This is a genomic window from Pseudonocardia sp. WMMC193 (genome assembly GCF_021728735.1).
Classification (GTDB): Bacteria; Actinomycetota; Actinomycetes; order Mycobacteriales; family Pseudonocardiaceae; genus Pseudonocardia; species Pseudonocardia oroxyli.
Genome location: NZ_JAKKDO010000003.1, coordinates 56,803 through 112,120, shown reverse-complemented (window position 1 = coordinate 112,120; position 55,318 = coordinate 56,803). Strand labels below are relative to the sequence as shown.

The 55,318-nt window shown below is 70.3% G+C and carries 59 protein-coding genes (2 of these 59 running past the window's edge); 32 read left to right on the top strand and 27 right to left on the bottom strand.

Features of this window, described 5'->3' with window-relative positions:
* Positions 1-215, top strand: the 3' portion of a protein-coding gene (locus tag L3X23_RS01845; RefSeq protein ID WP_237190271.1) for a hypothetical protein. The gene continues 103 nt to the left of window position 1, outside the view; the window shows 215 of its 318 coding nt (coding positions 104-318); its start codon lies beyond the left edge, outside the window; the stop codon is at positions 213-215.
* The gene (locus L3X23_RS01840; protein WP_237190270.1) at positions 203-394 is read left to right on the top strand and encodes a multicopper oxidase domain-containing protein; all 192 of its coding nucleotides are present in this window, start codon (positions 203-205) and stop codon (positions 392-394) included. The genes L3X23_RS01845 and L3X23_RS01840 overlap by 13 nt, the downstream gene beginning before the upstream one ends.
* A gap of 181 nt (positions 395-575) precedes the next feature.
* Here L3X23_RS01840 and L3X23_RS01835 read toward each other — a convergent pair whose 3' ends face one another.
* Together L3X23_RS01835 and L3X23_RS01830 are read right to left on the bottom strand one after the other, a co-directional pair.
* Entirely contained in the window at positions 576-2,150 is a 1,575-nt protein-coding gene (locus L3X23_RS01835; protein ID WP_237190266.1) for a class I adenylate-forming enzyme family protein, read from the bottom strand.
* A gap of 96 nt (positions 2,151-2,246) precedes the next feature.
* A complete protein-coding gene (locus L3X23_RS01830; RefSeq protein WP_237190256.1) occupies positions 2,247-3,056 on the bottom strand; it encodes an enoyl-CoA hydratase/isomerase family protein in 810 nt (269 codons plus the stop codon).
* A 178-nt stretch (positions 3,057-3,234) separates the two neighbouring features.
* Here L3X23_RS01830 and L3X23_RS01825 point away from each other — a divergent pair, with 178 nt between their 5' ends.
* Entirely contained in the window at positions 3,235-3,852 is a 618-nt protein-coding gene (locus tag L3X23_RS01825; protein ID WP_237190255.1) for a TetR/AcrR family transcriptional regulator, read from the top strand.
* A 98-nt stretch (positions 3,853-3,950) separates the two neighbouring features.
* Here L3X23_RS01825 and L3X23_RS01820 read toward each other — a convergent pair whose 3' ends face one another.
* Positions 3,951-5,069, bottom strand: coding sequence for a cysteine--tRNA ligase (locus L3X23_RS01820; protein WP_237190253.1), 1,119 nt, complete (start codon positions 5,067-5,069; stop codon positions 3,951-3,953).
* Between the two features lie 37 nt (positions 5,070-5,106).
* On the bottom strand, positions 5,107-6,258 hold the full coding sequence (locus L3X23_RS01815) for a TDT family transporter (RefSeq protein WP_237190250.1): 1,152 nt from the start codon (positions 6,256-6,258) through the stop codon (positions 5,107-5,109).
* Positions 6,259-6,351: 93 nt separating this feature from the next.
* Here L3X23_RS01815 and L3X23_RS01810 point away from each other — a divergent pair, with 93 nt between their 5' ends.
* The 10 genes from L3X23_RS01810 (at position 6,352) to L3X23_RS01765 (ending at position 15,074) form a co-directional block, all read left to right on the top strand.
* Positions 6,352-7,284, top strand: a complete 933-nt coding sequence (locus tag L3X23_RS01810) for a LysR family transcriptional regulator (protein WP_237190248.1) — start codon at positions 6,352-6,354, stop codon at positions 7,282-7,284.
* A 200-nt stretch (positions 7,285-7,484) separates the two neighbouring features.
* Entirely contained in the window at positions 7,485-8,363 is an 879-nt protein-coding gene (locus L3X23_RS01805) for a nitrilase-related carbon-nitrogen hydrolase (protein ID WP_237190246.1), read from the top strand.
* Complete coding sequence (locus L3X23_RS01800) at positions 8,353-9,843, top strand: tubulin-like doman-containing protein (protein ID WP_237190244.1); 1,491 nt, start codon at positions 8,353-8,355, stop codon at positions 9,841-9,843. The genes L3X23_RS01805 and L3X23_RS01800 overlap by 11 nt, the downstream gene beginning before the upstream one ends.
* Positions 9,844-9,852: 9 nt before the next feature.
* Positions 9,853-10,152, top strand: a complete 300-nt coding sequence (locus L3X23_RS01795) for a hypothetical protein (RefSeq protein WP_237190242.1) — start codon at positions 9,853-9,855, stop codon at positions 10,150-10,152.
* Between the two features lie 134 nt (positions 10,153-10,286).
* Positions 10,287-11,942: a tubulin-like doman-containing protein gene (locus tag L3X23_RS01790; RefSeq protein WP_237190240.1), complete on the top strand. Its 1,656-nt coding sequence runs from the start codon at positions 10,287-10,289 to the stop codon at positions 11,940-11,942.
* 124 nt (positions 11,943-12,066) lie between these two features.
* A complete protein-coding gene (locus L3X23_RS01785; RefSeq protein ID WP_237190239.1) occupies positions 12,067-12,573 on the top strand; it encodes a hypothetical protein in 507 nt (168 codons plus the stop codon).
* Positions 12,574-12,577: 4 nt separating this feature from the next.
* Entirely contained in the window at positions 12,578-12,877 is a 300-nt protein-coding gene (locus tag L3X23_RS01780) for a hypothetical protein (protein ID WP_237190238.1), read from the top strand.
* Between the two features lie 106 nt (positions 12,878-12,983).
* Positions 12,984-13,811 carry an IucA/IucC family C-terminal-domain containing protein gene (locus L3X23_RS01775; RefSeq protein WP_237190237.1) on the top strand — a complete coding sequence of 276 codons (828 nt, stop codon included), beginning with the start codon at positions 12,984-12,986 and terminating at the stop codon, positions 13,809-13,811.
* On the top strand, positions 13,808-14,167 hold the full coding sequence (locus L3X23_RS01770) for a hypothetical protein (RefSeq protein ID WP_237190236.1): 360 nt from the start codon (positions 13,808-13,810) through the stop codon (positions 14,165-14,167). The genes L3X23_RS01775 and L3X23_RS01770 overlap by 4 nt, the downstream gene beginning before the upstream one ends.
* A 490-nt stretch (positions 14,168-14,657) precedes the next feature.
* Positions 14,658-15,074: a MarR family winged helix-turn-helix transcriptional regulator gene (locus L3X23_RS01765; protein ID WP_237190235.1), complete on the top strand. Its 417-nt coding sequence runs from the start codon at positions 14,658-14,660 to the stop codon at positions 15,072-15,074.
* Between the two features lie 57 nt (positions 15,075-15,131).
* Here L3X23_RS01765 and L3X23_RS01760 read toward each other — a convergent pair whose 3' ends face one another.
* Positions 15,132-16,217: a substrate-binding domain-containing protein gene (locus L3X23_RS01760; RefSeq protein WP_308116856.1), complete on the bottom strand. Its 1,086-nt coding sequence runs from the start codon at positions 16,215-16,217 to the stop codon at positions 15,132-15,134.
* A 301-nt stretch (positions 16,218-16,518) separates the two neighbouring features.
* On the opposite strand from L3X23_RS01760, the gene L3X23_RS01755 reads away from it, so the two are divergent.
* The 7 genes from L3X23_RS01755 (at position 16,519) to L3X23_RS01725 (ending at position 22,439) form a co-directional block, all read left to right on the top strand.
* Positions 16,519-17,556, top strand: coding sequence for an aliphatic amidase (locus L3X23_RS01755; RefSeq protein WP_237190226.1), 1,038 nt, complete (start codon positions 16,519-16,521; stop codon positions 17,554-17,556).
* A 156-nt stretch (positions 17,557-17,712) separates the two neighbouring features.
* Complete coding sequence (locus L3X23_RS01750) at positions 17,713-18,732, top strand: AAA family ATPase (protein ID WP_237190224.1); 1,020 nt, start codon at positions 17,713-17,715, stop codon at positions 18,730-18,732.
* A gap of 244 nt (positions 18,733-18,976) precedes the next feature.
* Entirely contained in the window at positions 18,977-19,645 is a 669-nt protein-coding gene (locus tag L3X23_RS01745; protein WP_237190221.1) for a GPR1/FUN34/YaaH family transporter, read from the top strand.
* Between the two features lie 63 nt (positions 19,646-19,708).
* On the top strand, positions 19,709-19,993 hold the full coding sequence (locus L3X23_RS01740; protein ID WP_308116855.1) for a zinc ribbon domain-containing protein: 285 nt from the start codon (positions 19,709-19,711) through the stop codon (positions 19,991-19,993).
* 34 nt (positions 19,994-20,027) lie between these two features.
* The gene (gene fmdA, locus L3X23_RS01735) at positions 20,028-21,275 is read left to right on the top strand and encodes a formamidase (protein ID WP_237190220.1); all 1,248 of its coding nucleotides are present in this window, start codon (positions 20,028-20,030) and stop codon (positions 21,273-21,275) included.
* 183 nt (positions 21,276-21,458) lie between these two features.
* Entirely contained in the window at positions 21,459-21,677 is a 219-nt protein-coding gene (locus tag L3X23_RS01730; RefSeq protein ID WP_237190219.1) for a CbtB domain-containing protein, read from the top strand.
* Positions 21,678-21,695: 18 nt separating this feature from the next.
* Positions 21,696-22,439, top strand: a complete 744-nt coding sequence (locus L3X23_RS01725) for a CbtA family protein (RefSeq protein WP_237190218.1) — start codon at positions 21,696-21,698, stop codon at positions 22,437-22,439.
* 195 nt (positions 22,440-22,634) lie between these two features.
* Here the strand turns inward: L3X23_RS01725 and L3X23_RS01720 are convergent, their stop codons facing one another.
* From L3X23_RS01720 to L3X23_RS01695, 6 genes are read right to left on the bottom strand one after another with little or no spacing between them, the layout of a single operon-like run.
* Positions 22,635-23,753 carry an aromatic ring-hydroxylating dioxygenase subunit alpha gene (locus L3X23_RS01720; RefSeq protein WP_237190217.1) on the bottom strand — a complete coding sequence of 373 codons (1,119 nt, stop codon included), beginning with the start codon at positions 23,751-23,753 and terminating at the stop codon, positions 22,635-22,637.
* A gap of 59 nt (positions 23,754-23,812) precedes the next feature.
* The gene (locus L3X23_RS01715) at positions 23,813-25,132 is read right to left on the bottom strand and encodes an MFS transporter (RefSeq protein ID WP_237190216.1); all 1,320 of its coding nucleotides are present in this window, start codon (positions 25,130-25,132) and stop codon (positions 23,813-23,815) included.
* 31 nt (positions 25,133-25,163) lie between these two features.
* Complete coding sequence (locus L3X23_RS01710; protein ID WP_237190215.1) at positions 25,164-25,343, bottom strand: DUF2783 domain-containing protein; 180 nt, start codon at positions 25,341-25,343, stop codon at positions 25,164-25,166.
* On the bottom strand, positions 25,340-26,947 hold the full coding sequence (locus tag L3X23_RS01705) for an FAD-dependent monooxygenase (protein ID WP_237190214.1): 1,608 nt from the start codon (positions 26,945-26,947) through the stop codon (positions 25,340-25,342). Before L3X23_RS01705 ends, L3X23_RS01710 begins: the two co-directional genes overlap by 4 nt.
* The gene (locus L3X23_RS01700) at positions 26,944-28,098 is read right to left on the bottom strand and encodes a hypothetical protein (RefSeq protein WP_237190213.1); all 1,155 of its coding nucleotides are present in this window, start codon (positions 28,096-28,098) and stop codon (positions 26,944-26,946) included. The genes L3X23_RS01705 and L3X23_RS01700 overlap by 4 nt, the downstream gene beginning before the upstream one ends.
* A gap of 16 nt (positions 28,099-28,114) precedes the next feature.
* The gene (locus L3X23_RS01695) at positions 28,115-28,624 is read right to left on the bottom strand and encodes a VOC family protein (protein WP_237190212.1); all 510 of its coding nucleotides are present in this window, start codon (positions 28,622-28,624) and stop codon (positions 28,115-28,117) included.
* A 125-nt stretch (positions 28,625-28,749) separates the two neighbouring features.
* Between L3X23_RS01695 and L3X23_RS01690 the strand changes: the two genes are divergently transcribed.
* From L3X23_RS01690 to L3X23_RS01655, 8 genes are all read left to right on the top strand, one after another.
* Positions 28,750-29,439: an IclR family transcriptional regulator gene (locus tag L3X23_RS01690; protein WP_237190211.1), complete on the top strand. Its 690-nt coding sequence runs from the start codon at positions 28,750-28,752 to the stop codon at positions 29,437-29,439.
* Between the two features lie 58 nt (positions 29,440-29,497).
* Complete coding sequence (locus L3X23_RS01685) at positions 29,498-30,475, top strand: MarR family winged helix-turn-helix transcriptional regulator (RefSeq protein WP_237190210.1); 978 nt, start codon at positions 29,498-29,500, stop codon at positions 30,473-30,475.
* 105 nt (positions 30,476-30,580) lie between these two features.
* Positions 30,581-31,699, top strand: a complete 1,119-nt coding sequence (locus L3X23_RS01680) for an aromatic ring-hydroxylating dioxygenase subunit alpha (protein ID WP_237190209.1) — start codon at positions 30,581-30,583, stop codon at positions 31,697-31,699.
* Between the two features lie 51 nt (positions 31,700-31,750).
* Positions 31,751-33,070, top strand: a complete 1,320-nt coding sequence (locus L3X23_RS01675; protein ID WP_237190208.1) for an MFS transporter — start codon at positions 31,751-31,753, stop codon at positions 33,068-33,070.
* Positions 33,067-34,113, top strand: coding sequence for a cupin domain-containing protein (locus L3X23_RS01670; protein WP_237190207.1), 1,047 nt, complete (start codon positions 33,067-33,069; stop codon positions 34,111-34,113). The genes L3X23_RS01675 and L3X23_RS01670 overlap by 4 nt, the downstream gene beginning before the upstream one ends.
* Positions 34,110-35,291 carry an FAD-dependent monooxygenase gene (locus tag L3X23_RS01665; RefSeq protein WP_237190206.1) on the top strand — a complete coding sequence of 394 codons (1,182 nt, stop codon included), beginning with the start codon at positions 34,110-34,112 and terminating at the stop codon, positions 35,289-35,291. Before L3X23_RS01670 ends, L3X23_RS01665 begins: the two co-directional genes overlap by 4 nt.
* A gap of 25 nt (positions 35,292-35,316) precedes the next feature.
* Positions 35,317-36,216, top strand: coding sequence for a fumarylacetoacetate hydrolase family protein (locus L3X23_RS01660; protein WP_237190205.1), 900 nt, complete (start codon positions 35,317-35,319; stop codon positions 36,214-36,216).
* 30 nt (positions 36,217-36,246) lie between these two features.
* The gene (locus tag L3X23_RS01655) at positions 36,247-37,209 is read left to right on the top strand and encodes a PDR/VanB family oxidoreductase (protein WP_237190204.1); all 963 of its coding nucleotides are present in this window, start codon (positions 36,247-36,249) and stop codon (positions 37,207-37,209) included.
* A 565-nt stretch (positions 37,210-37,774) separates the two neighbouring features.
* On the opposite strand, the gene L3X23_RS01650 is transcribed toward L3X23_RS01655, so the two are convergent.
* Positions 37,775-38,335, bottom strand: a complete 561-nt coding sequence (locus L3X23_RS01650; RefSeq protein WP_237190203.1) for an Rv3235 family protein — start codon at positions 38,333-38,335, stop codon at positions 37,775-37,777.
* A gap of 432 nt (positions 38,336-38,767) precedes the next feature.
* On the opposite strand from L3X23_RS01650, the gene L3X23_RS01645 reads away from it, so the two are divergent.
* Positions 38,768-39,616 (top strand): IS5 family transposase, encoded by an 849-nt coding sequence (locus L3X23_RS01645; RefSeq protein ID WP_237190202.1) that lies wholly within the window; start codon positions 38,768-38,770, stop codon positions 39,614-39,616.
* 31 nt (positions 39,617-39,647) lie between these two features.
* Here L3X23_RS01645 and L3X23_RS01640 read toward each other — a convergent pair whose 3' ends face one another.
* Positions 39,648-40,241, bottom strand: a complete 594-nt coding sequence (locus L3X23_RS01640) for a plasmid pRiA4b ORF-3 family protein (RefSeq protein ID WP_237190201.1) — start codon at positions 40,239-40,241, stop codon at positions 39,648-39,650.
* 211 nt (positions 40,242-40,452) lie between these two features.
* Here L3X23_RS01640 and L3X23_RS01635 point away from each other — a divergent pair, with 211 nt between their 5' ends.
* On the top strand, positions 40,453-40,962 hold the full coding sequence (locus L3X23_RS01635; protein WP_255734069.1) for a DinB family protein: 510 nt from the start codon (positions 40,453-40,455) through the stop codon (positions 40,960-40,962).
* 509 nt (positions 40,963-41,471) lie between these two features.
* Here the strand turns inward: L3X23_RS01635 and L3X23_RS01630 are convergent.
* Complete coding sequence (locus L3X23_RS01630) at positions 41,472-42,494, bottom strand: sigma-70 family RNA polymerase sigma factor (RefSeq protein WP_237190199.1); 1,023 nt, start codon at positions 42,492-42,494, stop codon at positions 41,472-41,474.
* Between the two features lie 66 nt (positions 42,495-42,560).
* Positions 42,561-43,301: a PIG-L deacetylase family protein gene (locus tag L3X23_RS01625; RefSeq protein ID WP_237190198.1), complete on the bottom strand. Its 741-nt coding sequence runs from the start codon at positions 43,299-43,301 to the stop codon at positions 42,561-42,563.
* Between the two features lie 136 nt (positions 43,302-43,437).
* Between L3X23_RS01625 and L3X23_RS01620 the strand changes: the two genes are divergently transcribed.
* Positions 43,438-43,908 (top strand): ArsI/CadI family heavy metal resistance metalloenzyme, encoded by a 471-nt coding sequence (locus L3X23_RS01620; protein ID WP_237190197.1) that lies wholly within the window; start codon positions 43,438-43,440, stop codon positions 43,906-43,908.
* A gap of 92 nt (positions 43,909-44,000) precedes the next feature.
* Here the strand turns inward: L3X23_RS01620 and L3X23_RS01615 are convergent, their stop codons facing one another.
* From L3X23_RS01615 to L3X23_RS01585, 7 genes are all read right to left on the bottom strand, one after another.
* Positions 44,001-44,570 carry a sigma-70 family RNA polymerase sigma factor gene (locus tag L3X23_RS01615; RefSeq protein ID WP_237190196.1) on the bottom strand — a complete coding sequence of 190 codons (570 nt, stop codon included), beginning with the start codon at positions 44,568-44,570 and terminating at the stop codon, positions 44,001-44,003.
* A 106-nt stretch (positions 44,571-44,676) separates the two neighbouring features.
* On the bottom strand, positions 44,677-45,084 hold the full coding sequence (locus L3X23_RS01610) for a low molecular weight phosphatase family protein (protein ID WP_237190195.1): 408 nt from the start codon (positions 45,082-45,084) through the stop codon (positions 44,677-44,679).
* 17 nt (positions 45,085-45,101) lie between these two features.
* Positions 45,102-45,518 (bottom strand): arsenate reductase ArsC, encoded by a 417-nt coding sequence (locus L3X23_RS01605; protein ID WP_237190194.1) that lies wholly within the window; start codon positions 45,516-45,518, stop codon positions 45,102-45,104.
* A 44-nt stretch (positions 45,519-45,562) separates the two neighbouring features.
* Complete coding sequence (gene arsB / locus L3X23_RS01600) at positions 45,563-46,651, bottom strand: ACR3 family arsenite efflux transporter (RefSeq protein ID WP_237190193.1); 1,089 nt, start codon at positions 46,649-46,651, stop codon at positions 45,563-45,565.
* Positions 46,648-47,061 carry an ArsR/SmtB family transcription factor gene (locus L3X23_RS01595; RefSeq protein ID WP_374204809.1) on the bottom strand — a complete coding sequence of 138 codons (414 nt, stop codon included), beginning with the start codon at positions 47,059-47,061 and terminating at the stop codon, positions 46,648-46,650. The genes arsB and L3X23_RS01595 overlap by 4 nt, the downstream gene beginning before the upstream one ends.
* A 70-nt stretch (positions 47,062-47,131) precedes the next feature.
* Complete coding sequence (locus tag L3X23_RS01590; protein WP_237190192.1) at positions 47,132-47,788, bottom strand: arsenate reductase ArsC; 657 nt, start codon at positions 47,786-47,788, stop codon at positions 47,132-47,134.
* Positions 47,785-48,504 carry a helix-turn-helix domain-containing protein gene (locus L3X23_RS01585; protein WP_237190191.1) on the bottom strand — a complete coding sequence of 240 codons (720 nt, stop codon included), beginning with the start codon at positions 48,502-48,504 and terminating at the stop codon, positions 47,785-47,787. The genes L3X23_RS01590 and L3X23_RS01585 overlap by 4 nt, the downstream gene beginning before the upstream one ends.
* A gap of 121 nt (positions 48,505-48,625) precedes the next feature.
* Here L3X23_RS01585 and L3X23_RS01580 point away from each other — a divergent pair, with 121 nt between their 5' ends.
* Positions 48,626-48,928 (top strand): hypothetical protein, encoded by a 303-nt coding sequence (locus L3X23_RS01580; protein WP_237190190.1) that lies wholly within the window; start codon positions 48,626-48,628, stop codon positions 48,926-48,928.
* A 342-nt stretch (positions 48,929-49,270) separates the two neighbouring features.
* Here the strand turns inward: L3X23_RS01580 and L3X23_RS01575 are convergent, their stop codons facing one another.
* The 5 genes from L3X23_RS01575 to L3X23_RS01555 all read right to left on the bottom strand — a co-directional run.
* Positions 49,271-50,170 carry a type II CAAX prenyl endopeptidase Rce1 family protein gene (locus L3X23_RS01575; protein WP_237190189.1) on the bottom strand — a complete coding sequence of 300 codons (900 nt, stop codon included), beginning with the start codon at positions 50,168-50,170 and terminating at the stop codon, positions 49,271-49,273.
* A 144-nt stretch (positions 50,171-50,314) separates the two neighbouring features.
* Positions 50,315-52,774: a cation-translocating P-type ATPase gene (locus L3X23_RS01570; RefSeq protein ID WP_237190188.1), complete on the bottom strand. Its 2,460-nt coding sequence runs from the start codon at positions 52,772-52,774 to the stop codon at positions 50,315-50,317.
* Between the two features lie 134 nt (positions 52,775-52,908).
* Positions 52,909-53,568 carry a cation diffusion facilitator family transporter gene (locus tag L3X23_RS01565; protein WP_237190187.1) on the bottom strand — a complete coding sequence of 220 codons (660 nt, stop codon included), beginning with the start codon at positions 53,566-53,568 and terminating at the stop codon, positions 52,909-52,911.
* The gene (locus L3X23_RS01560) at positions 53,565-54,005 is read right to left on the bottom strand and encodes a helix-turn-helix transcriptional regulator (protein ID WP_237190186.1); all 441 of its coding nucleotides are present in this window, start codon (positions 54,003-54,005) and stop codon (positions 53,565-53,567) included. Before L3X23_RS01560 ends, L3X23_RS01565 begins: the two co-directional genes overlap by 4 nt.
* A gap of 489 nt (positions 54,006-54,494) precedes the next feature.
* On the bottom strand, positions 54,495-55,318 hold the 3' portion of the coding sequence (locus L3X23_RS01555; RefSeq protein WP_237190185.1) for a class I SAM-dependent methyltransferase. It continues 274 nt past the right edge of the window; 824 of the gene's 1,098 nt are visible here — the last part of the coding sequence; its start codon lies beyond the right edge, outside the window — the gene reads right to left on this strand; the stop codon is at positions 54,495-54,497.

Sequence of the window (55,318 nt, the reverse complement as noted above, 5' to 3'; positions counted from 1 at the left end):
TGGTCTCCGCATCCGCAGGCCTGCTGGTCCGCCTGCCCGGGCGGGGGCCACGGTGGCCGCTCGTCGGGTCGCTGATGGTCTTCGGGCTGGTCGCGCCGCAGATCGCCGTCGGCTTCGCCCGGCTGATCGGCGTGCACATCCCGCTCGGCGTCGCGACGATCCTGCTCGCCGCGGCGCTCGCCGTCCGGGCCTGGGCGAGCCCGTGGCCACGCTGAGCAGGCGTGGGCGTGCCGTTCGCCCTGGGCGTGGGCGGGTCGTCCTCGACCGGCACCCTGCCGAGGAAGCGGCGATCATCCTCCGGATCGGAGACCACCCGGGCAGGTACGTCCTTCACTGCCACAACCTCGACCACGAGGACATGGCCATGATGGCCGACTTCGACGTCGGCACATGACGTGCGGCAGTGGGAGACCGGCTCGGCCGCGCGACCCTCGGTGGTCGCCGGCGTCGGCTCGACCTGGTGCGCGGCGGCCTCGGCCTCGACCTGGCCCAGCCTCACGCTCGCGCGGTGCAGCTCGGCGTCATGCTCCACGGTCGAGGGCGGGTTCAGCATCGACGCTCCACCGCCGCCCCCGTCACGGTGCGGGCGGCGACGCACCCGCCTGTGCCGAGGCCACGGCCCGCAACCAACCGGGATCGAGCTCGCGCTTGAGCAGCTTTCCCGTCGAGCTCGTCGGTAGGACGTCGACGAGTGCGACGATGCGCGGGTACTTGTAGCCCGCCAGTCGCGCGCGGACGAACTCACGCAGCTCCTCCGCGCTCACGGTCGCCCCCTCCCGCAACGTGACCGCGGCGGCGACCTCCTCGCCGTGCTCGTCGTCCGGGACCCCCACCACGGCGGCCTGCTGCACGTCGGGGTGGGCGTACAGCACATCCTCGACCTCGCGGGGATAGACGTTGTAACCACCGCGGATGATCACCTCCTTGAGGCGGTCGACCACGAACAGGTCCCCGTCGGCGTCCAGGTAGCCGATGTCCCCGGTGTGCAGCCACCCGCCGCGCAGCGCGTCCGCCGACTGCTCCGGCATCCCGTGGTAGCCCGCCATCACCCCCGGTCCGCGAACGAGGATCTCGCCGCGCTCGCCCGGTGCCAGACCCCCGTCGGCTGAGCCGATGCGCACCTCGGTGCCCCACACGGGTTCCCCCACCGATCCCGGTTTGCCCGCCCGGTCCGACGGGGTGGCCGCCACCGCCGAGGACATCTCGGAGATCCCGTAGGACTCGATGAGATGGCAGCCGAAGGTGTCGCCGAACTCCCTCATGACATCCGGTGGCGCCGATTGCCCGCCGAGCAGCGCCACCCGCAGCGCGGGCAGCGCGACCGGGCGTCTGCGGTGCGCGGCGAGCAGGCCGATCGCCATCGCGGGCACGCCGGGGAAGACCGTCACGCCGTACTCGGCCGCGAGCCCGAGCGCCCGGTCGGGCTCGAATCGGGGCTCGAGCACCAGCGTCGCGCCGCTGAGCAGGGTCGCGTCGAGCAGGGCGTTGAGCCCGAAGATGTGGCTCAGCGGCAGCCCGCAGTAGACGACGTCGTCCGGGGTCAGCCGGAAGATCCGGGTCGCGAGCACCTCGGCGATCCAGGCGAGGCCCGAGTGTGTCAGCCGCGCGCCCTTCGGTCGCCCGGTCGTGCCGGAGGTGTAGAGCAGCACCGCCACATCGTCGGCCGCGGTGGCCGCAGGCTCGGCGGCCGGATGGTCCGCGGATCGCAGACGGTCATAGGTCTGGTCTGCGGCGTCCTCGGGACCGCCGACGATCACCGTCGTCTCGACCCCCGCCGCGGCCGCTGCGGTGTGCACGCCCTCCTGCTCCTCGACGGCGGCCGCGGGGTCCAGGAGAAGAACCAGCGCACCGGAGTCGGCCAGGCAGTGCTCGATCTCTCCCGCTCGCAGCGCGGGGTTCAGCGGGAGAGCCACGCCCCCGATCCGCACCGTCGCGAGGTACGCGGCCACGAACTCCGGCCCGTTGGGCAGGAGCAGGCCGACCACGATCCCCGGCCCGACTCCCGCGGCCGCGAGCCCGGCGGAGACCCGCTCGACCTCGGTGGCCAACTCGGCGTAGCTCACTCGTCGCCCGTCGCCCAGGAGCAGAGCGGTCCTGCCCGGGTCTCGGCGCACCGGTTCGGCGAGCAGCATGCTCAGGTTCAGGCCCATCGTGCGCACTCCTCGATCGTGACATCGTCGACACGGAGACCCCGGGGTCGCGGAGGTGACGCGCCGGACGCGGTCCGCGCCCGGCGCGTCGGCCGGTCAGTCCTGCCAGAAGGTCTTGGAGACCTTGCGCCGCTCGGCTCGCGAGGCCGGATCGGCGAAGTCCTCCATGCCGTCGGTGGCGAAGCGACCGGGCTTGTTCGCGAACGGTCGGATCGGCACCTCGAAGGCCATCGCGCCGGACAACGGCAGGTCCGCCCCCTTGTTGAGGACGAACTTGGTGCGGCGCACGGTGATCGGGTTCTTCTTCGACATCACCTCGACCAGCGCGTCGACCTCCGCGTCGAGCTGCTCGGGGGCCACGATCCGGTTGATCAGGTCGTGCTTCTCGGCGGTCGCGGCGTCGAACAGCTGACCGATGAGGTTCCATTCCTTGGTCTTGCGACGCCCCGCGAACCGCCCCAGCCGCGTGACCCCGCCCCAGCCCGGGGTGATGTCCCAATCGATCTCCGGCATCCCCCACCGGCTGCGATCGGTGGCGACCACGAAGTCACAGGTCAGCGTGAGCTCGAGACCACCGCCCGTGCACACCCCGTCCACCGCGGCGATGGTGATCGGGGTCAGGTCCTCGATCAGCTGAGCGGTCTCCTGGTACTGCCGCGCCTGCCAGTACGGGTCGTCGTCGCTCCAGGTGAGGAAGTCCTTGATGTCGTCCCCCGCGCAGAAGGTCTCCCCGGCCCCGCGAAAGATGAGGAAGCGGCAGTCCCGGTCCCGCTTCACCTCACGGACGGCATCCGCGAGTTCGTCCGACATCTCCTTGTCCAGCGCGTTGTGCGCCTCCGGCCGGTTGAACGTGATCGTACGGATCGGACCGTCCTGTTCGAACAGGATCTTCTTGTAACCGGGCATCGGATTCTCCTTCGAACGAGTGCTCGTTCAGAACGTAGAACCTATGAACCCGAGCCGTCAATGGCGTCATCTCCGCACGTAGATCAGCCACGGGTGGAGGTCGCTGTCTCGGAACGAGTGTTCGCTTCACGGCTCGACCTCGCGGCGCACCCGCTGACGTGTTTGCTAGGGTCGGACCATGTCGTCCGCGTCCCCTCCCGCCCGCCGACGCGCCAAGCGCGCCGGCCACGGTCTCGGGGACGTGCAGGATGCAGCCCTGACCCTCTTCGCCCGTACCGGCTACCGGGCGACGGGTGTCCGCGACATCGCCGACGCACTGGGCATCGGCCCCACCAGCGTCTACAGCCACGTCCGGACCAAGGGGGAGCTGCTGCGCGAGATCGTGGTGACGACCCTGCGCCAGGTGCTCGCCGGACAGCGGGACGCCGTCGCCAGCACGTCCGACCCGGTGTTGGCACTGCGCCGCTCGGCCGAGAGCCTGGTGCGCTACTTCCTGGCCCATCCGCGGGAGTCGATCGTGACGATCCGCGACTTCGCCTGGGTGGACGACGCGGACCGGCCCGAGATCACCCGCCTGCGCCACGAGTACCGATCCGGGATCGAGGAGGTGCTGGCCCGTGGCGAGGAGGCCGAGCTGCTCGTGGTCGAGGACCGCAAGCTCGCCGCCTTCGCGATCATCGAGCTGTGCGAGGCCGTCGTGGGCTGGTACCGGCCCGACGGTCCGATGTCGGCCGAGCGGGTGGCCTTCCTCTACGGCGAGTACGCGGCGCGGATCGCAGGCGCGCGGCCGAGCTGACCCGGCAGACCTCGCCGCGGCGTCGACGGTCCTCCACCACTCGGGCAGCGCACCGTCCGGACCGAGCCTCGTGCCACCGACCTCTCTCGCCGGTCCGCCTACTGCAGGGCGAGGGTGCGGATCGCCAGCCGGGCGGCCTCCCCACCGGCGTCGACGGCGACGTCGAGAGCGGTGGTGACGTCCAGGTCGTCGCGCAGCGCGGCCCGCACCCGGTCGACCGCGGCGTCGGAGCCGGTCTTGCGGCCTGCGGCGACGTAGAGATCCTCCAGCCGGCCGGCGGCGGGCGCGACGTCGTCGGCCCGGTACTCCCAGGGCTGCGACCACGGGCGGTCGAGCAGCAGCAGCCGCAGCGCCGCACCGGAGGTCTCGGACAACAGGTCCTGCACGAGAACGAGATTGCCGGTGGACTTGGCCATCTTGGCGCCCTCCGCTCCGACGACCCCGACCCGGAACCCGCGCCTCGCGAACCGGCCCGCGCCGGTGGCCGCGGCGACCATCGCGGACTGGTACGCGTGGTGCGGGAAGGTCAGGTCGGCCCCGCCGGCCAGGACGTCCACCACCCCGCCCAGCGTCGCGACGGCCATGGCCGCGCACTCGGCGTGCCAGCCCGGCCGTCCGGGCCCCCACGGGCTCGGCCACGCGGGATGCGCCTCGCCCGACGGCTTCCACAACGGGACGTCGAACGGATCGTCGCGGGCCGGGTCCCCCGGTTCGTCGCCGTACTCGCTCGACAGCACCAGCGCGGCGTCGCGGTCCAGGCCCGCCGCTGCGGGAACCCCGGCGCCACGGAAGTAGACGGTCCCGGCGCGCTCGTAGGCCGCCCCGGTGGCCAGCAGCGTGCGAGTCAGCGCGATCACGTGCTTGACGTGGTTCCGCGCCCGCGGGGCGTGGTCCGGCGGACGGATCTGCAGCGCGGCCATGGTCTGGTCGAACAGGAACTCCTGCCGCAACCCGAACTCGTCATAGTCGATCCGGCGCTCCGCCGCGGTGCGCGTCAGCACGTCGTCGACGTCGGTGATGTTGCGGGTCACCACCACCGGGGTGCCACTCATCCGCACCACCCGGGCCAGCGTGTCCGCCCACACGAACGTCGCCGCGTGCCCGAGATGGGTCACGTCGTACGGGGTGATCCCACAGACGTAGAGCCGTGCGGGGACGGTGAGCGGCAACGGCTCCCCGTCCAGCACGATGCCGGCCTCGCTCCCGTGCAGCGTCATGTCCGCATCCTCGCAGCTCGCGTCCGCGCGGGCGTCGTCAGGCAGGCAGGAACAACCTGCCGCGCAGGCTTCCGCAGGCGGTGCGGACGGTGACGGTGCCCCAGGCCGCGACGAGGGCGGCGTAGAAGGCCACGGCGAGCCAGGCCACGGCCTCCAGGCCCGTGTGCACGGCCAGCGCGCTCGTGCCCGTGACCACCGTCCCGACCGGGAACGTGAACGACCACCACGTCAGCCCGAAGGGCAGCCCGACACGGGCGGTCCGGACCGTCACGGCCAGCGCGACGGCGATCCACAGCAGCGCGAACCCGAACACCGGAACGCCGTAGACCAGCGCGAACGCCTCGAAAGCCGTCGAGTACGGCGCCGGCAGCGCGAGGTGGGCCTGGTCGCCCAACAGGTTCACCGCGGTGATCGACTGGCCGAGCCAGCCCAGCACGATCCACAGCGTCGGCACCCTGGCGGGCGGACCGGGCTCGTGCCGGGTCGACCGGAACCAGATCAGGGTCGTCACGATCATCGACGCGAGCAGGCTCAGCCCGAACATGGCGTAGCAGCCCAGCAGCAACAGCGTCCGGAGCTGGCCCGATGGGGCGTACGGGACCAGGAGTGCGCCGGTCGCCGCCGAGACCATCGGCGGAACGACGGGCATCAGCCAGCCGCCGAACACCGAGTCGGTGCGCAGGTCGTGGCGGGTGAACATCAGGTACGGGACCGCGACGGCGCTCGCCAGGCCGGTCAGAGTGCCCAGGGACCACAACACGACGTCCACGTGCAGCGCGACGGTCTCCCCGAGCACGTCCTTGCCCAGCAGCAGTGTTCCCGCGCCGACCGTCAGCAGCGCCATCGGCGGAGCGCCGTAGAACTGGGCCATCACCGGATCGGCGCCATGCCCGCGCGCGGTGCCCGGGTGGAGGACCCAGTGAGCGGCCCAGGCCACGATCAGCGCCACGAGGAGCAGGACGGCCGTCATCCACACCACGAGCGCGGCCGTGTGCAGGCCCGGGACCCGGAGCGGGAGGGTCGCGGCGGCGGTGGCCACGATCCCCGTGCCCATGATCGACGCGAACCAGTTCGGGCCCAGGTGCGCGAGCACCTCCCGCGGGTGCGCGAGATCCCGGAACAGGCCCAGCCGGTGCAGCAGCGGGGGCGCGAGCGGGGCGGCGGGTCGATCCAGGATGCCTGCGGACATGACCTCACGGTGCTCTCCGCAGAGCCCGGCGAGTACCCGCCACTCGCTGGTGGACCCACAATGAGTCCTTGTGGCTGAAGGTAGGTTGTGCTTGTGGCTCTGTCCTCGCACGTTCCGGAGCTCGGCGCACTGGAGTTGGTCCTGACGGTCGCGCGGACCGGGAGTCTCGGCGCCGCCGGTCGCGAGCTCGGACTCAGCCAGCAGGCCGTGTCCGCCCGGATCCGGACCGTCGAGCGACAGGTCGGCGTGCGGCTGGTCGACCGCGGCGCGCGCGGCAGCACCCTGACCGATGCGGGCGCCCTGGTGGCCGACTGGGCGGCGAAGGTTCTCGACGCCGCCACCGAGCTGGACACCGCCATCACCGCGCTGCGCGCCGACCGCGACGATCACCTCGACGTCGCCGCCAGCTACACCGTCGCCGAATACCTGCTCCCCGGTTGGCTCGTCCGCCTCCGCACCGAGCTGGGGCCGACGACCGGAGTCAACCTCGTCGTCCGCAACTCCGATCAGGTCGCCGCCCTCGTCCGCGACGGGCGCGCCGACCTGGGCTTCGTCGAAGGACCCGACCTCCCGGCGGGGCTGGGGGCGGCGACCGTCGCGACCGATGAGCTCGCCGTCGTCGTGCCACCCGGCCATCCGTGGGCCCGCCGCCGCGGCCGGAGCGTCGGCCCGACCGAACTCGCCGGGACCGCCCTCGTCGCCCGCGAGGCAGGCTCCGGGACCCGGAGGGTGCTGGACCGAGCGCTCGACGAAGCCGCCCCCGGGACCACTCGACCCGCGCCGGCTCTGGAACTGGCGGCCACCACCGCGATCCGCCACGCCGTGTTGGCCGGAGCCGGTCCCGCGGCCCTGTCGCTGCTCGCCGTCCGAGACGACCTCGCTGCCGGACGCCTGGTTCGGGTCAGGGTCGCCGAGCTGGACCTTCGACGCGAGCTGCGCTGCGTCTGGCCCGACGGCCCCGCGCCCGCCGGGCCCGCCCGTGAGCTGCTGCGGATCGCCTCGGCCCGAGCCGGTACACGACGCTGAGTGCAGCGGTCATGGGGAGGGCACCGGTGGGTGACCACTCCGCCGGGTCGGGTCGACACTCCAGCCGAAGTTCATCCGCTCGCGCAGGGCTCTGCCTCAGGTCTGGCGTTCCATCCCGACCAGATACTTCACATCGAAGGTATTGCCAAACGGAGATATTCACGTAGGTTAGGTGTGGTCGAGGAGGAGAGGAGGCAGGCATGCCGTCGCACGATCCGAGATCACGACGCCGCGGCGAGGTGGACGTCCTCGTAGTCAACCAGGCCGTTCCGGCGGTGCGCTCGCGCTCCGAGGCGCGGCTGTCCTTTCTGAGGACGGCCGACCTCGTCAGCGGTCTCGCGAGGAGCTACCGCGCCGACCTCCTCGTGTTCCCGGAATACGGGCTCCAAGGCACCGCGCTCCACGACGCCGGGGACGCGCCACTGGCGTTCCCGGAGGAAGCCCTCGACATCCTGGCCCCCGTCTGCCGTGCGGCGCGCGTCTGGGTGGCGGTCTCGGTGAGCGGAGGAGCCACCCGGCCGGACCGCCGTCACCAGGTGGTGCTGCTCGACGACCGCGGGGATGTCGTTCTGCGCCACCGCACTGGACCGGTCGATCGCTCTGGTGACGGCCCTCGGGTGGTCAGCGGACCGAAGGGGCTACGAACCGCTCTGGCCTACGCCGACGGGCACCGGTCGGCCCTGACCGACCCTGACCTGTGGGATGCGGAGCTGGTGATCCAGCACTGGATCAACCCCGGTGCCACCGCCGGGCGGATCGTCCAGACCGCGCGAGGTCTGGCCTGGACCAATACCTGCTTCGTCGTCTCGGCGAACGCGGCAGGCTCCATCGGCCCGTACCACTGGGCCGGACATTCGTCGCTGGTCAACCATGACGGCGTCCTCCTCGGCCTGTGCGGCGAGGAGCAGCAAGAGCTGCAGTACGCGGAGCTGTCGGTCGATGACGTCCGTCGAGCCAGGTCGGCGCGTGCTCGTGCCGCACAGGTGGCCGCGGCTGCTCTGCGCGGCCGCTCGACTCGGCGTCCTGCGGCGATGGTCAGCGCAAACACCCCCGGAAAGGGAGAAACCTATGTCCGATGATCACGGACACGAACACGGCCACGGGCACGGGCACGAGACGGACACCGCACTCGCTCGGATCGAGGCGCTGAGCAAGGAGAAGGTCCACCACGCCGGGGACCACGAGGGCCCCTTCTCCCTGCACGTGCTCGGTCTGGGCAAGACCGGGGCCGAGGTCGTCTCAGCCGTCGCCGGCATCGCCCCCGCCGGGTTCAGCGCCCTCGCCGTCGACATCGGGGCAGGCAGCCTGAGCGGCGTGCCCGCCGGTAACCCCGCCGTTCGTGCCGTCGAGCTCCCCATCCCGAGCCGGGCCGATCTGTCCTCGGCGCTGAACCGGTATCGCGAGTTCCTCAAGATGGAGTACCCGAGGTACTACTGGAACCCGAACTACGAGCCGTGGCTGCCCGGCGACCTGGAGATCCCCGGATCGAGCGCGGAGATGTCCCGAGCGGTGGCCAAGGCGATCTACGGTGCGGAGTACTACCAGAACCGCGAGATCACGAAGGCGATGGACGAGTTCGCCGAAGGCGTTCTCGCCAGCGAGGAGACCCCGCTCGTCGTCGTCGCCTTCTCGTTGGACGAGGCCGTCGGCAGCGGAATCGTCGTCGAGATCGCCCGTCACCTCTCGTCGATCAAGCTCGGTCGCCGCCCGTGGGTGATCGGCATGGGAGTCCTGCCGCAGCAGGCCGACGCGACCTTCTTCCCCGTGATCAACGAGCTCGACTGCATGATCGACACTGAGAAGAACAACGGTGTCATGGCCGTGTGGGGCGACCTCTACAAGAACCCGTTCACCGGTGGCTTCTTCGCCGTCCCCGACGACGGCGCGCACAGTCCCGTCGACACCATCGCCTCCTTCAGCACCGTCGATGGCGGCAAGGATCTCTACGAGACCCTCAAGGCGCTCAACTGGCTGGCCGTACCGGGCGATCAGTGGCACCCCGCCATCCGTGGCGAGCAGAGCGACCGGTGGATCAACATCCTGGCCACCCGTCCGCTGGCCGAGGCCGAGGAGCTGACCGGGCTGGGTCTGACGAAGGGCTTCGCCACCGAGTACGCCGAAGCACGGGTCTTCGGCACCGGCAAGGAGGCCGCCGCTGCGGCGGCGGCGGTGGCCAAGGCCGTCCCGGGCGTCGCCGCGACCCGCGTCGAACCGGTCGTGGAGTCCGTGGAGACCGCCGGGGGCGACTTCGTGAGCGTGGTCCTTCCGAGAGCGTCGAAGCTCGACCTCGAGCTGTTCGTGCCCTCACGCGATCTCTACGACCCGCTCGAGTGGGAAGACCACCTGCTCATGCATTCGTGGCTGCTCGACCTCGGAGTCATGCTGTGCGAGCCCTCCATCCGATTCGACGGGATGGGCGGCGAGTGCATCTGGGGTTGCGCCTGCTGGGTCGTCGTACCCCACGCGGCGATCCGCGGCGAGGGTGTGGCTTCGCTCATCAGCGACGAGGACGTGGCCGCGATCGCCGAGACCGGCGCCGGCGTCGCGGCGTCGGGCTGAGGCTCGGAGATGGCCACCGAATGGTCGAAGATCGTCGCCCGCTACGAGAAGGGCGCCCAGCTGCCCTCCATGCCGGGTGCACGCACCCTCGAGGTGACCGGCGCCGACGACGGATACATCTACGTGTCGCACCGGCTCTGGCAGGACAAGATCACCCGCGCCTATCTCGAGAAGGCGATGAGCCTGCTCGACGAAGGCAAGATGACCAGCAACTACGGCGACGTCGTGGACTACTACCGGACCTACATCGCCGACGAACGGCCGACCACGGCCGCGACCATCCTCAAGGACCTCGGCTACGTCAGCTAGGCCTTCACAGAGGCCGCCTCGCCCGACGGACACAGACCGCACTGCACCAGCAGTTCCCAGCACCTCTGTCCAGCGCACGCACCGCACGGGTCGTGCGGCGATGACGCAGGACCGACACCAGGAGGAGGCCAGCAATGGCTCTGTCCATGTACCACAGCGCCACCGGCGCGCAGTCCCCCCACTGCATCCATGCCATCGGCATCGGCAAGACCGGCGCCTACATGGTCGAGGCTCTGCTTCGTACCGGCGAGATCGAGGACATGCTCGAGGACCCGCGGGCCCGGTTCACCGGCCTGTCGATCGACATCGGCGACCAGGACCAGCACGAGCTCAAGGAGTACATGGGCGGCTTCAACCAGCGCCTGGAAGAGCGTGCGATCCCGACCGACCGGGCGCAGGTGCGCGCCGTCTCGCTGGATGTCCCGGAGAAGAAGGACCTCATGACCAGCCTGAACCGCTGGCGTGAGTACCTGAAGATGGAGTACCCGCGGTACTACTGGAACCCGAACTACGAGCCGTGGCTGCCGGGCGACATGGAGATGCCGAAGGCCGGCGAGTCGATCCCCCGCGCGGTGTCCAAGGCGATCTACGGGCACTACTACTACGGCGAGGACAAGTCGCTGGAGAAGGAGCTCGACGACTTCGTCGCCTCCATCAACGCGACCAAGCTCCCCTCGATCGTCCTGATCTTCTTCTCGATGAGCGGTGGCACGGGCTCCGGGATGGTCGTGGACCTGGCCCGGCACCTGTCGAACGTCAAGCTCGGGCGCCGCATCCCCGTCGTCGGCGTCGCATCGATGCCGTTCTCCGGTGACGAGGAGCATGCGGGCGGCGACGCTGCGCTGTTCCCGACCATGAACGAGATCGACTGCATGCTCGACGACGCCAAGAACCAGGGCGTCATGGCGGTCTGGGGCGACCTCTACAAGAACCCCTTCACCGGTGGCTTCTTCGCCCTGCCCCAGGAGCACTCCTGGCAGCGGCTGGGCTCCTACACCAAGGCCGGCAAGCCCGCGGTCCGTGACCACCTGCGCAAGATGGTCACCCGCAAGTTCGTGAACGACTCGTTCACGCGCTTCGTGGTTCAGGACTACGGGCGGCTGTTGTTCAAGATGCTGCGCCCGGCGGGCTTCACCGGCGCACCACACGAGCGGAACATCTCCGGTGACCGGACCTGGACGGTGTTCGACGTCGCCAAGTTCACCCACCCCGGGGTCGAGGTGCTCCCGGGCGAGCCGCGGAGCAAGTGGCGCGAGGTCGTCGGCAAGTGGATCGGGTACATCCCACAGTTCTCCGGCCTGCGAGAGGGCTTCAAGACCGACTACATCGAGGCCCACACGGTCTCGCCTCGCGAGCTGTGGAACGAGACCCTGCAGAAGAAGCTCGAGTCGACTCTCGGCGAGTACGTGCTCGACGGTGAGGACGGAACCGTCAACACGACCCTCGGCGAGTTCTTCGACGAGTTGACCGCCTACTCCAACATCGTCATCCCCGGTGTCGCGAAGAGCGACTTCACGGCCTTCTTCAAAGCGCGCGACGCCTATGACGCGATCGAGTCGTGGGAGGACAAGCTGCTGATGCACTCCTGGCTGCTCGACCTCGGGGTCATGCTCTCGGAGCAGTCGATCCGCTTCGACGGCATGGCCGGGGAGTGCATCTGGGGCTGCGCCTGCTGGGTCGTGGTGCCACACGAAGCGATCCGCGGTGACGCGCCGGCGTCCAAGGACCTCACCGTGGTCCAGGCCGAGCACATCGCGATGATGACCAAGACCGTGGTGCCCACGCCGTGACACGACGGGGCGGGCGGCCGCCAGGTCGTCCGCCCCGCGTCATCACAGCGCACTCCACGCGAGCCGTCGACCCGCCTTTCACCGACCGCTCACCACGACGGTTTCGGAGGGCCCGGAGACCACCATGTCCGCCGACGCCACGCGCGAGTCCACGGTGAGCGACGACCGAGGAGAGTTCACCGACTGGCTGGAGCGCGTCCGCTCCACCTACGAGGCGGTGCTCTACACCTGCACGCACCGACTGACGAATCCCAGACTCGCCGGCCAGGTCGCGGTCCAGGTCGCCGCCGGGCTCGTCTCCCGGCCGACGGTGTTCCGCTACTTCGGCCTGCCCTACTCCGGGCGGATCGCCTCGCTGGCCGAGGCGCGCATCGCCGAGGCCGAGGCCGGCGAGCTCGCCACAGTGTGTGAATGGCAGGAGTTGCAGTCGCGGCTTCACGACATCCCCGGCGACCACCGCGAGGTGCTCGTTGCGGTGTGTGTACGCGGCGAGGATCTCCACACGCTCGCCGAGGTGCTGGGCTGTGACGAACGGACAGCGGCTCAGCGCAGGGCGTCGACCTTGGACTACATGAGAGCCGTCGCGACCCCGGGGCTGCCCGATGCGTCGGATCCGGAGGGGCAGGACTGATCGAATGCCGCTGAACTGGGCAGATGTCGAGAAGAGGTACGACGGTGGCGCGCAGGTCCCCACCGTCGCCGGAGGAAAGACCCTGCAGGTGACCGGAGTCGACGCCGAAGGCGTGCACATCCGAAACGCACTGTGGCGCGACACGCTGCGGCGTGGCGACCTGGAGAAGGCCGTCGACCTCGTCGAGGCCGATCAGATGAGCCGGCACGCGGGACTGTTCGTCGAGGAGTACCGGACGCTCGTCGCCGACGTACGCGCCACCTCCGCGGCCCACGTCCTCAAAGACCTCGGCTTCCTGGAGTAGGCCATGCGACCTGATCGGGATCTGCATCACGGGCTCGGCGCCGTCCTCTGCCGCGGAACTCGGACATGATCACGCGCGCCCGCGACGACGGCGCCGGGGCCACCTGATGGCCCCGCAGGGATCGCCGTCCACGGCCTCCGCCGCTGCCGGCTTCGCGCCACCACCGCCTGTCGCCGCCCAGCTCGCGGCCGTCTGCGAGGTCGACGGGCCGGGGTGGCGCCCGGCGAGGACCTTCCTCGACGAGGACCTTCCGGCGTTCATCGACGCTGGTCGCCGAGTTCGCGGCACCAGCACCGGGGTGTCGGGCTCGCTGTTCGTCCTCGCCTACGCGCGCCGGCTCATCTGGCCGGTGCTGGGCGAGTACCTGCTCCACGGGCGACGGGTCGATCCGACCTGGCCGAACGTCATGGTCGACGCGGACGAAGAGGGCGGTTCCTTCCGCATCGGGTTCCGCACGGCGACGGTGCCCTCCACGACCTCCACGACCTCCTCGGCCATCGAGGAGGTCGTGTCGGCTCTGCTCGACGGCCACCTCGAGCAGGTGGTCGAGCAGGTCCACCGGGAGACCCGCGTGGGCAATCGCGTCTTGTGGGGCGATGTGGCCGTCGCCTTGGCGCAGGTCTTCATGGCCCTGTCCTGGTCGTCGCCGGACCGCAGCATCCTGCTGTCCACAGCCCGAGAGGCCCTGGACGCCCGACCACGCCTGCGCGGGTTGGTCGAGCTCGACACCGTGAGACACCCCTCCGGGCTCGGCACACCGTGCTGGATGGTGGTGTGGCGACGCACGTGCTGCCTGGCCTTCCGCTGCGGAAGCGAGCACGACCGGGCGCCGTACTGCGGAACCTGCCCCCTCGTCGGCCTCGACGATCGACTGGCGAGGTTCCACGACGCCGCGCGCCGCTACCTGGACCTGACCGCAGGAGATTCCCGTTGATCGCATGGCCGGAGATCGTCGCCCGCCTCAAGCCCGGAGACCGACTGAGGCCCCTCGTCGGAGCCTCACAGCTCACCGTCGACAGCATCGACGACGAGCAGATCTGCATCCGTCAGCGCCTGTGGCGCGCATGCCTCACCCCGGCCGATATCGAGACGGCCAACCGGATTCTGGCGGATGCGCCCGCCGGGGTGTCCGGGGTTCGGTTCTCCGAGCTGCTTCGCGCTCACTACACGTCCGGCTCGGACGTCACCACCGAATGCACGAGGATCCCCAACCTGGCAGCAGTGGTCTTCCTCAACCTCGGAGCGGTCTCGAGGGCTGCGGCGCCTCGCGAGAGCGGACCCGGCGCATGAGCCGTTCGGGCACTGACACCGCACCCGGCGGCTCCGAGGACCCGGACAGTCGACCGACTCCCCCACGTGAGTCACGAGACTTCGCCACTCGGTTGCCGCCGACCGGTCCTGATCAGGGTCGCACCGACACCCGGGCGATACTCCTGGTCGGAATGATGATCATGAGCTTCGGAGGCGTCGCGGGTTCCGTGCCGGTCGCGTTCACGGGGATCGCGCTGTGCCTGCTCGCCTTGGCGCGTGCAGTGGTCGGATCCTCGCGAGGACGGAGCTGAGCCCAGCCCACCGAGTTCGAAGAGCGCACGAGCCCCCAGTAGCTTTAGACTGACAGTGTTTACAACGACAGCAGTGTCTCGGCGCCCGCTCGTCTGGTCCGGGAGGCGTTCGCACGGTCGCCCGACGTGGGGCGACCGGGTGGTACGGATGGTGAGGAGATCCGATGAGCAGGACTCGGCAGGGTGCGGCTCGCACGGGGCGCGCTCCCCTCGCGCCGATGAGCAGACTCTTGGGACAGGTCGAGCGACAGATCGCCCGGCTGCTCGAGGGAGCGTTGTCCTCCGACGGGCTGACCCTCGACCAGTGGCGAGTGCTGGACCTGCTCGCCGACGGCGAGGGGCACCCGATGTCGGAGCTCGCCGGAGCCATCGTGGTGCCGGGCCCGACGTTGACGAAGATCGTCGACAAGCTGGTGGACGGCTCCCTGGTGTATCGCCTGGTCGATGACCGCGACCGCCGCCGGGTCCTCGCCTTCCTCTCCGACAAGGGACGCAGTCTGCATCGCACGGTCGAGCCGAAGGTGACCGCTGCGGAGGCTGAGGCGTTGGCCGAGCTCGGTGACGACGCGTTCGTCCTCGCCGACCTACTCGCCCAGCTCGCGAAGGTGCACAGCCCGGCCGGCCCGCGTTCTTGAGCCCGCGGGAGCCGGTCGCCGTCCGCTTCGGTCCGATACCGCAGGCGGCCGGCGCACCTAGGCGCCTCCGTGTATCTCCGCCAGCACGTCGAACTCGAGACCGTCGGCACGGGCCAGATAGATCCGCTGGACGAGGTGCTGGTTGCGCACCCGCACCGCGCCGCGCGGCCCTTCGTACGACACCATGTCGGCCACGGTGGTGATTCGCGGGACCTCGGTGGAGCCTGCCGCCGACGCCAGCTGCGCCAGGAGTGCGATGCCTTCGAAGCAGGACTCGCCGGGCGAGGCCAACGCGGGAGCCGTCGGGCCGATCGCCTGCAGGTAGCGACGCTCGAAGTCCAGGCCGTACGCGGTGCCGAGAGACTCGAAGTAGCCCGCCGCCGAGTAGAGGTCGTGGGTGTTCGCCGCGCCCGTGGCCATCAGCATGTTCTCGTCCATCAACGGGCTGAGCCGGATGCAGTGGTCGTGCATGCGCATCTCGGTGAAGGCGCGGTTGAAGCGCACCGCGTCCGACCCGAGGAGGAACATCAGCACGCCCTGCACGTGCGCCCGTTCGACCCGTCGCAGAACCTGGCCGAAGTCCTCGGTTCCCAGCGGGATGAATATCTCGTCTCGGATCTCGGCCCGAACGTGCTCGGCGTAGCTGCGGGCGTACCGCGCCGATTCGCGCGGCCAGACGTAGTCGTTGCCGACGGTGACCCAGCTCCTGACCCCCATCTCCTCCGACATCCAGCGCATCGCCGGGAGAAGCTGGTCGGTAGGGGTCTCGCCGGTGAGGAAGACGCCGGGCGTGCGTTCGCCGCCTTCGTACACGGCCGTGTAGATGTAGGGCACTCGACCACGCAGGCGAGGAGCGAGCATCTCCCGGACGGCCGAGGTGTGCCATCCGGTGACCGCGTCGACCACTCCGGCGTCGACCATCGCCCCGACCTGATTGGCCACCTTGTCCGGGGACTGACCTCCGTCCACCGTGCGCAGTCGCACCTCGCGGCCGAGGATTCCTCCGCTCTCGTTGATCTCCATCGCGGCGAGACGGCCGCTGGCCTGGCACGAAGGTCCGTAGATGCCCGACGGTCCGCTGTCGGGAACGACGAATGCGATGTCGATGACATCTGCTGACATGCGACCCTCCGTCTCGCCCACCCCCGAAAGATGGGCCGAGTCTGCACCTGTCGTATTGCCTGCATGTTGACGGTCCGTGGGCCGATCGGGTGAGCAGATCGGCAAGGCGACCGCACCGTCCTCGGTTCGCGCCCTTGACACAACCATATCATCGGAAATATCTTCATTGTGAAACGTCGTCGAGCAGGTCTGCTCGAGAACTCGCCGGTCGAGCGGGCGGCGGGGCACGACGGATCCGTAGCCACCCGAACTCCGCATCGGTGCCGCACCGCATCGTCGCGGACGCTCCGGTCGGCCGGCCCGTCCTTCGCCAGGAGGCAACATGCGACACGGAGACATCTCCTCGAGCCCCGACACCGTCGGTGTCGCGGTGGTGAACTACAAGATGCCCCGGCTGCACACCAAGGCCGAGGTGCTCGACAACGCCCGCCGCATCGCCGACATGATCATCGGCATGAAGCAGGGGCTACCCGGCCTCGACCTGGTCGTGTTCCCCGAGTACTCGACCATGGGAATCATGTACGACCAGGACGAGATGTACGAGACCGCGGCCACCGTCCCGGGCGAGGAGACCGAGATCTTCTCCGACGCCTGCCGCCGGGCCGGGACCTGGGGCGTCTTCTCGATCACCGGCGAACGCCATGAGGACCACCCGAACAAGCCGCCGTACAACACCCTGGTCCTGATCGACGACGACGGCGAGATCGTCCAGAAGTACCGCAAGATCCTTCCCTGGACCCCCATCGAGGGCTGGTACCCCGGCGAGACGACCTACGTCACCGACGGCCCCAAGGGCATGAAGCTGTCATTGATCATCTGCGACGACGGCAACTACCCGGAGATCTGGCGTGACTGCGCCATGAAGGGCGCCGAGCTGATCGTCCGCCCGCAGGGCTACATGTACCCGTCGAAGGAGCAGCAGGTCATCATGGCCAAGGCCATGGCCTGGGCGAACAACTGCTACGTCGCCGTCGCCAACGACACCGGATGGGACGGGGTCTACTCCTACTTCGGACACTCGGCGATCATCGGGTTCGATGGGCGCACCCTCGGCGAGTGCGGCGAGGAGGACTACGGCGTGCAGTACGCCCAGCTCTCGCTGAGCGCGATCCGCGACGCCCGCCGGAACGACCAGTCCCAGAACCACCTGTTCAAGCTTCTCCACCGGGGCTACACCGGTGTCCACGCGGCCGGCGAGGGCGACAAGGGCGTCGCGGAATGCCCGTTCGACTTCTACAAGCTCTGGGTCACCGATGCGCAGAAGGCACAGGAAGCGGTCGAGGCGATCACACGCTCGACGATCGGGGTCGCCAGCGCACCGGTCTACGACCTGCCCTACGAGAAGACGAAGAACGCCTGACCCACGGACGCGGACGACCCTGTGCCCTATCTCAGCGACCGGTTCCACGACCAGAGCCCCGAGGGACGCCCAGCCGACGTGGCCTCCCCTGCCGGGCCACTGAATCGGACCGGGACATTCGATGCCGCTGCTGCCACTGCGGCGATCGGGCAGCGCGTGCTCGGCCAGGCTCCGGCACTCGCCGCGGTCGAGCACGCGCTCGTCATCGCCCAGGCCGGGCTTCACGACCGGGAACGGCCGATGGGCTGCGTGCTGCTCGTCGGCCCGACCGGCGTCGGGAAGACCGAGCTGGTCCGCCGGCTGGCGGCGGAGATCCGTTCGGGACCGGACGACTTCTGCCGCATCGACATGGGCCAGCTCGCCCAGGAGCACTACGCGGCTTCGCTCGCCGGCGCCCCACCGGGCTATGCCGGGAGCCGCGAGAGCTCGAGCATCTTCGACAAGGCCACCATCGAAGGCACCACCTTGACGCCCGGCATCGTGCTCCTCGACGAGGTGGAGAAGGCACATCCGCTCGTCCTCCGGGTCCTGCTCGGTGCCCTCGACCACGGTCGCCTGACCCTGGCCAACGGTGAGCAGACGATCTCCTTCCGCAACACCTTCGTCTTCATGACCTCCAACCTGGGCTCCAGAGAACTCGCCCGTCGGCGGGGCCGCCTCCGCCGTCGAGCGCTCGACTCGATCTCCAGGACCGCGGGGATCGGCCGTGCCGGGCCCCGCGCGGCGGCGATCCTCCTCGAGAAGCGGGACCGCGCGGTCGTGGAGCGCGCCGTGAAGGACTTCTTCGAGCCCGAGTTCCTCAACCGGCTCGACGAGGTCGTCTACTTCGACGAGATCTCGCCCGAGACGGCTGAGGAGATCGTCGCGCTGCGCCTGCAGGACGTTCGCGAGCTCTTCCGACGGCGCGATGTGGAGATCGTCATCGGCGACGGGGTCGTCGATGCGCTGGTCGAGCTCGGTTTCGACCCCGTCAACGGTGCGCGCAGCCTCGCCCGGAGCGTGCGCAAGCACCTGGTCACACCGGTCGCGGAGTCCCTGGTGCGCCACCGCGGAGCGACGGGACCGGGCGTGCCGGTGCTGACCCTGCGGGTCGATGCCGTACCGACGGGGAGAGCCGCAGCTCGGTTGGTCGTCCGACCGTGCTCCCCCGACCAGGCGCGGGTTCGAGCCGGATGAGGTGCGTTCGACGGGCCGGGACCTCGCCGAGCGTTGCCGCAGTCGACCGGACCGGCGCACTGCTGTGGCGACGACACGGCGGCCTCGACGCCGGGCGGCCTCGACCGTCGTAATACTTCACTCAGAAGGTATTGCCGAACGACACTATTCGCGTATGTTGCTTCTGTGGTGGCAGACACTCCCCCGGACCGGGTCGGCTCCTCCATCGAGAACCGGCCCGCCTAGTGAGACAGGTGATCTCCTCATGAGTACCGATGTCGACACGTCTGCCGCCGAGACCGCGGACTCCGAGGCGGTCGCACCCGACACCGCCGACCCCGTCCTGCTCGGCGTTCCCTGCGCCGTGATCGGAGTGCTGGCCCTCGGCCTCTTCCTCCTCGGGTACGCACCGGCCGGATCCGCCGGAGCGGTCGTCCCGCTCTTCGTCGCCCTGAGCATCGGCCTGTTCGTCGCCGCTCGATGGGCGATCGCCACCGGGATCGGCCCCGTCGCGGGCATCTTCGGCCTGTTCGGGGCGTTCTTCCTCAGCTTCGGGCTGCTCTACGTGGGCTACGTCCACAACTGGTACGGCACCTATCCTGCGGGGACCGACGAGGCCACCGCAGGGGTGGCGCTGACCGACACGTTCAGCGTCTTCGCCCTCTGCTGGGCGATCGGAACCACCGTCCTGGTGCTCGGCGCCCTGCGACTGCCGCTGAGCGTGTTCCTCGTACTGGCGTTCTCCGATCTGGTGTTCGTCTTCGTCTGGCTCTCCTTCATCAGCGACACCTTCGCCGACCTGGGCGTCTTGCGCGTTCTGGCCGGGTTGTTCTGCCTGCTCACGGCCGTCGCCGGAGCCTATGTGTTCTTCGCGAGCCTCACCGCCGCCCTGGGCGCGAAGCCCCTGCCGCTCGGCAGGCCCGCTCGATCCTGACCGCCCGACGGGGCCGCCGCGCCCCCACTCGGGTGCCGTGTCGACCAACCGGAGGCCTTTCCCGTGCCGACGTACACGTTCCGTTGCCACTCCTGCGGCCACTTCCACCGCACCCGGCCGATGAGCCAGGCGACCGCGACCGCGGACTGCCCGGCTTGCGGGCAGTCGGCGCGACGCGTCTACGACGCCCCGGCCGTTCGGCAGCTCGACCCCGGCATGCGCCGAGCGCTCGACACCTCGAACCGCAGCGGCGACACACCCGCAGTCGTCGATCGGGTTCCGGGACGGAGCCGGGCCGCCCTGCCGACGAGCACCGATCCGAGACACGCCCGACTGCCCCGCCCCTGACACCGATCCGCACGCGCGATTCCCTGGAGGTTCCGTGCCCGACGTCGTCTTCAGCGTCGACCAAGCGAAGTCCATGCGCGACCAGACAGTGCCCGGCCACAACCGCTGGCACCCCGACATCCCACCGGCCGTGACCGTCCGGCCCGGGAGCAGTATCCGGATCGAGTGCCGCGAGTGGACCGACGGACAGATCGGCAACAACGACTCCGCCAACGACGTCCGCGACGTCGACCTGAACGGCGCACACATGCTCTCCGGTCCCGTCGCGATCGAAGGCGCCGAGCCCGGCGACCTCCTGGTCGTCGACATCCTCGACCTCGGTCCCGTCCCGCAGGAGACCGGCGACAAGCCCGGCCAGGGCTGGGGGTACACCGGGATCTTCTCGAAGCAGAACGGCGGCGGTTTCCTCACCGACCGGTACCCGGACGCCTACAAGGCGATCTGGGACTTCGCCGGGCAGGCCTGCACGTCTCGCCACATCCCCGGGGTGAGGTTCACCGGGATCACGCACCCCGGCCTCTTCGGAACGGCCCCCTCGCCGGAGCTGCTCGGCCGCTGGAACACGCGCGAGCGCGCACTGATCGCCACGGAACCGGACCGGGTACCGGCACTGGCCCTGCCCCCACTCGAGGACCAGGCCCTCGGCGGAACCGCGTCGGGAGACCTCCTCGCCGCCATCGCCCGCGACGGCGCCCGCACCGTCCCGCCGCGTGAGAACGGCGGCAACCACGACATCAAGAACTTCACCCGCGGCTCGCGCGTGTTCTATCCCGTCCACGTTCCTGGAGCCCTCTTCTCCGGCGGTGACCTGCACTTCTCCCAGGGCGACGGCGAGATCACCTTCTGCGGCGCCATCGAGATGGGCGGCTTCATCGACTTCCACGTCGACCTGATCAAGGGCGGCATGGAGACCTACGGGGTGACCACCAACCCCATCCTGATCCCCGGCAACGTCGAGCCCCGCTACACGGAGTTCCTCACCTTCATCGGCATCGGCGTGGACCACACCACCGACACGAACCTGTACAACGACGCGACCCTCGCCTACCGGAACGCCTGCCTCAACGCACTCGCCTATCTCGAGAAGTTCGGCTACTCCGGCCCGCAGGCCTACCTCCTCCTCGGCGCCGCCCCGATCGAGGGCCGTGTCTCCGGCGTCGTCGACATCCCCAACGCGTGCTGTTCGCTCTACCTGCCGACGGCGATCTTCGACGACGACATCCGCCCCTCCGCCACAGGTCCCGTATGGAAGGACCGCGGCCACTGCGCGATCTCCTCCTGAGCACGACGAGCCGGGGCGGACCGGCACCGACGGGCTCCGCCGGGTCCGGTCGTCCGCGCTGTCCGCAGGGTCGAGATCCACCCAGCCGAGATATTTCACAACTGAATTCTTCACTCTTGAATCCATGACGACGAGGTCATAGATTGAGCACCTGTTCATGTATCGAGTCACTCAGGAGGAATCATGGCGCAGGGCGCTGTTCTCCCCGCCGGTTCGGTCGGCGTCGTTCCCGTCGTCCCGATCAAGGAGCTCGTCCCGTGGGCGGTGTTCGCAGGAGTGATCCTGCTGGCCCTGCTCTATCTCGTCGGCATGGACCAAGGTTCCACCTCGGTCTTCTCCGGGTCGATGATCCACGAGTTCGTGCACGACGGCCGTCACCTCCTCGGCTTCCCCTGCCACTAGCCGAGCGGGGACGAGCAGATGGTCAGATCGTTGTTGGTCCGCGGCATGCTCGCCGGGGTGGCCGCCGCAGTGCCGGCGTGGGTGTTCGCCTCGCTCGTCGGGGAACCGGCGCTGAACGGGGGCATCGCCTACGAGGACGTGCTGGCCGCCGCCTCCGGCACTGCGGGCGAGGAACCGATGGTCAGTCGGGGGATCCAGTCGACGCTGGGCCTCGGCGTGGCTCTGTTGATCTATGGCATCGCCGTCGGCGGGATCTTCGCGCTGGTCTACGCCGCCGTGCACGGCCGAGTCGGCCGTCTGAGCCCACGCGCGACATCGGCGGTCCTCGCCGCCGGCGGCTTCATCGTGGTCATCCTGGTGCCCTTCCTGAAGTACCCGTCGAACCCGCCGGCATCCAGCGCCGACGACACCATCGGCATGAGGACCGGCACCTACCTGCTGATGCTCGTGCTGTCCATCGGGGTCGCCGTCGCGGCAGCGTGGGCCGCACCCAGGCTCGTCGCCCGGTTCGGCCCCTGGAACGGTTGGGTGCTCGCCGCGCTGGGCTACGTGGTGGTCATGTCGGTGGTCGGGGCGCTTCTGCCGACCGTCGCGGAGACCCCTGGAGACTTCCCCGCGGTGGTTCTCTACGACTTCCGGCAGGCGACGCTGGGGATGCACCTCGTCATCTGGGGCGTGCTGGGGCTGTCGTTCGGGGCTCTGGTCGACGGCGACGGACGACGGAGCAGGGCGCGGACAGCCGCGCCCGCTGTTCCGCTCTGACGGTGCGATCGACCCGTCCGCACGATCCGGAGAATCCCCATCCCGTGCGGGCGCGAGCATCGGAGCCTTCCGCACGCTGCGACTCCTCGGCTCACCGGCAGGCCGCCGTCGTAGCCGACGTGGGCCTGCTTCCCTCGCCGCCCGGCCCACCGCGCGCACCGCGGCGTCGGACACGGAGTTCCAGGTTGCCCGATGTCAGACCACCGACCTCCGGCCCTCCGCACGGAGGCGAGACGCCGCAGCGGCGCGCCGCGCGGCCGTGTCCACCTTGTGCGGCTCGGGGGCGGCGGAGCTCTCCCGCTCGGCGGCGACCATCTCCTCGATGATGCGGCGGGCGCGGAGCGGGCCGGCGTCGACCTTGATGTTCAGCTCGAGCGGATACGACGGCTCCCAGGCGGCGATGATGTGCTCGATGGCCTCGCAGGCGGCGATGTCCTGCTGGAACACCTGGCTCACGGCCTCCACCGCGAAGTCGGTCACCCCCGGATCGTTCAGGGCGAAGTTGCGGGCCACGCCCCAGAAGTAGTGCGTCGTCGTGCGGGTCTCCGGCGTGATGGCGTGCATGACCATCTGCCGGAAGGCGGGGACGTCGTCCCCCGACCCGGCGGGCCGGATGTGGGTCTGGGAGATGTGAAAGGCGGGAGCGAAGTACTCCGCGACCTGCCCGCGGTCGATGGCGCCCTCCACCTGCATGATCTTCTGGAAGAAGGGTGGGCACGACACGTCGGTCATCGTCCGGTGGACCCGGACGACGCGCTCGTCGTAGCTGGTGTGCACGGGCGCCTCGGCCACCTCGGGAGAGCCGATGGACTCCGGGTGCAGGAAGGTGAGGTGGGACAGGTCGAGGAGGTTCTCGTTGAGCAGCTGAGCCCGCCCGGCCATGTGCAGGGTGCCCTCGGCGGTCGCCCAGCAGTCCGACCGGAACCAGTGGTGGTCGGGCACGAGCGCGGGGTCGGCGAGTTCCGGGTCGCCCATCCAGATCCAGACCAGCCCGTACTCCTCGTAGAGAGGGAAGGCCTGCACCCGGACCCTGTCCGAGATGCGGGAGGAGCCGGGGATGCGCACGCAGGACCCGTCGGTGTCGAACGTCAGGCCGTGGTAGCCGCACTCGATGCGGTCGCCCTGCAGTCGCCCGAGCGACAGCGGCAGCTGCCGGTGGATGCAGCGATCGACGAGTGCCACGGGCCGCCCGTCCTCACGCCGGTATAGCGCGACGGGGTCGCCCAGGAGCCATCGCGACAGCACGGAGCGGGTCACCTCGCGGCTGCGTGCGGCCACGTACCAGGCGTTGCGGGGAAATCGGTCGGGGTACACGTCATTCGTTCCTTCAGTGAGCGGTGCGGCGCGGTCCGGTCGAGGTGGGACGAGGTGTGTCAGGGGGTGTCGGGTCGGGACGCGGCGGGCAGGAAGACCACGGCGACGAGGCTCACGAGGGCGGTGGCCATCGCGTAGAGGGCGACCGACGTCGAGCTCGCTGTGGAGTTGTACAGGGCGGTGGCGATGATCGGGGCCAGCCCGCCGCCGAGAACGGATCCGGCCTGGTAGGCAATGGACGATCCGCTGTAGCGCACGGCGACGGGGAACATCTCGGCGATGAGCGCGGCCTGGGGGCCGGCCATCGCGGCGATGGCGAGAGCCGCGACGACGAACGCGACGACCATCGCCGCGGTGTGAGTGCTGTCCACCAGGAGGAAGAAGGGGAACGCCCAAGCGGCGGCCAACGACGCTCCGATCACGAAGACCCGCCTACGGCCGATCCGGTCGGCGAGCAGCGCGCTCCCCGCGATCGCGACGAGCCAGACGACGGCGGCGACGAGGGTCAGCCAGAGCATCGTGCTCCGTGGCAGCTTCAGCGCCGTGGTGCCGTAGGCGAGCATGTAGACCAGGACGAGGTAGCCGAGCGCGGTGGCCGCGACCGTGGCTCCGGTGCCGACGAGGAGCTCGCGGGGATGCTGCACGACGACCTGCACCAGAGGCCTGCGGTTCTGCCTCCCACGGGAGGCCGCGGCCTCGGCGAAGAGCGGACTCTCGTGGATGGAGAGTCGCACGAGCAGGCCGATGACGATCAGCACCGCGCTGAGCAGGAACGGGATGCGCCACCCCCAGGACGCGAACTGGTCGGGGCTCACGGCGGCGTTGAGGACCAGGAAGGCGACGCTCGACAGCACGATCCCGGCAGGCACTCCCATCTGCGGGAAGCTTCCGTAGAAGGCGCGCCTGCGGGGCGGGGCGTGTTCGACCGCCATGAGGACGGCGCCGCCCCATTCCGCGCCCACGCCCAGACCCTGCACGAGCCGGAGGACGACCAGCCCGATCGGCGCCCAGATCCCGACCTGCTCGTAGGTGGGGAGCAGCCCGATGAGCACGGTCGCGGCGCCCATCGCGAGCAGGGAGGCCACCAGGACCGACTTGCGCCCCCTGCGGTCGCCGAGGTGGCCCGCGATCAGCCCACCCAACGGGCGGGCGACGAACCCCACGGCGAAGGTGCTGAAGGCGGCAAGGGTGCCTGCTGTCGCCGAGAGCGAGGGGAAGAACTGGGGGCCGAAGACGAGCGCTGCGGCCGCGCCGTAGATGAAGAAGTCGTACCACTCGACGGTGGTGCCGAGGAAGCTCGCGGCGAGGACCCGGCGCTGCTCGGCGGGGGTCGAGGCGTGGGCCGAGTGGGTGGGTCGTTGTTCGGGCGTCGTGGTCATCGTTGTCCTGACGTCGTCGTCGAAGTGGTGGTCAAGAAGGCAGGCGAGCGTCGTCGATCCGTCGTTGGAGCAGGGCGGGGTCGCCGAGGTCGGCGGCGAGCAGCAGAACGAGCCGGGCCAGATACTCCGGGGTGTCGGCACTACCGGTCTGCTCGAGGGCGCGGGTGAGTGCGAGGTAGACCGTGTCGAGGTCCTCGGCCGACAGGGTCATGGCGACTCCGGAGGTGAGAGGCGGGCGAGGGCGGTCTCGAGTTCGGTGTCGTCCGGTCGGGCCCAGGCGCCCGCGACGTGCCCGTCCGGGCGGACGAGGACGACATCGCCGGGCCTGGCCTGCCAGCGTTCCTGTGCGCGGCCCGTCGGGTCCACGAACACCCGTCCCGGAACGCCCACCGGGGCCTCCGCCCCCGCTCCCAGAACGGTGAGCACGTCGAGGTCGTGGTGTGCCGGGACGGCCGAGGGCGGACTGCCGAAGCAGACCAGCGCGGCGGCCCGTCCGAGGTGGCGGCTCAGGTGCGTCGACCCACCGTCGGCGGCCGTCACGAGTGCGTCGGGGAAGACCTCGCCGACGGTGGGCCCGGTGGCGGGCGCACCGGCCCGAGGTACCGCGTGCAGGTCGGAGTCCGGATGGCCCACCGTGCCCGTCTGCCGGGGATCGATGACGGCGCGCAGGTGCGTATGGCCCTCGGCGACCAGCCCGAGCAGTGCCCGCCGGACGAGGTGGTGGGCCGGCGTGGGCGGGGCCATGAACAGCGTGGACCGGGTTGCGAGCGCGAGGTTGCTGCGCGCGGCGGCCAGGCGCTCGGTCGAGTACGTCTCCAGCAGGTCCGCACCGGCCCGGCCGTCGAGGACGGCGGCCAGCTTCCACGCCAGGTTGTTCGCGTCCTCCACGGCCGAGTTCAGGCCGCGGATCCCGAAGATGGGGATCAGGTGGGCCGCGTCGCCCGCGAGGAGCACCCGACCGTAGCGGTAGCGGGGAGCGGTGAGGGCTCGGGCCTGGTACGTCGAGGCCCAGACGACCTCGAACGGCCCGGCCTCGCCGATGTGGTCGAGGTGCTCGCGCACCCGTCCGACGACGTCGGCGACGAGCTCGTCGGGGTCAGCGGCCGGGTCGCCGTCGATCTGGTAGTCCAGCCGCCAGACATCCGCTGGTTGGCGGTGCATGAGAACCGTGGAGCCGGGGTTGGAGGGCGGGTCGAACCAGGCCCGTCGTTCGGCGGGGTGGTCGCTGTGCAGGCGGACGTCGACGATGACGTAGCGGGTGTCCCAGCTCTGTCCCTCCAGCCGGACACCGAGCTGCTCTCGAACGGTGCTGCGGGCGCCGTCGCACGCCACCAGCCAGCTCGCCCTCGCGGTCGCACGCCCGGCGGCCGTCCGGATCTCCACCCGGACGTCATCGGCCGTGGAGCTGATCGCGGTGACCTGGCATCCCCAGCGGATCCGGACGAGATCGGGCACGGTCTTGTGGATCTCCTCGAGCAGGATCCGGGTCACGTCCTCCTGGGCCAGGTTGAGCATGGCCGGGAAGGCCTCGTCGGGCTCGTCCGGCAGTTCCAGCCGGAACACCTCGGTGTCGCGGTAGAAGCTGCGCGATCCGACCCAGGGCGCACCCTTCTCCAGGCAGGTGTCCGCCACGCCGAGGGTGTCGAAGATCTGCAGGGTCCGCCGCGAGAGCCCCAGCGCGCGACTTCCCGCGGCGACGTCGTCGGCGGCGTCGAGCACCTCGCTGCTGATGCCGCGCTGGGCCAGGCCGAGCGCGGTGACCAGTCCGGTGGGTCCGGCGCCCACGATGACGACGGCGGGCGTCGTGCTCGTCATCCGGTCTCCCGTGCCCACCGGACGATGTGCTCGCACATCTCGCGAGCGAGCTCGGGCTGACCGCGGAAGTAGTGGTCGGCGCCCTTGATCACGGTGAGCTCGCGCCGGTCGTGGGTGATGGCGTCGAACATCGCCGAGGCGTGCGAGGGGAAGGCCGCGGTGTCCGCCGAGCCGTAGACGACCTGCACGGGTGCCGAGACGTGGGGCAGCTCGGCCGGGGCGTTGGCCCGGCTCTCGTCGACGCTCCACTGGCTCAGCCAGGCACGCAGACTCGTCAGGTGACCGAGCGTCGCCGGCTGGTAGTTGGCCACCCAGGGGTGGCCCCACAACGTGGTCGCCTGGCGGTCCGACGGGTCCAGGGTCAGGTCCAGGAACCGGGGGTCGGCCGCCGTGCCGTGCACGACGAAGGGCAGGTTGTCGATCCGCATACCGTCCGGCGTGGTCGGCGACTCGGTGCGCAGCCACTCCAGCCGCTCTCGCACCCAGCGGGTGATCCGACGGTTGCGGGCGAGCTGGGCCTCGCGGTATCGCACGACGAACTCCCTCGAGTACGCGGGCCCGTTCCTCGGGTCGAACATGTCGAGGTCGGGGTCGCGGTCGAACGGACGAGCCTCGTCGACGATGGCGGGGTCCAGGTACTCGGTGAAGACCGTCGCCCTGCCGGGATGCGCCATGGCCATGACGAGCGCGTCGGCAGGCGGAAGGTCCGCGGCGGTGAGGTCGGGCGGGTCTCCGGCAGGGGTCGCGGTGATCGTGGGCCGCTCGGCCTGGCTCTGGTACAACGCGGCCAGCCCGCCGCCACCGGAGTTCCCGACCAGCACGACCCGGCGGTAACCGAGGTCCCGCAGGTGCCGGATGGCGGCGCCGACGTCGACCACGCAGTCCTCCATGGTCAACGAGGTGTCGTTGCCGATGAACCGCGTGGTCAGGCCGACGGCGTCGACCCCGAGCTCGGCGAGCGGACGCAAGGCGTAGTGGCCCAGGAAGTTGGACGTGGGGTGCACGATGAGCACGACCACGTCCTGCTGGAGCGGCTGGGCGCGCCAGCGGCTGGCCCACAGGGTCTGGCTCAGCCGAGCGACACCGGAGTAGATGTCGACGCGGTCCGGCGACGCGGCGCAGGGGATGGCGAGGGTGTCGCGGTCGACCATGTCGTTCTCCTTCCGTTCAGGCGACGGGGGCCGGCAGGGGCAGGCCCCGCTCGTCGCACCACCGCTGGAGCGACTCCAGCCCCTCCGTCCGGTCCTGCTCGCCGAGCTCGCGGGTCTGCACGGTCAGCTCGATCCGCACGCCGTTCGGATCGAAGACATAGATCGAGAGCCAGGTGCCGTCGTGGTCGACCACGCCGACCGGTTCGATGTCGTGATCGAGGAAGTGCTGCCTCCACTCGTGCAGCTCGTCCACCGTGGCCACGTCGAGGGCGAGGTGCCGGATCCACGTGGGCACCCCGTCAGGCTGGGGGGTGGGAAGACCGTCCACCTCGAAGAACGCGACGCAGCCACCGTCGGAGAGGCCGTAGAAGGTGTGCAAGAACGGCGTGGGGTCCCCGGTCGAGGGCACCTGGTCGAGCTGGATCGCAGCGACGAAGGGGCACCGGAGCACCTCCGTGTAGAAGCGGTAGGTCGCTGCGGAGTCCCACGTGGGGTAGGCGATGTGGTTCAACGAGATCGGCTGCACGTCACTTCCAGACTTGACACAAAATCGGACACTGTGACACATTGCTGAGGCACCCGACTGTGCGGCAGCCGGCACCGTTCGTCAAGGGCTCGAGCTGGACTGCGACCCGCGAGCAGGAGCACGTGATGGACGAACCGGGCTCGACCAGCAACGACCGGGCGAAGACCCTGGACCGGGGGATCCGCGTACTGAAGCTGCTCGCGGTCGCCGACGAAAGCCTCTCCGTCGCCGCCATCGCGGCCGAGCTCGGACTGCATCGCCAGGTCGTGTACCGCCTGCTCGGCAGCCTCGAGGAACACGGGCTGGCGCAGAAGGCGAGCACGGGTCGCTACCGGCTGGGGTTCGGCGCCGTCACCCTCGCCGGAGCCTGGATGCCCCGCCTCGAGGAGTCGCTACGCCCGGTGCTGCGCGACTTGGCCGAGGCCTGCTCGGCGACGGCGTTCCTGATGGCCGAAGAGGCCGAGGACGCGGTGGCACTCCTGGTCGTCGAGCCGGTCAACACCCAGTTCCACCTCTCGTTCCGGGCGGGCAGCCGACACCCGCTCACCCGCGGCGCGGGGGGTGTCGCGATCCTCGCGGGTCACCCCCAGTCCCCTGACGACCCGCCCGAGGTACGGGCGGCGCGGACAGCCGGCATCGCCATCAGCAAGGAGCAGGTAACGTCGGGGACGCTCGGCGTCGCCGCCCCGGTCCGGCTGCACAGCGGACTGGGGTCGATCGCGAGCATCGGCGTCATCGCGGTTCTCGGTGGCGCGGACGTGGACCGCCTCGCCCGCGAGGTGCGGGCCGCCGCCCGACGCGTCCACGGCGGCTGAGTGGACGAGACACGCCGAGCCCCCGGCACGTCACGGGACGCGTGCCACACTGGTGGCGATGACCGCGAACCAGCATGGTCCGGCCGCGGGCGCGCCCCTTCCGACGCTCGAGCTGGCCCGCACGCCGGGCCACCTCATTCGCCGGGCGCAGCGTGTGCACGGTGTGCTGTGGGCTCGCTACGTCGGCCCCGAAACCACGAGCCCGCAGTTCGCGGTGCTGTCCACCGTCGCAGGTCGGCCGGGGTTGGACCAGACGACGGTGGGTACGCTCGCCTCGCTGGACAAGTCGACGACGGTCGACATCGTCCGCCGCCTGGTCCGGCACGGCTGGATCACCGCGGGCCCCGACCCGGAGGACCGCAGGCGGAAGGTGCTCGATCTGAGCAGGCCGGCCCGAGCCGCGCTCCAGACGCTGACCAGCCGCGCCGCGTTGGTCCAGCAGGCGTTGTTGGCTCCACTCGATCCCCGACGTGCCCAGGCCTTCGTGCGAGACCTCGCCACGTTGGCCTACGAGGGAGCCTACGAGCGGACAGCGGTCGACGACGCCCGACCGATCGAGCTCGGCCTCGAGCTGTCCACGACACCAGGACACCTGATCCGGCGCGCCCAACAGGCGTACACGGTGCGCTGGACGCAGCGCTTCCACGGCACCCTCACCGGACCGCAGTACGCGGTCCTCTGCGCCCTGGCCCAGCAGGAGCCCAGTGACCAGGCCCGCCTGGGCGAGGCCGCATCCCTGGACAAGTCGTCGACGGCCGAGGTCGTGGAGCGTCTCGCGTCCCGCGACCTGATCACCGTGATCACCGACGTGAGCGACCGACGCCGCAAGAAGCTCCTGCTCTCCCCCGGCGCCCGGAAGGCCCTCCCCGGGCTGACCGCCACCGCCGCCGAGGTCCAGGCGGAGCTCATGGACCTGCTCCCGGCCGAGGCCCGTTCGGCGTTCCTCGCCTCACTCGCGTCGGTGGCGTACGCCGAGATCACGGAGGACGCCGCGCCTTCAGACGCCGGATCCGACCGGACGGCACCACGCGCCTGACCGCACCGTCCGTTGACAGCGCGACGGCGAGCTGCCACTCTCATATGAGATTAGTGCGTACACGGAGCAATCTCCACACATCGCCGTGAGAATCGAGGCCAGCCTGTGTATCCCGACGAGTTCCCCCGCAATGCCTGGTACGTGGCGGCCCGCAGCGCCGAGCTCACCGAGGGTCGCCTGCTGCCCCGCTTCCTCCTCGGCGACCCGGTGGTTCTGTACCGGACGGGCGACGGCTCCCCGGTCGCGATGGTGGACCGCTGCGTGCACCGGCAGCTGCCGCTGTCGCTCGGGCGACTGCAGGGCGACCGCATCGAGTGCGGCTACCACGGCCTGACGTTCGACACCGACGGGTCCTGCGTGCGCATCCCCGGCTCCTCCCGCATCTCCGACCGGGTCCGGGTGCAGACCTTCCCGCTGATCGAGGGCGACGGGCTCGTCTGGATCTGGATGGGCGAGCCGAACAGCGCCGACCCGGGACAGATCCCCGACCACCAGTGGTACACAGCCGAGGGCTGGACGACGGCGGCGGGCACGCTGCACATGGACGCGCGGGCCCAGCTGCTCAACGAGAACCTCCTCGACCTCTCGCACCTGTCGTTCCTGCACCCGGAGTCGATCGGCTCCCCCGAGATCGCCGAGATTCCGGTCTCGGTCAGCTTCGACGAGCGGACCGTCACCGTCCAGCGCGATATGAGAGCCGTGGAGTGCCCGCCGTTCTTCACCCGGGTCACCGGCATCGACGAGTCGATCGACCGCCGGCAGATCGCCGAGTTCTTCGCACCGGCCTTCCACATCACGACCACGACACTCAAGCCCGCGGCGGACGGCGACGACTCACGGATGGCTCGACAGAAGACGATGCACGCGATCACGCCCGAGACCCGCACGACGACGCACTACTTCTGGTCGGTGTCGCGCGACTACGCGGTCCAGGACCAGGCGGTCACCGACTACACACTCGACGCCGTCGCGGGCGTGTTCGAGCAGGACATCCAGGCCTGCGAGGCGATCGAGCACATCATCGCGTCCTGGGAGCCCTCGTACCCGCTCGAGCTGAACATCAAGGTGGATGCCGGACCGCTGCAGTCGCGGAAGATCATCGAGAAGATGCTCACCACCGAGGGTGCGCATGCCGGGGCGCGTGCCCAGGACCGGTTCACCGACACCGCAACCCGCGCCGCCGCCAAGGCCTGGACCGCACGCGCGGAGACACTCCGGGCCTGAACGACCGCTCCACGCCTTCACGTTCATTGATGCGTACACGGAGGAATGACGATGACGTCTCCCGCCCCGTCCCCCCACCAGACCGCTCTCGCCCGCCGCGTCGCCCGCGCCAGCTTCATCGGGACGACGATCGAGTGGTACGACTTCTTCATCTACGCCACCGCCGCCGCGCTGGTGTTCGGCCCGCAGTTCTTCCCCACCGGCTCGACGTTGGCCTCGACGCTGGCGGCCTACTCGACCCTGGCCGTCGGCTTCATCGCGCGACCGATCGGCGGCATCATCATGGGGCACTTCGGTGACCGGGTGGGCCGCAAGCAGCTCCTGGTCTTCTCCCTGTTGCTCATGGGCGCGGCGACCTTCCTCATCGGGCTGCTGCCCGGCTACGCCACCATCGGCGTCTGGGCACCGATCCTGCTGGTGCTCCTGCGCTTCGCCCAGGGCATCGGTGTGGGGGGCGAGTGGGGCGGGGCCGTGCTGATGGCAGTCGAGCACGCACCCCCGCGCAAGCGCACCTTCTACGGGTCCTTCCCCCAGATGGGGCTTCCCGCGGGCATCATCGTCTCCAACCTCGTCTTCCTCGTCATCAACCAGTTCGTGAGCCAGGCCCAGTTCGCGTCCTGGGGTTGGCGGATCCCGTTCCTGCTCTCGGCGGCGCTGGTGGTCTTCGGCCTGATCATCCGGCTGCGGATCATGGAGTCGCCCGAGTTCGCCGCGATGAAGGACGACGGTCGGGTGGCCCGCCGGCCCCTGATCGAGGTCGTTCGTCGCCACCCCCGGCAACTGCTGCTGACCAGCGGGGCGAGCATCGCCGCGCCGGCGCTGGGCTACCTGGTGCTGGTCTACCTGCTCGGCTACGGGACCACCCAGCTCGGTCTCGGCCGCAGCACGATGCTGACGTTGATCATCATCGGCAGCGTCACCTGGATGCTCGCCATCGTGGGTTCGGCCGCACTGGCCGACCGGGTCGGTCGCAAGCCCGTGTTCCTGGCAGGCGCGGCACTCGCCACGGTGTGGTCGGTCCCGTTCTTCCTGCTTGTCGACACCGCACAACCGGTGATCATGGCCGTGTCCATCATCATCGCGACCACCGGCGTGGCCGTCATGGCCGGCCCTCAGGCGGCGCTGATCGCGGACGTCTTCCCCGTCCACATCCGCTACAGCGGCACCTCGACCGCCTACCAGGTCGGCAGCGTCCTGGGCGGGGCGGTCGCCCCGCTGGCCGCCACCGCGCTCTTCGCCGCGTACGACTCCTCTGCGCCGATCGGCCTCTACATGGCGGCGATGGGGCTGATCACGTTGGTCTCCATGGCCGCGCTGTCGGTGCCTGCCGCCGCCCGGTCCACGTCCTCCTCCCAGGAAGCTCTGGCATGAGTTCTCGTCGCTTCACCTCCTCCGATCCGGATCTCGACCTGCTGTACCGGGACCTCGACGAGCAGCAGCTGCAACCACTGTGGGAGTTGCGGGGCCTGCTCACCCCGACGCCGAAGGTGCGGTCGGTGCCGTTCCGGTGGCCCGCCAAGGAGCTGAAGGGCCTCGGCGAGCGGGCCGGTCACCTGGTCACGATCGACCGCGGCGGCGACCGCCGCGTGCTGGCCTGCGCCAACCCGGGTCTGGGCGGGGCGCCGTACGCGGTGTCCACGCTGTGGGCGGCTGTGCAGTACCTCGGCCCCCACGAGGTCGCCCCCGCGCACCGGCACACCCCGGCCGCACTGCGTTTCGTCCTCGAAGGCGCAGGGGTCTGGACCCTCGTCGACGGCGATCCGCTGGCGATGTCGGCGGGAGACCTCATCCTGACGCCGAGCTGGACCTTCCACGAGCATCACAACTCGTCCGATCAGCCCATGCTGTGGATGGACGTGCTCGACCTGCCCGTCGTGGCGGCGCTGGAAGCGGTGTTCTTCGAGGAGGGCCCCACCGACGAGGGCGAGCGGGGCGCCGCACCGGAATCACGCTCGGAACGCGACTACGGCACCGCCGGGCTCCTCCCCCCGCCTGGCCGGCGGGCCCGGCCGCCCTACTCCCCCCTGCTGGCCTACCGCTGGGCCGACACCGATCGGGCGCTCGGCCGACGCCTGGAGGCGACGGGTGCCGCCGCCGCGACGATGACCTTCGTCGACCCGACCCGCGGCACGGACGTGATGCCCACGATGCGCTGCGAAGCCCACCGGATCCGTGCAGGCGGACGCGGCGTCCGCAGCCGGCAGACCGGATCCCGGGTGGCCACGGTGTTCCGTGGCAGCGGCGTCGCCGTGCTCGGTGAGCAACGGTTCGACCTGGCTCCGGGCGACATCATCGCCATCCCGTCCTGGACGAGCTGGCACCTCGAGGCCGACGACCAGCTCGACCTGTTCAGCACGAGCGACGCCCCCGTGCTCGCGGCGCTCGGTCTCTACCGCGAGGAGGAGCTGCCGTGACCCGGGAGCTGCACGTGCCGCTGCTGATCGTCGGGGGCGGGATCGGCGGCCTCGCCACCGCGCTGGCCGTGGCGCGCACCGGACGGCCGGTGCACCTGATCGAGCAGGCCCCGGAGTTCACCGAGATCGGCGCGGGACTGCAGATCGGCGCCAACGCGACCCGGATGATGCATCGCCTCGGGGTCCTCGACGCCGTAGAGCGCGCCGCCGTGCACCCCGAGCGGGCCACGATGCGCGACGCGAGGACCGGGGAGAAGCTCACCGGCCTGACCCTGGGCAGCACCTACCAAGCCCGCTACGGCTTCCCCTACCTGGTGATGCACCGCAGCGACCTGCTCCAGATCCTGCTCGACGCCTGCACCGCCGAGCCGTCGATCACGCTGGAGAACAACCGCACCGTCACCGACGTCGTGGTCGACGCGGACAGCGTCCGCATCGACTGCGCCAACAGCTTCCAGTACCGCGCGGACGTGGTGATCGGGGCCGACGGGCTCCGCTCCCGGCTGCGGCGGCTGTTCGTCGACGACGAGCCGGTCTGCAGCGGGTACGTGGCCTACCGCGGTACGATGCCCATCGCGGAGGTGCCCACCGACGTCGAGTCCAACGACGTCGTGCTGTGGGTCGGCCCGCGGATGCACCTGATGCAGTACCCGGTCCGGGCCGGTGCGCTCTACAACCAGGTCGCCGTCTTCCACAGCGAGAGCTTCGCGAGCGGCCGCGACGAGTGGGGCACGCCCGAGGAGCTCGACGCGGTGTATGCGGACACGGTCGAGCCCGTCCGGCGCAGCGCCGGCTCCGTCTCGCGGGCTCGGCACTGGCCCCTCTACGACCGCGAGCCGCTCGACTCCTACGTCCGGGGCAGGGTCGCGCTGCTCGGCGACGCCGCGCACCCGATGCTGCAGGTCCTCGGGCAGGGTGCGTGCCAGGCCCTCGAGGACGCCGTCTGCCTCGCCGACCAGCTCGTCGCCCACCCGGAGGACGTCGAGAAGGCGCTGGCCTCCTACGAGGAGGCGCGACTCCCCCGGACCACCGAGTGCCAGCGCGCAGCGCGTCCCTGGGCCGAGATCTGGCACCTCACCGACCCGCTCGCCGTCGCACTGCGCAACCGGATCCTCCGCGCTCGAGCCGACGACGACTACGACGACGTCGACTGGCTCTACGCCGAGCTCCCGGCCTGACCCGCACCCTGTTGGAGAGAACCTCATGAAGCTGTGCAGTTTCCTGGACCCGTCGGGCGCCCACCGGGTCGGTGTGGTGACCGACCAGGGCGTCGTCGACGTCACCGAGCAGATTCCGGCCGACGGCGCGGGAGGCCCGATGCGGCGGCTGCTCGCCGCCGGGACCGACCTGCGTGAGCTGCGCACCGACGGCTCGGTCGTGCCTGCTCCGCGGCTGCTCGCACCGGTCCCCGACCCCACCAAGATCGCCGCCGCGCCCGTCAACTACCGCGACCACCAGGTCGAGATGACCCAGGACAGCCACATCGACTCCCTCGGCGTGTTCCTGAAGGCCCCCAGCTCGTTGACCGGTGACGGTGGGCTGGTCGAGCTCCCCTACGACGACCGACGCTTCGACCAGGAGGGCGAGCTCGCCGTCGTCATCGGTCGCCGCGCGACCCACGTGCCGGTGACCGAGGCACTCGCCCACGTCGCCGGCTACACCTGCCTGCTCGACATGACCATGCGGGGCGGGGAGGACCGTTCGCTGCGCAAGAGCTTCGACACGTTCACCCCGGTAGGGCCGCACCTGGTGACACCGGACGAGGTCGGACCGCTGGCCGAGCTGGAGCTGCACACCTGGGTGGGCGGCGTGCTGCGGCAGCGCGCCGACATCCGCGACCTGATCTGGGGGATTCCGGAGCTGATCTCGTACGTCAGCTCGGTCATGGTCCTCGAGCCGGGCGACATCGTGACCTCCGGCACGCCCGCCGGGGTCGGGCAGGTGCACGACGGCGACGACGTCGTCGTCGAAGTCACGAACATCGGCCGGCTGAGCGTCACCGTCACCGACAAGGGCGCCGTCTCCTGCCCCACCCGCGGCAAGGACAAGGGACCCAAGCCGCCCGCCGAGCTCACCCCCGTCGCCGAGCGAACCTGCGTCTGACACCCCGTCGCCGCAGGAGAGGAGTAGATCGTGCACGTCACCCACGACGAGGTCGACCTGCAGCTGGAGGTGGTCCGACGCCACGACGCGGCGGAGGGCGTCGTCGTCCTCGAGCTGCGTGCACCGTCCGGTGACAACCTGCCGGAATGGTCTCCGGGCGCACACATCGATCTCGAGCCGGCCCCCGGCATGGTGCGCCAGTACTCGCTGTGTGGCGATCCCGCCGAGCGCGACGTCTGGCGGATCGGTGTGCTGCGTGAGCCGGCCGGCCGCGGTGGCTCCGCATTCGTCCACGACCGGCTCCACCTCGGCACGCTCGTCCCCGTCCGCGGACCACGCAACAACTTCCCGTTCGAGCCGGCCGGGAACTACGTGTTCGTCGCCGGCGGCATCGGGATCACGCCGCTGCTCCCCATGCTCTCCGCTGCCGACGGCGCGGGAGCACAGTGGCGGCTCCACTACGGCGGGCGGACCCGGGGCTCCATGGCCTTCGTGGACAACCTGCAGAACGCGCATCCCGACCGCGTCGCCGTACACCCGCAGGACGAGGTCGGGCTCTTGGACCTGCCGACGATCCTGGGCGACCCGCAACCGGACACCCTGGTGTACGCCTGCGGCCCCGAACCCCTGCTCCAGGCGATCGAGCAACGGTGCGCAGCCTGGCCCGAAGGCAGCCTGCACGTCGAACGCTTCAGCCCCAAGGCCGTCGGCGAACCGGTACGCACCACGAGCTTCGAGGTCGAGCTGACGACATCGGGGATGACCCTCACCGTGCCGCCCGACAAGTCCATCCTCCAGGTCGCCGCGGAGGCCGGCGTCTCCGTCCTGTACTCCTGCGAAGAGGGAACCTGCGGCACCTGCGAGACCAACGTCCTCGCCGGCGAGGTCGACCACCGCGATTCCCTGCTGTCCCCGACCGAGCAAGCCGCCCACGACACGATGTTCATCTGCGTCTCCCGCGCCGCCGGACCACGCCTGGTGCTCGAGTTGTGACTCGATGTTGCCGCGAGCGCGCCTGGTGCCGGTGCCCGGTCGACCTGTCATCGCACGCGAGTGAGGGCGGCTGGTGCCACGATGTCGGTCCCGGCGATCATGGAGTCCGACGTTCGTGCTGGTCAGGGTGTGGAGCGGGCGACGGGAATCGAACCCGCGTAGCTAGTTTGGAAGGTATTCAATCGTTACGAACAGCATGCTCTACCTGCGCAAACGTTCACAAGATCGTGCTCATGAGCAACTGCGGGCGCCTCGCTCGGTCACCGTTTCGCACCCCGTTTGATCCCCCGGCCTGCTTCTCGGACCCTCCAGCCGTCGACCGAGACAGCTAACTCGACCCGGCGCAGTCGGGCCCTGAGTCTCGGCATCCGCGGCGGACACGAGCAGGTCGCGCGTCTCGGCCTCGTTCCCGCGCGTTACGACCTCGCCCAGCACGCCGTCGCCGTCTCGGCGAGACAGTCCCGAGACCAGCACACCACCGAAGCCGGCGCGTCCGAAGCCGCGTTGACGGCTTCGTTCGCCCGAAGGCCCCCGAGGCCCCCGAGGCCTCGCCCGGCCGCCCAGCTCACAGGATCCGCACCGTCTCGCACACCCAGGAGTCCACACCGAACAGAGCGAACGACGCCGCCATCGCCCGACGCCGCCCCGCCAAGCGCAGCGACGCGGCGACCTCCACCGCGCCCTCATGCGGCTGATGCGGATGCACCGACAGCAACCTCACTCCCCCACACGACCCGGACCGACCAGCGGGCACCGCCGCGAGATAGCGCAGCACCCGCGGCGCCACCACACCGGTGATCTGACGCGCCGGGCGCCGCCCATCGAGCACCTCCACCACCAGCACCACCGTCCACGCCGCGGACAGCAACGCCGACCGGTCCGGGCGCACGTCCTCGACCAGCGGACCCGACGGCGGCGCGGCGAGCTCCTCGAGGTGCTCCCAATGCCCACAGCTCGGGCACGGCTCCAGCAGCTCGGTGTTGTCCCACACCACGTTCCGCAGCCGCGGCAGCCGCAGCTGCTCCCGCAGCCCATCCCGGGTCAGCGCGCCACGACCCTGCACCACAGAGCCGGTCTCGGCGACGATCTCGGTAACGGTCTCGGGCCTGGGCTGGGTGACGGTCATGGCGGCCTCCGTTCGACCGGAGCCGGGTCTGTCGGCCCGACCCCTTCAGGGGTGGCGGGGTGCTGTCCCCCGCCGCCGTGAGGCGCACCGGCACGGTCGAAGAGGCTCGCGGTCCACGGGCGGCCCTCGGGGCCGTCGCCGCAGGCGATGCGCAGCGAAGCGGAGCACCCTTGACCGGGAGGCGACCGTGCTACGCCAGGGCCGACAGGCCCCGCCCGAAGGGCGCCGACCAGCACTGTCGCGGCCAGCGCGGCCCTGAGCGCCTACGCCACACATACCCCGCCCCAGCCGGATCCGGCCAACAGTTGACAGTGGTCGCCGAAGGCGATGCGAAGCACATTCGAATGGGAGTGAGGCGTGCTAAGACCTCGTTTCAGAAGTCGGAGTGTCGGTCCTGTGTGGATCGCCGCGGGTAGCTGATCATGTCCGGCAATGGTGAGACGATCTTGTGTCGAGCGATTGGTCGGCGACGAGCTGTGGGCACTGGTGGAGCCACTGCTGCCCAAGCAACAGCGCAAGCCCAAGCGGGGACGGACGGGGCGGCCGCGGGTGCCGGACCGGGCTGCCCTGGCCGGGATCGTGTTCGTGCTCAAGACCGGGATCAGCTGGAACGCTCTGCCCGCCGAGCTCGGCTGCGGGTCCGGGGTGACCTGCTGGCGGCGGCTACGCGAGTGGCAGGAGGCCGGGGTCTGGGCGGAGCTGCACCGGGTGATGCTCGACCGCCTCGCCCAGCAGGACCTGCTGGACTGGTCGCGCGCGGCGGTGGACAGCGTGAGCGTGCGGGCCAAACGCCGCGGCGAGCTAACGGGGCCCTCGCCGACCGACCGCGGCAAGGCGGGCAGCAAATACCACGTGCTCTGCGACCGTAGCGGGCTGCCGCTGCACGCCCTGGTGACCGGGGCGAACACCCACGACAGCCGCATGCTCGCCCCGCTGTTGGACACCAACCCCGGCGTTCGCGAGCACGCCAGACGGCCGGGGCGGCCGCGTCGGCGCCCGGACAAGCTCCACGCCGACAAGGGCTACGACTATCCGCGCTGTCGCCGCTACCTGACCCGCCGTGGGATCGGGGTGCGGATCGCGCGGCGCGGGATCGAGGACTCCACCCGGCTCGGGCGGGTCCGCTGGGTCGTCGAGCGCACCATGTCCTGGCTGCTGGACTTCCGCCGTCTCGCGCTGCGCTACGACCGCGCCGAGTCCACGATCACCGCCCTGTTGTCGCTGGCCTGTGCCCTGATCTGCCACCGCCACCTCACCAGGGCGCGGCCGAAGCCGGTATGACGGTCGGCCCCGGTGCTCGCTGCGCTGTTGTCTACGAGGTCGGGGCCAGTGGTCGCCAGGCCAGCCACTCCAGGGCCCGGTCGGCCTCGTCGGGGTCGAAGCGGTGCGCGTCGAACGGCCCTCCCGCCCACTCCAGGCGCTCGGCGTGGTCGGGATGGGCAGGGTCGGCGATCACGGTCTGGAAGTCCTCGTACCCCCAGCTCCCGCCGACGTCCTCCGGTGGACACGCCCCTTGGCCTGCGATGCAGCGCGGGTAGCGCACCCCCGGCTGCGCGGCGAGGACGTTCTCCACGGCGATCTCGTGGGTCCAGTTGTCGCCGAAGTCGTAGATGTAGCCGAACCGGTCACCGGCCTTGACCAGCCGAAACAGCCTGGCCTTGGTCTCGTCGGCGACATCCTGGGAGGGCCAGTCGGGGTCCGGGATCCCGTAGCGGCGCCCGGCGACCTCGAACTCGTGCAGATGCGAGTTCGTCCACCCCATCACCGACTGCACCACCTCGTGCAACACCGCCAGATCGATCTCGCCGGGCACCTGCACCCGACGCCGGACCAGCGGCGTCACCCCGGCCAGGACGATCTCCAACTCGAGGATCTTCGTCTTCCCAGACACACGAGGCACGGCCATCAGCCGATGCTCTCAGCCGTCGCCGACACGGACAGGATCGGGCCCACCACTTCTGAAACGACGTCTAAGCCAACGGCCGGCAGTCCCTGCCACAGGCGGTCCGTCATTCGTTCCTGGCCGCGCGGGCCTGAGCGCCTACATTCCTGACCTGGTCTGCTCGACGAGGCCGGAGCACACTGCTCGGGTGGAACGGCAGAGCGCTCACTCCGAGATGGATCGAGCTCGCAACACGTTCCGGCGCCTCGTCGAGGCCGCATCCGACGAAGAGCTGAGCCGTCGCTCCGAGGGCACGATGTGGTCCAACCGGCAGCTGCTGTTCCACATGCTGCTCGGGTACGTCATCATCCGAGCACTTCGCCAGCTGATTCGACTGTTCAGCAGGCTCCCGCCGTGGGCGAGCCGTCGCTTCGCGCAGCTGCTCGCCGCAGGGACCAGACCCTTCGACGTGGTGAACTACGCAGGTTCAGCACTGGGCGGGTCGACGTTGACGCGGCGGCAGATGACCACGATGTTCGATCGCACGGTCGCGGGACTGCACCGCCGACTCGACGCCGAGTCAGACGCCGATCTCGCCCGCGGCATGCACTTCCCCACCCGATGGGACCCGTTCTTCGCTGACTTCATGACCCTGGCCGATCTCTACCGATTCCCGACACAGCACTTCGACTTCCACCTCCGCCAGCTCACCCTCAGAACCCGAAACGAGAACGCCGATGACTAGTGCAGCGTCCGTGCGTCCTGATCAAGCACCCGTCGGGTGTTGGTGCTGCGGACAGCCGATCCCCGACGACGCGCTGGTACGGCTGGGCGCTCACCCGGAGGTCGGCATCTGCGCGGACTGTGCCCGCTTCGTCAAGCGCCGGGCTGACGCGCTGCACGACTCCGGACGCAGCACTCCTCTCGGGCTGCTGCGTCGTGGCGTCGGCGCTGCTCGAGACTGGGTCATCGCCCATGGGTGGCACACCCGCGGCCGACTCGGCGCCGTGCTGCGCCGGATCGACCGCCACCTCCCATGACTCCGCCAGGCTCCTCGAGAGCGTGGGAGCGGCCACCCCATCCTCGGGTCGAGCTGCTCCGTCACGAAGGCTGCCCGCTGGCTCCGGCGGTTCGCGAGCTGATCACTGCATGCCTGACGGAGCTGAACCTGGCGACGACCGTGATCGAACGCGTCGGCCACTACCCGTCGCCGACAGTGCTGATCGACGGCCGGGACGTGACGGGTGCGCACGACTACCAGGACGTCGAGGCATGTCGTCTCGACTTGCCGACTCGGGCCGATCTGCTTCGGGCTTTGTCCGGCGGACGACCGCCCGCCTGATCATACGCCGGTCGGTGACGCCGACCACTCACAGGCCTCGCTGGTTCCGTGGGCTGTCGACTGTCGACGAGCTCCTTGTGGTGCCGGCGAGGCGACTGGCGATGTTGTCGGGGATGTGTGGCGCATGCGCTCCAGCCCCTCGATACCGCGCTCGGACGGATGCCCACAGCTCGGCCAGTCGCCGGATCACCGGCTTGGGCTCGGACGAAGGTCAGGCGCAGTGGCAACCGGCGCGGGGGGTGGTACTCCATCGGGACACCGCGCGCGTCGAGCGTGAGCTCACAGCAGCAGCCGTTCAGCTCGGCGAGCCGGCGCCGGCCGCGTTGCACCCGGGACTTCATCCCGGACACCGACACGTTCTCCCGACTGGCCGCGTCGGCCTGGGTCAGCCCCTCCAGATCCGACAGTTGCAGCGCGCGGCGCTGTTCGGCCGGGAGCTGCTCGACGAGCGGTCGCATGCAGGCGGCGAGCTCGCGAAGCACGGACGGCTGCTCCTCGCCCTCGAGCTCGGCCGCCTCCTCGGGCATGTCGTCGAGCAGGGCGCCTTGTCGCGCGCGGTCCCGCTCAGCGCGGCGGTACTCGTCGATGATGGCGTTGCGCGTGATCCGGTAGACCCACCGGGTGAGGTGGTCGTGGTCCTCGACCCTGTCGAGGCTGCGGTGGATCCGCAGCATGATCTCGCCGAGGACGTCGTCCGCGCGGTCGGGGTCGACGATGCGGCGCCGGACGAACGCCCGCAGCTGTGCGCCGAACTCCCGCCAGACCTGCTCGGTCGTGGGATCGTCCGTGCCGGAGTGGGTGTCGCTGAGGGTGGCTGTCATCTTGGCTCTCCGTTGACCGTGCCCGTACTTGCCGAGACTGACGACGGACCCGGCGGAAGGACGCACGTTCTCCCGTATGCGTAGGGCAGCGCCTCGGCGTCGCCCTCTGCCCATTCCAGCTCGACGCCCTGCGGTACCGTCCTGCCCCCGGGCCGGTGTGGGACCGACGGCGGCGGCGGTTCAGACGCCCTGCAGGTGGATCTGCCCGAAGGCGACGGCATGGCGCGCGCTGATAGCCGGGCCGGCCATGGCGGTGATCCCGCGGACGAACTCGTCCGGGTCGAAGTCCCGGCCGAGCCCGCGCAGGTAGGCCTCGTGCGCCTGCAGCGACGCGATCCCGGCGTCGAGGTGGTCGGTGACGTCGACGGCGTGGGTGGGCGGGCTGGCGCCCATCACGTAGACGTGCCGCACGCCGGTCCACGGCTCGTAGCCGTCGTCGAGGAGCTCCGGGAAGATCCACCGATTGCCGGCGTCGCGGGCCGCGTCGAGCACGGCGATGCCGACCGCGCGGTGGTCGGCCTGGTTGACGGTCTGCCTGCCACCCATGCGGTAGGTCGGCTCGTAGGTCGCCGTCACGAGCACCTCGGGCCGGTAGCGGCGGATCTGGCGGGCGATGTCGCGGCGCAGGCTTAGCCCGTTCTCGACGACACCGTCACGGTGGCCGAGGAACGTCACGTCGTCCACCCCGACGATCCCCGCACTGGCCACCTGTTCCTTCTGTCGCAGCGGCCCCGCGTCGGCAGGATCGAGACCGTCGATGCCGGCCTCCCCGTCGGTGACGATCACGTAGCCCACCGAGATGCCGCGGCGGGTCCAGCGGGCGATGGCGCTGGCCGCTCCGTACTCCAGGTCGTCGGGGTGCGCGACGACGGCCAGTGCACGGCCGAAGTCATCCTGCAGGATCTCCATCTGTCGAGTCATGACCCTACCTACGGCGCCCCCGGCCGGAGGACGCAGCTGTGAGGCGACCAGTGGCCCGCTGCGTGGCGCTGCGTCCGATCGGCGGGTCCGACGTCAGCGAGGAGGACAGCTCACTTCACTCGAGGAGGAAGTCCGGATGACCACCACACGGATCCAGCTCGCGCTCAACGTCGACGACATCGACGAGGCGACGACGTTCTACACCCGGCTGTTCGGGGTCGCCCCGCACAAACGCCGCGACGGCTACGCCAACTTCGTGATCGCCGACCCGCCGCTCAAGCTGGTGCTGATCGAGCGGCCGGGCGCCGGTGGCGGGCTCAACCACCTCGGCGTCGAGGCGCAGACCCCGGCGCAGGTCGATGCGTCGCTGGCCCGGTTCTCCGAGGCCGGGCTGCCCACCCGGGTCGCCCGGCAGGACGTGTGCTGCAACGCCGAGCAGCACAAGGTGTTCGTCGACGCACCGGACGTGCCGTTGGGCTTCTGGGAGTTCTACGCCGTCACCGAGGACAACCCCGCCAACCCCGCCAACCCCGACGGCGCGCCCACCTCGGTCTGCGAGCTGACCTGCGCCGCGGGCGGCGACCAGACGATCAGCTGCTGCGGCTGACCTGCCCATGAGACCGATGGCCGGCTCTCGGGAGGGAGCCGGCCACCGGACGCTCCCGCTTGGGTGGTGTGGTCGCCCCTGAACCCGTCCGCTCAGCTACAGCCACACCCACAGCCGGGGCCTGTACGGGGCACATAGTCGATCGGGACACCCCGCGCGTCGAGCGTCAGTGCGCAGCACTGCCCGACCAGCTCGGCGAGCCGGCGCCGGCCACGCTGTACCCGCGACTTCATCCCCGACAGCGAGAGCCCCTCGCGGCGGGCTGCCTCAGCCTGGCCGACACCGTCGAGATCGATCATCTGCACCGCTCGACGCTGCTCGGGAGGCAGCCCTTCGAGCAGCGGACGCAGGCACTGGGCGAGCTCGTCGAGCACGCTCCCGGGGTCGTCGTACTCCTCGACGACCCCGTCCTCCGGCACCGCGACGAGCTGCTCGCGGCGCCGGCCCGCGCGCCGGTACTCGTCGATGACCGCGTTGTGGGCAACCCGCGACACCCAGTGCGCCAGCCGCTCACGATCATCGACCGATCCGAGGTTCTGGTGGATCCGCACCAGAATCTGGGAGACGAGGTCCTCGGCCCGGTGAGGGTCCGCGAGCCGCCGCCCGACGAACGCACGCAGCTGCGCGATGACCTCACGCCACATCTGCTCGGTGACGGGCATCGCCGGCCCCGCTCCGCTGGTGGTCATGTTCCCGCCGCTCCTGGCTGCCCCGCGACCCTGCCGGAACCGTCCACGGTAGCGCGGTGCGGACACCGGTGATCGGAGATCAGGCCGGGGTGGTGAGTTCGGTGCGGAGCCTGTCGACTCGACCAGCGATATCGTCGCGGATCAGGCGCATGCGCTCGATCCCGTCGATGCCGCGCTCGGACGGCTCGTCGGTGTCCCAGTTGCGCAGCTCGACGCCGTCCGGCACGTCGACCCGGGCCTCGCGACCGAGGGTGACGACGAGGTCGACGCGGCGGAGCAGTTCGGGATCGATGGCCTTCGGGGTCTCGCCGGACATGTCGGCGCCCACCTCGGCGAGAGTCTCGGCGGACAGGGCGTTGATCTTCTCGCCGGGGTCGGTCCCCGCGGAGTGCACCTCGACCCGGTCCCCGGCGGCGTGCCGCATGAGCCCGGCGGCCATCTGAGACTTGCCGCCGTTGCGGACGCAGACGAACAGCACGGACGGCACAGCCGGCTCCGCGGCGGTCACGAGGCGCCGGCCGGGGTGGTGAGCTCGGCGAGCAGCTCGCGGACGCGACGGTCGATGTCGTCCCGGATGGGACGGATCTCCGCGACGCCCTTGCCGGCGGGGTCGGTGAGGTCCCAGTCGAGGTAGCGCTTGCCGGGGAACACGGGGCAGGCGTCGCCGCAGCCCATACTGATCACGACGTCGGAGGCCTGGACGGCGTCGGTGGTGAGCTTCTTCGGTACCTCGTGGGAGAGGTCGATCCCGATCTCGGCCATGACCTCCCGGACAGCCGGGTTGACCTCCTCTGCGGGAGTGGAGCCTGCCGAGCGGACGGCGACCGTCCCCTGGGCGTGGTGGTGGAGCAGCGCAGCGGCCATCTGGGAGCGCCCGGCGTTGTGGACGCAGACGAACAGGACCTCAGGGATGTCGGACATCGGGCTTCCTTGTCGAGGAGTGAGCAGGCTCGGCAGATGCGCGCTCAGCGGTCGATGGATGCTCGCGCACCCCACCAACGGCGGCGCAGAGCCAGCGAGACGTAGACCAGCCCGATGAGCACGGGCACCTCGATCAGCGGGCCGACCACACCGGCGAGGGCCTGACCGGAGGTGACGCCGAAGGTCGCGATCGCGACGGCGATGGCGAGCTCGAAGTTGTTGCCCGCGGCGGTGAACGCGAGCGTGGCGGCTCGTTCATAGCCGAGGCCGATGGCCTTGCCGAGGGCGAGCGAGCCCAGCCACATGATCGCGAAGTAGGCCAGCAGCGGCAGCGCGATCCGGGCCACGTCGAGCGGGCGGGAGGTGATCGCGTCGCCCTGCAGAGCGAAGAGGATGACGATCGTGAACAGCAGCCCGTAGAGCGCGAACGGGCCGATGCGCGGGATGAACTTCTCCTCGTACCACTGCCTGCCCTTGGCCTTCTCCCCGAACCGTCGGGTGAGGTAGCCGGCGACCAGCGGGATCCCGAGGAAGATCAGCACCGAGTTCGCGATCTGCCACGCCGAGACGTCGAGGTCGGCCTGGGGCAGGCCGAGCCAGCCGGGCAGCACGGACAGGTAGAACCAGCCGAGTCCGGCGAAGGCGACGACCTGGAAGACGGAGTTGATCGCGACCAGGACGGCGGCGGCCTCGCGGTCGCCGCAGGCGAGGTCGTTCCAGATGATGACCATGGCGATGCACCGGGCCAGCCCGACGATGATCAGGCCCGTGCGGTACTCGGGCAGGTCGGGCAGCAGCAGCCAGGCCAGGGCGAACATCAGCGCCGGGCCGAGCACCCAGTTCAGCACCAGCGAGCTGATCAGCAGGCGCCGGTCTCCGGTGACGGTCCCGAGGCGGTCGTAGCGGACCTTCGCCAGCACGGGGTACATCATGATCAGCAGGCCGAGAGCGATCGGCAGGGAGACGCCGTCGACCGAGATCGCGTCGAGGGCCTCGCCGAGGCCGGGGATCAGCCGACCGGCGCCGAGCCCGATGGCCATTGCAGCGAGGATCCAGACGGCGAGGAACCGGTCGAGGGTTGACAGCTTCTTGGCGACCGGTTCGTCGGCCTGGGTCTCAGGGGTGGCGCTCATGCGGGGAGTTCACTCTCGATCGGGGTGCTGTTCGGGGTGCGGTCGTCGCGTACCGCGCACGCGCTGGGCGGTAGCGAGTCGGTGGGCACGAGGACGTCGGCGAGCAGCGCGACGGTCTCGGGCCGGACCCGGTAGTAGACCCAGGTGGCCCGCCGCTCGCTGGTCACCAGTCCGGCCTGGCGGAGCACCTTGAGGTGGTGCGAGATCGTCGGGCCGGTCAGGTCGAAGGCGTCGGAGATGTCGCAGACGCAGGCCTCGCCGCCCTCGTGCGCGGAGATGAGCGAGAGCAGCCGTAGTCGGACGGGATCGCCGAGCGCCTTGAACGCGGCGGCGAGCTCGACGGCCTCACCCACGCTGAGCGCTTGGTGCGTGGCCGCCGAGGACACCAGCAGCGGCAGGGGTTTCGACACGCGTCTATGTTGACGTCTCTCGAAGCAGCACCGCAAGCGAACGGAGGATGAACTTCGAGGCACCCCGAGCTCAGCCGGCGGCCGGGACCTTCATCTCGTCGAGCAGTTCGCGGACGCGGCGCTCGATCTCGTCACGCAGCGGACGCACGTCGGCGACGTCGAGGCCGGCGGGGTCCTCGACGGGCCAGTCCAGGTAGCGGCGGCCGGGGAAGACCGGGCAGGCGTCGCCGCAGCCCATGGTGACGACGACGTCGGCGGCGCGGACGACCTCGTCGGTCCACGGCTTGGGGTATTCGGCGGCGATGTCGATGCCGCGTTTGGCCATGGCCTCGACGGCGGCCGGGTTGATGCGTTCGGCGGGGTCCGAGCCGCCGGACCAGGCGATCGCACGGTCCCCTGCGAGCCGGGAGAAGAAGCCGAGCGCCATCTGGGAGCGACCGGCGTTGTGGGTGCACAGGAACAGCACGACCGGCACCCCGTCGTCGTGCTTGCCCTCGACCTTCGCCAGTGCTGTGAGCCGCTGGCGGGCGAACCGTTCGGCGAGCAGCGGCAGGAAGTTGAGCACCGCCGCGCGGCCGGCGAACTCGTCGTAGGAGCTGTGCAGGAACCGTTCGATGGTCTCGGTGCCGAAGATCCCGTCGAACCGGCGCTGCAGGTTGCTCGCGGCGGTCTTGAGGGCGAGCTGCTGGTCGATGGACAGGTCGGAGTGGCTGTAGGAGGTGGTCACGAGATGCTCCGATCGTCGGCGGTGGTTGCGTCCGCGAGGTGGACGGAGGGCCGTAGGCGGGTGATGCGGTCGGCGAGCTCGTCGACGGCCCGGTCGAAGGCGGCGGGTGCGCCGTCGCGGACCGGGTCGGGGATCGACCAGTGCAGCGTCGGGCCGTCAGGGGGTGTGAGGTGCTCGTGGGCGCTGTCGCAGACCGTCACGATCAGATCCGCCGGGGCGACGACGTCTCGGACATGGCGTGGCGGCGCGGGAACGAGCGAGAGGTGTCGGCGGCGGGCGACGGCGATGGCACCTTCGTGCACCTCCGGGGCCGGGTCGGTTCCGGCGGACGTGGCCGGTACGGGGCTGGCGTCGTTCCACATGGCCGCGGCCAGCTGGGAGCGGGCCGAGTTCTGGGTGCAGACGAACACGACGCGCTGCGCGGCCACCAGCAGGCCGACCGGGCGCAGATCGTCGAGCCGCTCACGGACCAGGGCGACGTAGGTCCGCCGCCGGTCGCCCTCGGAGCGGTGACGGGTGAGCAGCCCGATGTCGGCGAGAACCTTCAAGTGGTGGGCGACGAGGTTGGACGGCATTCCGAGCCGCTCGCCCAGCTCGCTGGGCGAGGCCTCCCCCCAGGCCAGCACATCCACGATCGCCAGTCGCCCGGCGTCGCCGAGTGCGGCATGGAGAGCGGCACGCCGCTTCAACTCGGCGAAATCTCGCTCGGTGCTCATTGACTCAATTATGATGGAGCAATTAGTCGTCCGTCAACCTGCGCGGTCGACGAGTCGCGGTGTATCTCCCGGGACGGTCCGGCGCTCTGCTCGAGAAAGAAGATCGAACAGGAGGTTGCCGATGCCTGAGTCGTATCCGCCACGGGCGCCGATCCCGGCGAACCAGCTGTCACCCGAGCAGCGCGAGAACGTGGAGAAGCTGACCGGCATCGGGGCCGCGGTGAACGCGGTCCTGCAGGAGCGTGGGCTCGACGTGCGGGTCTACGGCATCCAGTTCGGGCCGCCACTCGACGCTCCCGCGGCCGTCGCGTTCGCCGAGCCTCCGATCGTGGCCGAGCCCGAGCCGATCGGCTTGCCGCCGCCCGGTGGCTGCTACTGCACGGACTGCGACGACCAGGGCCGGTGCTGGAGCTACTGCTGCTGACCGGCCGAACCCCCGCCAGCCTCGGCGAGGTCAGGGGTTCACGTTCAGGACGGTGCCGGTCTCGGGCGTCCGCGATTTCTGGCCGCGTGTCGCTGCTGGCCCGTCTGCATACTTCTGGTCACGGTGGCCTCCCGCGCTTGGGTCTGTCAGCCCGTCTCTGGGTGGCTGGGTGTTGTCCCCCTCCGCTGTAAGGCGCACCGGCGCGGCTTTGGAGGCTCGCGGTCAACGGCAGCCCGCAGGGCTGTCGCGCAGCGCCAGCGGAGCACCCCTTACCGGAGTGAGGCCGCCAAGGAGACAGGCCCGCCCGTCAACCTCCCCTCTAGGCCGCGCGGCCCTGAGCGCCTACGTCGCCGGAGCGGTCGGATTGGGCTCGATTGGCCCGCCGTGAGCGGTTCCTACTCGTTGCGCGGCTTGCGACGAATGCCTTCGCCTTCGGCCCGCGAGGAGAGCGGCCACCACTGCCGCCAGCGCAGTGACGGTGATGAGTCCGATCGTGGCCGAGGTGGCGTTGACCTGGTTGATCTCGGCATGCAGCACAGCGGCTGCCAGGACACTCGCGCCCGTACCGCGCATCGCCAGGCCCAGAAGGAGGCGGACCGCGATGGCGAAGACGATCGTGAAGGCAGCTGTCTGCCAGATCGGCCCGGCGGCAAGGGGCAGTAGCGGAAGGTGAAGGAGGGCGAACGGTAACGCCGTGAGGATGGCCGCGGTGACGAGGCCGTGGCGCTGCTCGAGGCGGGTCTGCAGGAAGCCGGCCCACGCCAGCTCCTCGGCGAGGTTGATGATCAGTACTGCTGTGACGAGCTGGAAGGACTGGCTGAGCAGCATCCATGGAAGGTCGGCGAGGACCGGCCGAAAGCCCGTGAGCAGGTGCGCGACAAAGGCGAGTAGGGGCAGGGCTGCCACAGTCACGGCCCACCACCCGACCCCGAACCGCCACCGCAGCGCGCGTCCGAGGAGCGAGCGAGCGGCGGCGCGTCCCTCGACGACAAGGGTGATCAACAGTGCTGCTGGGAGGAGCACGAGCAGGGTGGCTGCCAGCGCGAAGGGCTCAGTGGGGAGGGGGCCGCCCCTTATCCATCCATACTGCGCGAGGGCGGGGATCGAGAGAATGGGCCAACCGAGCCCGAGGACCAGTGTCACGAACACGACAAACGGGTGACGGGTGACGAGCCCGCGGATTCGGTGGTGGGACGGTTCGAGGCGTTGTTGCGGGGTTGGGTGCAGGGCTTTCCGGTTCATCGTGGTCTCCTGAGAGGTGGGTGAGACGTGCGGGCGGTGCACGCGGTCGACCGGATCTGCGCACGCCGGTAGGGCGAGGCGAAGTTCGAGTGCCGGCGGGCGCGTTCCGGATCACGCGGCGGGCACGGCGGGCGTGGAGGTCTTTCAACGGGTCACGGGCTGCACGGGCGTGCCCTCCTCGGGAGCCGGAAGTTGCTCGGCCGGTGGCTGGGGCAGTCGTAGGCGCTTGAGCAGCAGGGCGTTGACGGCGACCAGGAAGCTGGACCCGGACATCGACAGGGCCGCGATCTCGGGTCGCAGGACGAGGCCGAAGGCGGGGGCGAAGACGCCCGCGGCGATCGGCAGGGCGATGGCGTTGTAGCCGACGGCCCAGGCGAGGTTCTGGCGCATCTTCCGCAGGGTGCCGCGGCCGATGTGCAGAGCGGTGGGTACGTCGAGAGGGTCGGATCGCATGAGTACGACGTCGGCGGTCTCGATGGCGACGTCGGTGCCTGCGCCGATGGCGATACCCAGGTCTGCCTGGGCCAGGGCGGGGGCGTCGTTCACGCCGTCGCCGACCATCGCGACGCGATGGCCCTCGTCCTGCAGGCGGCTGATCTGGGCGGCCTTGTCGCCGGGTAGGACGTCGGCGAGGACGGTGTCGATGCCGAGCCGGTCGGCGATGCGGCGGGCGGTGGCCTCGTTGTCGCCGGTGAGCATGACGACCTGCACGCCGAGCTCGTGCAGGGCCGAGACGGCCGCGGCGGCAGTGGGTCGGGGGGCGTCGGCGAGGGCGATCACCCCGACGGCGCGGCCGTCCACGGCGACCAGCACGGTGGTGCGCCCCGCCCCGGCGAGCTCGTCGCGGAGGCGGTCGAGGTCGTCGAGGGCGATGCCCTCCCGGTCGAGCAGCCGCCGGTTGCCAACCGCGACGCGGTGGCCGTCGACTGTCGCGATGGCGCCATGGCCGGGCACGTTGGTGAACTGCTCGGCCGCCGAAACGACGGTGCCGCGATTCTCGGCGTGGGCGACGACGGCGCGGGCCAGGGGGTGTTCGGAGTTGCGCTCCACCGCCGCGGTCAGGGTGAGCAACTCCTGCTCGTCGATCCCGTCGGTGATCAGGTCGGTCACCTCCGGCTCGCCCTTGGTCAGGGTGCCGGTCTTGTCCATCACCACGGTGTCGACGCGTGCCGAGGACTCCAGGGCGGTGGCGTTCTTGAACAGCACGCCGCGGCGCGCGCCGAGCCCGGTACCGACCATGATCGCGGTCGGAGTGGCGAGGCCGAGGGCGTCGGGGCAGGTGACGACGACGACGGTGATCGCGAAGAGCAGGGCCATGGTGAGCGGCTCTGTGGAGAACAGGGCCCACGCCGCGAAGGTCGCCGCGCCGCCGAGCAGCGCGACGAACACCAGCCAGAAGGCCGCCCGGTCGGCCAGGCGCTGTCCTGGCGCCTTGGAGTTCTGTGCCTGCTGTACCAGTGCGACGATCTGGGCCAGGGCGCTGTCGGCGCCGACCTTGGTCGCGCGGACCCGGAGGGTGCCGTCGGCGTTGAGGGTCGCCCCGACCACGTCGCTGCCGGGCTGTTTGTGCACCGGCAGGCTCTCGCCGGTGACCATGGACTCGTCGACGTCGGACTCACCGTCGGTGACCGTGCCGTCGACCGGGATCTTTGATCCGGGCCGCACCAGCAGTAGGTCTCCGACGACGACCGCGGAGGTGGGCACCTCGACCTCCCGGCCGTCGCGCAGCACGACCGCGCGGGGCGGGGCCAGGTCGAGCAGCGCGCGGACGGCGTCGTTGGCGCCACCACGAGCACGCATCTCGAACCAGTGCCCGAGCAGCACGAACGCGGTCAACACGGTCGCGGCCTCGTAGAACACCTCGCCGCCGCCGGTCAGCGTGACTACCAGGGAGTAGCCCCAGCCGGCGCCGACGGCCACGGCGACGAGCACCATCATGTCCAGCGTCCGGGCCCGCAGCGCCCGCACGGCGCCGTCGAAGAAGATCCACGCCGAGTAAAAGATCACCGGCAGGGTGAGGACCAGTGAGAAAACGTCGTCGCGCAGCCCGAACGGAGCCGGCGCCGCGAAGCCGAACACCTCGCGCCCGATCGGGGACCACAGCAGCACAGGCACCGACAACAAGGCCGCGACCAGGAACCGGTTGCGCATGTCGGCCACCATCGCCGCCATCGACATCTCGCCGTGACCGCCGTGGCCCATCCTCTCGTGCGGGGACACCACCGACCCGGGCGTGGCGGCGGTGTCGTGCGCGGTGTCGTGCGTGGCACGAAGCTCGGCCTGCGTCTGCCCGATGACCTGCCCAGTGGGAGAGTCACGGGTGACGGCCTCGGCGAGCGGATCGCACACGTGCTCCGGCACCGAGCGCCCCTCGCAGGCGTAGCCGCAGTCTCTGATCCATCCCGCCAGCTCGGCCACCGTGGTGCGGGTCGGGTCGTAGCTGACCGTCGCGCTCTGCGCGACGGGATTCGCCTCCACTGCATGAACGCCGGGCCGTCGACCGAGCACCGTCTCGACGACGGTCTTCTCGCTGGCCCACTGCAGACCGCGCACATCCAGCACCGCGGTCTCGACCGGGTCGGTCGTGGTGCGCTGTGTCGTCATCGGTGCCTCCTTAAGGTCGACCGACGGCGACTGTATACCCCTAGGGGGTAGGTGTATAGCGGTAATCGGCCTGCTTGCGTCGTCGAAGGAACAGCGAGCCCTGGAGTAGGTCGGTCGTCTGGGGTGGGTTCGGGTCAGTCGTCGTCTTTGACGAGTTCGCCTTCCCAGGCTTCGCGGCCTTCGTGGATGGCGAAGGCGGCGATGATGAATCCGGCGACGGGGTCGAGCCAGGCGGCTCCGGTGAGGGCGTAGAGGCCAAGCCCGGCGAGGGTGGAGATGCTCAGCAGGACGCAGATCTTGGTTTCTGCGGCATCAGCGTGGATCAGTTGATCGCCGCCGAGCTGGACGCCGACACGATGCTTGGCGTGGGCGAGTAGCGGCATCACCACGACGGAGGTCGCCAACAGGACGAGTCCGACGATGGAGGTGTCGGGCTCCTCGCCGCCAACGAGGCCGCGAACGCCTTCGATGATCACGTAGGCTGCCAGCACGAAGAACGTGACGGCGACAGCCTTGAGCGCGCGGCGCTCCTTGGCCTCGTCGGCTTCACCGTGACGCAGTCGGGCCGCGAGCCGCAGTCCGACCAGGATGGATGCGGCCGATTCGATGCCGGAGTCAACGCCGAATCCAACCAGCGACACCAGACCGGCCAGCAGGCCGGCAGTGATCGCAACAGACCCTTCGACGACGTTGTAAGCGACAGTGAACTGCGCCAAGCGCAGCCCGCGGCGGGTCAGCCGCTCGGCTTGCTCAACGCTCGGATAGCTGGCGGGCGAGCCGGGGCGCTCACTCACTGGACTACCTCGCGGCCCGGCGTGACGGGGTTGTCCGCAGAGGACAGCGCTGCGGTCTCCGTGGTGGAGCCACCGTAGTTGGGACAGAGGGCGACGGCGTTCCCGGTCGCGGCGAGCAGGGTCTCGGCGGCGGCGAGCAGGTCCAACAGCTCTGACTGGGCGAGGGAGTAGAACACCTGCCTGCCCTGAGTACGGCCGATCACGAGACCGCAGTCGCGCAGACACGCCACGTGTGCAGAGACCGTCGACTGGGCTAGGTCGAGTTCAGCAACCAGGTCGGCCACCCGGGTCTCGCCGTTGGCCAGGCGACGCACGATTCCGAGCCGGGTGCGGTCGGACAGGCTGTGGAACAACGCCACCGCCGCTCCGAGCCCGCTCTCGCTCTCAGAGCCGGTCGAGCTCGACGCTAGACACCGATCGGAATTATCAATCGTCATACGACGATGATATCGCTACCAAGCGATGAACTGGAGGGTGGCCCGGCCACCGTCTTAGCCAGGGCCCGAAGGATCGTCGACGCCGCGCGCCGCCCGTCTGGCGCACGCACCGCCGGAAGACCGCGTCGGACCTGGCCTCACTGGCGGCTGCGGGCGCTCGACATGGCCATTCTCATGCCGCCCGTCCCCCGGGCATCAGCATGGCGCTCGCGCGCCGACGGTCGTTCTGCATGGTTGACGAGCGGGCGTTGGCTGGCACCGCGCACCGCGTCACCTGCTACGGGCGCGCCGCAGGCTTTGCGCTCGTGCCCTCGTCGTCGGCGGGCCCGGCTACGGCCCTTCACCACCAGTAGCGGCGTCATCGTCGCGGCCCCGACGGCGATCCCGAGGTGCTGATAATGATGCCGTCGAGGCGGTCCCTGTTGAAGCGCGATGATCCACTCACCCGGCGCGAACCAAGCCTTTGGGTTGGCGGCCGTCCGACGTTCTCTACCCCGACCGTCGTGCTGCGACGAGGAAGAACAGCGACAGTGCGGCGCGGGCGAGGAGACGCCGTCCGGCGCGGATCAGCCGGGCCGGTGGGCTGGCGAGCCGGATCCACGACCAGGCCAGGTGGGCGCGACCTCGTACCCCGGTGGTCGACCCGGCCCGGTAGATCCACACGCTCGCGTCGATGAGGTCGACCCGCCGGAAGCCGGCTCGGCTGATTTCCCAGCGCAGCGGCAGGTCATCGGCGTAGAGGTGCCAGGCGTTGCGGCGGGAGGGCCTGCGCACGTCGAATCCGGTCACGAACAGCCCGCCGGGGCGCAGGGTCGCGTGGATCGTCTCCACGGTGGCGCGGAGCTCGGCCGGCGGTATGTGGGCCAGGACGTCGAGCGCGGTGACGATGTCGAACTCACCCGGCGGGAGCTCGGCAGGCAGGTGGACGTAGGAGGCCTTGACCCCCCGTGCCTCGAGCCGCCAGCGGGCGAAGTCCAGGAGCGGTCGGGCGACGTCGGCGAGGGTGACCTCGCAGCCCAGGGCGGCGAACAGCTGGGCGGTGACCCCGACCCCCGATCCGTAGTCGAGGACCCGGCTACCGGGCTCGGGGTCGAGGTGGTCGGCGACGATGACGGACTTGGGGTAGCCCGTACCGCTGACCTGCAAATAGTTGTACCAAGACAGGTCGAAGGCCCACGACGTCGCCGCGTCGTAGAAGTCCGCGATGCCCTCGGGGGTGTCGCGGGGGCGCGCTTCCCACTCCTCGAGGCTGGCGCTCTCCCAGTCCAGGCAGCGAGCCAGGGCCTCTTCGGGGGACATGCCGAAGTAGCGGG

What these genes read in the sequence shown, in the direction of transcription:
- L3X23_RS01835 (WP_237190266.1), bottom strand. Translation starts at nt 2,150, where the DNA reads ATGGGCCTGAACCTGAGCATGCTGCTCGCCGAACCGGTGCGCCGAGAC.
- L3X23_RS01830 (WP_237190256.1), bottom strand. Translation starts at nt 3,056, where the DNA reads ATGCCCGGTTACAAGAAGATCCTGTTCGAACAGGACGGTCCGATCCGT.
- L3X23_RS01825 (WP_237190255.1), top strand. Translation starts at nt 3,235, where the DNA reads ATGTCGTCCGCGTCCCCTCCCGCCCGCCGACGCGCCAAGCGCGCCGGC.
- L3X23_RS01820 (WP_237190253.1), bottom strand. Translation starts at nt 5,069, where the DNA reads ATGACGCTGCACGGGAGCGAGGCCGGCATCGTGCTGGACGGGGAGCCG.
- L3X23_RS01815 (WP_237190250.1), bottom strand. Translation starts at nt 6,258, where the DNA reads ATGTCCGCAGGCATCCTGGATCGACCCGCCGCCCCGCTCGCGCCCCCG.
- L3X23_RS01805 (WP_237190246.1), top strand. Translation starts at nt 7,485, where the DNA reads ATGCCGTCGCACGATCCGAGATCACGACGCCGCGGCGAGGTGGACGTC.
- L3X23_RS01800 (WP_237190244.1), top strand. Translation starts at nt 8,353, where the DNA reads ATGTCCGATGATCACGGACACGAACACGGCCACGGGCACGGGCACGAG.
- L3X23_RS01795 (WP_237190242.1), top strand. Translation starts at nt 9,853, where the DNA reads ATGGCCACCGAATGGTCGAAGATCGTCGCCCGCTACGAGAAGGGCGCC.
- L3X23_RS01790 (WP_237190240.1), top strand. Translation starts at nt 10,287, where the DNA reads ATGGCTCTGTCCATGTACCACAGCGCCACCGGCGCGCAGTCCCCCCAC.
- L3X23_RS01785 (WP_237190239.1), top strand. Translation starts at nt 12,067, where the DNA reads ATGTCCGCCGACGCCACGCGCGAGTCCACGGTGAGCGACGACCGAGGA.
- L3X23_RS01780 (WP_237190238.1), top strand. Translation starts at nt 12,578, where the DNA reads ATGCCGCTGAACTGGGCAGATGTCGAGAAGAGGTACGACGGTGGCGCG.
- L3X23_RS01775 (WP_237190237.1), top strand. Translation starts at nt 12,984, where the DNA reads ATGGCCCCGCAGGGATCGCCGTCCACGGCCTCCGCCGCTGCCGGCTTC.
- L3X23_RS01765 (WP_237190235.1), top strand. Translation starts at nt 14,658, where the DNA reads ATGAGCAGACTCTTGGGACAGGTCGAGCGACAGATCGCCCGGCTGCTC.
- L3X23_RS01755 (WP_237190226.1), top strand. Translation starts at nt 16,519, where the DNA reads ATGCGACACGGAGACATCTCCTCGAGCCCCGACACCGTCGGTGTCGCG.
- L3X23_RS01745 (WP_237190221.1), top strand. Translation starts at nt 18,977, where the DNA reads ATGAGTACCGATGTCGACACGTCTGCCGCCGAGACCGCGGACTCCGAG.
- L3X23_RS01730 (WP_237190219.1), top strand. Translation starts at nt 21,459, where the DNA reads ATGGCGCAGGGCGCTGTTCTCCCCGCCGGTTCGGTCGGCGTCGTTCCC.
- L3X23_RS01725 (WP_237190218.1), top strand. Translation starts at nt 21,696, where the DNA reads ATGGTCAGATCGTTGTTGGTCCGCGGCATGCTCGCCGGGGTGGCCGCC.
- L3X23_RS01715 (WP_237190216.1), bottom strand. Translation starts at nt 25,132, where the DNA reads ATGACCACGACGCCCGAACAACGACCCACCCACTCGGCCCACGCCTCG.
- L3X23_RS01710 (WP_237190215.1), bottom strand. Translation starts at nt 25,343, where the DNA reads ATGACCCTGTCGGCCGAGGACCTCGACACGGTCTACCTCGCACTCACC.
- L3X23_RS01705 (WP_237190214.1), bottom strand. Translation starts at nt 26,947, where the DNA reads ATGACGAGCACGACGCCCGCCGTCGTCATCGTGGGCGCCGGACCCACC.
- L3X23_RS01700 (WP_237190213.1), bottom strand. Translation starts at nt 28,098, where the DNA reads ATGGTCGACCGCGACACCCTCGCCATCCCCTGCGCCGCGTCGCCGGAC.
- L3X23_RS01690 (WP_237190211.1), top strand. Translation starts at nt 28,750, where the DNA reads ATGGACGAACCGGGCTCGACCAGCAACGACCGGGCGAAGACCCTGGAC.
- L3X23_RS01685 (WP_237190210.1), top strand. Translation starts at nt 29,498, where the DNA reads ATGACCGCGAACCAGCATGGTCCGGCCGCGGGCGCGCCCCTTCCGACG.
- L3X23_RS01675 (WP_237190208.1), top strand. Translation starts at nt 31,751, where the DNA reads ATGACGTCTCCCGCCCCGTCCCCCCACCAGACCGCTCTCGCCCGCCGC.
- L3X23_RS01670 (WP_237190207.1), top strand. Translation starts at nt 33,067, where the DNA reads ATGAGTTCTCGTCGCTTCACCTCCTCCGATCCGGATCTCGACCTGCTG.
- L3X23_RS01660 (WP_237190205.1), top strand. Translation starts at nt 35,317, where the DNA reads ATGAAGCTGTGCAGTTTCCTGGACCCGTCGGGCGCCCACCGGGTCGGT.
- L3X23_RS01650 (WP_237190203.1), bottom strand. Translation starts at nt 38,335, where the DNA reads ATGACCGTCACCCAGCCCAGGCCCGAGACCGTTACCGAGATCGTCGCC.
- L3X23_RS01645 (WP_237190202.1), top strand. Translation starts at nt 38,768, where the DNA reads ATGGTGAGACGATCTTGTGTCGAGCGATTGGTCGGCGACGAGCTGTGG.
- L3X23_RS01640 (WP_237190201.1), bottom strand. Translation starts at nt 40,241, where the DNA reads ATGGCCGTGCCTCGTGTGTCTGGGAAGACGAAGATCCTCGAGTTGGAG.
- L3X23_RS01635 (WP_255734069.1), top strand. Translation starts at nt 40,453, where the DNA reads ATGGATCGAGCTCGCAACACGTTCCGGCGCCTCGTCGAGGCCGCATCC.
- L3X23_RS01630 (WP_237190199.1), bottom strand. Translation starts at nt 42,494, where the DNA reads ATGGGCAGAGGGCGACGCCGAGGCGCTGCCCTACGCATACGGGAGAAC.
- L3X23_RS01625 (WP_237190198.1), bottom strand. Translation starts at nt 43,301, where the DNA reads ATGACTCGACAGATGGAGATCCTGCAGGATGACTTCGGCCGTGCACTG.
- L3X23_RS01620 (WP_237190197.1), top strand. Translation starts at nt 43,438, where the DNA reads ATGACCACCACACGGATCCAGCTCGCGCTCAACGTCGACGACATCGAC.
- L3X23_RS01615 (WP_237190196.1), bottom strand. Translation starts at nt 44,570, where the DNA reads ATGCCCGTCACCGAGCAGATGTGGCGTGAGGTCATCGCGCAGCTGCGT.
- L3X23_RS01605 (WP_237190194.1), bottom strand. Translation starts at nt 45,518, where the DNA reads ATGTCCGACATCCCTGAGGTCCTGTTCGTCTGCGTCCACAACGCCGGG.
- arsB (WP_237190193.1), bottom strand. Translation starts at nt 46,651, where the DNA reads ATGAGCGCCACCCCTGAGACCCAGGCCGACGAACCGGTCGCCAAGAAG.
- L3X23_RS01585 (WP_237190191.1), bottom strand. Translation starts at nt 48,504, where the DNA reads ATGAGCACCGAGCGAGATTTCGCCGAGTTGAAGCGGCGTGCCGCTCTC.
- L3X23_RS01580 (WP_237190190.1), top strand. Translation starts at nt 48,626, where the DNA reads ATGCCTGAGTCGTATCCGCCACGGGCGCCGATCCCGGCGAACCAGCTG.
- L3X23_RS01575 (WP_237190189.1), bottom strand. Translation starts at nt 50,170, where the DNA reads ATGAACCGGAAAGCCCTGCACCCAACCCCGCAACAACGCCTCGAACCG.
- L3X23_RS01570 (WP_237190188.1), bottom strand. Translation starts at nt 52,774, where the DNA reads ATGACGACACAGCGCACCACGACCGACCCGGTCGAGACCGCGGTGCTG.
- L3X23_RS01560 (WP_237190186.1), bottom strand. Translation starts at nt 54,005, where the DNA reads ATGACGATTGATAATTCCGATCGGTGTCTAGCGTCGAGCTCGACCGGC.